General features: G+C 44.3%; 46 protein-coding genes and 2 tRNA genes. 36 read left to right on the top strand and 12 right to left on the bottom strand.

Going from position 1 to position 45140, the window contains the following annotated elements:
• The first annotated feature begins 475 nt into the window (after positions 1–475).
• A complete protein-coding gene (locus tag LKD70_RS14515) occupies positions 476–1438 on the top strand; it encodes an alpha/beta hydrolase (RefSeq protein ID WP_227708640.1) in 963 nt (320 codons plus the stop codon).
• Positions 1439–1581: 143 nt separating this feature from the next.
• On the opposite strand, the gene rsmG is transcribed toward LKD70_RS14515, so the two are convergent.
• The 8 genes from rsmG to rpmH form a co-directional block, all read right to left on the bottom strand.
• Positions 1582–2304: a 16S rRNA (guanine(527)-N(7))-methyltransferase RsmG gene (gene rsmG / locus LKD70_RS14510; protein ID WP_227708639.1), complete on the bottom strand. Its 723-nt coding sequence runs from the start codon at positions 2302–2304 to the stop codon at positions 1582–1584.
• A 61-nt stretch (positions 2305–2365) separates the two neighbouring features.
• The gene (mnmG, locus tag LKD70_RS14505; RefSeq protein WP_227708638.1) at positions 2366–4255 is read right to left on the bottom strand and encodes a tRNA uridine-5-carboxymethylaminomethyl(34) synthesis enzyme MnmG; all 1890 of its coding nucleotides are present in this window, start codon (positions 4253–4255) and stop codon (positions 2366–2368) included.
• Positions 4221–5603: a tRNA uridine-5-carboxymethylaminomethyl(34) synthesis GTPase MnmE gene (gene mnmE, locus LKD70_RS14500; RefSeq protein WP_407690980.1), complete on the bottom strand. Its 1383-nt coding sequence runs from the start codon at positions 5601–5603 to the stop codon at positions 4221–4223. Before mnmE ends, mnmG begins: the two co-directional genes overlap by 35 nt.
• 166 nt (positions 5604–5769) lie before the next feature.
• Positions 5770–6633: an RNA-binding cell elongation regulator Jag/EloR gene (jag, locus tag LKD70_RS14495; protein ID WP_227708637.1), complete on the bottom strand. Its 864-nt coding sequence runs from the start codon at positions 6631–6633 to the stop codon at positions 5770–5772.
• Between the two features lie 74 nt (positions 6634–6707).
• On the bottom strand, positions 6708–8060 hold the full coding sequence (locus LKD70_RS14490) for a YidC/Oxa1 family membrane protein insertase (protein ID WP_227708636.1): 1353 nt from the start codon (positions 8058–8060) through the stop codon (positions 6708–6710).
• A 12-nt stretch (positions 8061–8072) separates the two neighbouring features.
• Positions 8073–8285: a membrane protein insertion efficiency factor YidD gene (gene yidD, locus LKD70_RS14485; RefSeq protein WP_227708635.1), complete on the bottom strand. Its 213-nt coding sequence runs from the start codon at positions 8283–8285 to the stop codon at positions 8073–8075.
• Positions 8286–8313: 28 nt separating this feature from the next.
• Complete coding sequence (gene rnpA / locus LKD70_RS14480; RefSeq protein ID WP_227708634.1) at positions 8314–8667, bottom strand: ribonuclease P protein component; 354 nt, start codon at positions 8665–8667, stop codon at positions 8314–8316.
• A 56-nt stretch (positions 8668–8723) separates the two neighbouring features.
• Positions 8724–8858 (bottom strand): 50S ribosomal protein L34, encoded by a 135-nt coding sequence (rpmH, locus tag LKD70_RS14475; protein WP_004613283.1) that lies wholly within the window; start codon positions 8856–8858, stop codon positions 8724–8726.
• Positions 8859–9283: 425 nt separating this feature from the next.
• Between rpmH and dnaA the strand changes: the two genes are divergently transcribed.
• The 18 genes from dnaA (at position 9284) to LKD70_RS14385 (ending at position 28194) form a co-directional block, all read left to right on the top strand.
• Complete coding sequence (dnaA, locus tag LKD70_RS14470; protein WP_227708633.1) at positions 9284–10654, top strand: chromosomal replication initiator protein DnaA; 1371 nt, start codon at positions 9284–9286, stop codon at positions 10652–10654.
• A gap of 313 nt (positions 10655–10967) precedes the next feature.
• Positions 10968–12077, top strand: a complete 1110-nt coding sequence (gene dnaN / locus LKD70_RS14465) for a DNA polymerase III subunit beta (RefSeq protein ID WP_227708632.1) — start codon at positions 10968–10970, stop codon at positions 12075–12077.
• A gap of 12 nt (positions 12078–12089) precedes the next feature.
• The gene (locus tag LKD70_RS14460) at positions 12090–12305 is read left to right on the top strand and encodes an RNA-binding S4 domain-containing protein (RefSeq protein ID WP_227708631.1); all 216 of its coding nucleotides are present in this window, start codon (positions 12090–12092) and stop codon (positions 12303–12305) included.
• Positions 12306–12371: 66 nt separating this feature from the next.
• On the top strand, positions 12372–13460 hold the full coding sequence (recF, locus tag LKD70_RS14455; RefSeq protein ID WP_227708630.1) for a DNA replication/repair protein RecF: 1089 nt from the start codon (positions 12372–12374) through the stop codon (positions 13458–13460).
• An 11-nt stretch (positions 13461–13471) separates the two neighbouring features.
• The gene (gene gyrB / locus LKD70_RS14450) at positions 13472–15409 is read left to right on the top strand and encodes a DNA topoisomerase (ATP-hydrolyzing) subunit B (RefSeq protein ID WP_227708629.1); all 1938 of its coding nucleotides are present in this window, start codon (positions 13472–13474) and stop codon (positions 15407–15409) included.
• Positions 15410–15743: 334 nt separating this feature from the next.
• Entirely contained in the window at positions 15744–18245 is a 2502-nt protein-coding gene (gene gyrA, locus LKD70_RS14445) for a DNA gyrase subunit A (RefSeq protein WP_227708628.1), read from the top strand.
• Positions 18246–18440: 195 nt separating this feature from the next.
• Positions 18441–18650, top strand: coding sequence for a pro-sigmaK processing inhibitor BofA family protein (locus tag LKD70_RS14440; protein WP_407690979.1), 210 nt, complete (start codon positions 18441–18443; stop codon positions 18648–18650).
• A gap of 201 nt (positions 18651–18851) precedes the next feature.
• The gene (locus tag LKD70_RS14435; protein ID WP_227708626.1) at positions 18852–19898 is read left to right on the top strand and encodes a P-loop NTPase family protein; all 1047 of its coding nucleotides are present in this window, start codon (positions 18852–18854) and stop codon (positions 19896–19898) included.
• A complete protein-coding gene (locus LKD70_RS14430) occupies positions 19873–21087 on the top strand; it encodes a CpaF family protein (RefSeq protein ID WP_227708625.1) in 1215 nt (404 codons plus the stop codon). Before LKD70_RS14435 ends, LKD70_RS14430 begins: the two co-directional genes overlap by 26 nt.
• Positions 21088–21196: 109 nt before the next feature.
• Positions 21197–21790 (top strand): type II secretion system F family protein, encoded by a 594-nt coding sequence (locus LKD70_RS14425; RefSeq protein WP_320442608.1) that lies wholly within the window; start codon positions 21197–21199, stop codon positions 21788–21790.
• 11 nt (positions 21791–21801) lie between these two features.
• Positions 21802–23070, top strand: a complete 1269-nt coding sequence (locus LKD70_RS14420; RefSeq protein ID WP_227708624.1) for an immunoglobulin-like domain-containing protein — start codon at positions 21802–21804, stop codon at positions 23068–23070.
• A 38-nt stretch (positions 23071–23108) separates the two neighbouring features.
• Entirely contained in the window at positions 23109–23330 is a 222-nt protein-coding gene (locus LKD70_RS14415) for a Flp1 family type IVb pilin (RefSeq protein WP_227708623.1), read from the top strand.
• Positions 23331–23453: 123 nt separating this feature from the next.
• Entirely contained in the window at positions 23454–24947 is a 1494-nt protein-coding gene (locus LKD70_RS14410; protein ID WP_227708622.1) for a DUF5702 domain-containing protein, read from the top strand.
• Between the two features lie 134 nt (positions 24948–25081).
• The gene (locus LKD70_RS14405; RefSeq protein WP_227708621.1) at positions 25082–25930 is read left to right on the top strand and encodes a pilus assembly protein; all 849 of its coding nucleotides are present in this window, start codon (positions 25082–25084) and stop codon (positions 25928–25930) included.
• Positions 25918–26388 carry an A24 family peptidase gene (locus LKD70_RS14400; protein WP_227708620.1) on the top strand — a complete coding sequence of 157 codons (471 nt, stop codon included), beginning with the start codon at positions 25918–25920 and terminating at the stop codon, positions 26386–26388. The genes LKD70_RS14405 and LKD70_RS14400 overlap by 13 nt, the downstream gene beginning before the upstream one ends.
• Complete coding sequence (locus LKD70_RS14395) at positions 26378–26758, top strand: TadE family protein (RefSeq protein WP_227708619.1); 381 nt, start codon at positions 26378–26380, stop codon at positions 26756–26758. The genes LKD70_RS14400 and LKD70_RS14395 overlap by 11 nt, the downstream gene beginning before the upstream one ends.
• Entirely contained in the window at positions 26746–27567 is an 822-nt protein-coding gene (locus LKD70_RS14390) for a DUF6382 domain-containing protein (protein WP_227708618.1), read from the top strand. The genes LKD70_RS14395 and LKD70_RS14390 overlap by 13 nt, the downstream gene beginning before the upstream one ends.
• Before the next feature lie 36 nt (positions 27568–27603).
• Positions 27604–28194: a rhomboid family intramembrane serine protease gene (locus LKD70_RS14385; RefSeq protein ID WP_227708617.1), complete on the top strand. Its 591-nt coding sequence runs from the start codon at positions 27604–27606 to the stop codon at positions 28192–28194.
• Positions 28195–28235: 41 nt separating this feature from the next.
• On the opposite strand, the gene LKD70_RS14380 is transcribed toward LKD70_RS14385, so the two are convergent.
• On the bottom strand, positions 28236–28967 hold the full coding sequence (locus LKD70_RS14380) for a sensor histidine kinase (protein ID WP_227708616.1): 732 nt from the start codon (positions 28965–28967) through the stop codon (positions 28236–28238).
• A gap of 185 nt (positions 28968–29152) precedes the next feature.
• Between LKD70_RS14380 and LKD70_RS14375 the strand changes: the two genes are divergently transcribed.
• Positions 29153–29560 (top strand): HIT family protein, encoded by a 408-nt coding sequence (locus tag LKD70_RS14375; RefSeq protein ID WP_227708615.1) that lies wholly within the window; start codon positions 29153–29155, stop codon positions 29558–29560.
• 12 nt (positions 29561–29572) lie between these two features.
• Positions 29573–30121, top strand: a complete 549-nt coding sequence (locus tag LKD70_RS14370; RefSeq protein ID WP_227708614.1) for an RNA polymerase sigma factor — start codon at positions 29573–29575, stop codon at positions 30119–30121.
• A gap of 101 nt (positions 30122–30222) precedes the next feature.
• On the opposite strand, the gene LKD70_RS14365 is transcribed toward LKD70_RS14370, so the two are convergent.
• Positions 30223–31293, bottom strand: a complete 1071-nt coding sequence (locus LKD70_RS14365) for an undecaprenyldiphospho-muramoylpentapeptide beta-N-acetylglucosaminyltransferase (RefSeq protein ID WP_227708613.1) — start codon at positions 31291–31293, stop codon at positions 30223–30225.
• A gap of 107 nt (positions 31294–31400) precedes the next feature.
• On the opposite strand from LKD70_RS14365, the gene LKD70_RS14360 reads away from it, so the two are divergent.
• Together LKD70_RS14360 and LKD70_RS14355 are read left to right on the top strand one after the other, a co-directional pair.
• Entirely contained in the window at positions 31401–32174 is a 774-nt protein-coding gene (locus tag LKD70_RS14360; protein WP_227708612.1) for a DUF4367 domain-containing protein, read from the top strand.
• Between the two features lie 79 nt (positions 32175–32253).
• Positions 32254–32745: a DUF6147 family protein gene (locus tag LKD70_RS14355; RefSeq protein WP_227708611.1), complete on the top strand. Its 492-nt coding sequence runs from the start codon at positions 32254–32256 to the stop codon at positions 32743–32745.
• 187 nt (positions 32746–32932) lie between these two features.
• Here the strand turns inward: LKD70_RS14355 and LKD70_RS14350 are convergent, their stop codons facing one another.
• Positions 32933–33175: a TIGR03905 family TSCPD domain-containing protein gene (locus tag LKD70_RS14350; RefSeq protein WP_227708610.1), complete on the bottom strand. Its 243-nt coding sequence runs from the start codon at positions 33173–33175 to the stop codon at positions 32933–32935.
• A gap of 433 nt (positions 33176–33608) precedes the next feature.
• Here LKD70_RS14350 and LKD70_RS14345 point away from each other — a divergent pair, with 433 nt between their 5' ends.
• From LKD70_RS14345 to LKD70_RS14290, 12 genes are all read left to right on the top strand, one after another.
• Positions 33609–34547, top strand: coding sequence for a hypothetical protein (locus LKD70_RS14345; protein ID WP_227708609.1), 939 nt, complete (start codon positions 33609–33611; stop codon positions 34545–34547).
• A gap of 110 nt (positions 34548–34657) precedes the next feature.
• The gene (locus LKD70_RS14340; RefSeq protein ID WP_227708608.1) at positions 34658–36004 is read left to right on the top strand and encodes a glucose-6-phosphate isomerase; all 1347 of its coding nucleotides are present in this window, start codon (positions 34658–34660) and stop codon (positions 36002–36004) included.
• A gap of 149 nt (positions 36005–36153) precedes the next feature.
• Entirely contained in the window at positions 36154–37230 is a 1077-nt protein-coding gene (locus LKD70_RS14335) for a 6-phosphofructokinase (protein ID WP_227708607.1), read from the top strand.
• A gap of 26 nt (positions 37231–37256) precedes the next feature.
• Positions 37257–38849 (top strand): DNA polymerase III subunit gamma/tau, encoded by a 1593-nt coding sequence (gene dnaX / locus LKD70_RS14330; RefSeq protein ID WP_227708606.1) that lies wholly within the window; start codon positions 37257–37259, stop codon positions 38847–38849.
• A 2-nt stretch (positions 38850–38851) separates the two neighbouring features.
• Positions 38852–39205 (top strand): YbaB/EbfC family nucleoid-associated protein, encoded by a 354-nt coding sequence (locus tag LKD70_RS14325; protein ID WP_227708605.1) that lies wholly within the window; start codon positions 38852–38854, stop codon positions 39203–39205.
• Entirely contained in the window at positions 39205–39801 is a 597-nt protein-coding gene (gene recR, locus LKD70_RS14320; protein ID WP_227708604.1) for a recombination mediator RecR, read from the top strand. The genes LKD70_RS14325 and recR overlap by 1 nt, the downstream gene beginning before the upstream one ends.
• 87 nt (positions 39802–39888) lie before the next feature.
• Positions 39889–40542 carry a fructose-6-phosphate aldolase gene (gene fsa / locus LKD70_RS14315; RefSeq protein WP_227708603.1) on the top strand — a complete coding sequence of 218 codons (654 nt, stop codon included), beginning with the start codon at positions 39889–39891 and terminating at the stop codon, positions 40540–40542.
• A gap of 198 nt (positions 40543–40740) precedes the next feature.
• Positions 40741–41994, top strand: a complete 1254-nt coding sequence (locus LKD70_RS14310) for a LysM peptidoglycan-binding domain-containing protein (protein WP_227708602.1) — start codon at positions 40741–40743, stop codon at positions 41992–41994.
• Between the two features lie 50 nt (positions 41995–42044).
• Positions 42045–43241 carry a DUF5711 family protein gene (locus tag LKD70_RS14305; protein ID WP_227708601.1) on the top strand — a complete coding sequence of 399 codons (1197 nt, stop codon included), beginning with the start codon at positions 42045–42047 and terminating at the stop codon, positions 43239–43241.
• Between the two features lie 8 nt (positions 43242–43249).
• Positions 43250–44068 (top strand): CvpA family protein, encoded by an 819-nt coding sequence (locus LKD70_RS14300; RefSeq protein WP_227708600.1) that lies wholly within the window; start codon positions 43250–43252, stop codon positions 44066–44068.
• 107 nt (positions 44069–44175) lie between these two features.
• Positions 44176–44248: transfer RNA gene (locus LKD70_RS14295), tRNA-Ala, on the top strand.
• Between the two features lie 63 nt (positions 44249–44311).
• Positions 44312–44384 (top strand) — tRNA-Asn (locus LKD70_RS14290).
• Between the two features lie 90 nt (positions 44385–44474).
• On the opposite strand, the gene LKD70_RS14285 is transcribed toward LKD70_RS14290, so the two are convergent.
• Entirely contained in the window at positions 44475–44792 is a 318-nt protein-coding gene (locus LKD70_RS14285; RefSeq protein ID WP_227708599.1) for a tyrosine-type recombinase/integrase, read from the bottom strand.
• Here LKD70_RS14285 and LKD70_RS18840 point away from each other — a divergent pair.
• On the top strand, positions 44754–44963 hold the full coding sequence (locus LKD70_RS18840) for a helix-turn-helix transcriptional regulator (protein ID WP_407690981.1): 210 nt from the start codon (positions 44754–44756) through the stop codon (positions 44961–44963). The genes LKD70_RS14285 and LKD70_RS18840 overlap by 39 nt on opposite strands.
• Positions 44964–45140: the final 177 nt, after the last annotated feature.

Below are 45140 nucleotides of genomic sequence, written 5' to 3'. Positions count from 1 at the left end.
TACGTGTTTTATTTCGCAACTAACATCATAAAGAAAAACTGTATGATTGGGAAGTAGGGATTTTCTCTGCTTCCCTTTTTATTTAGGAAGAATTCCTATCTTTGCCAATAATAATTATACACTAACTTTCACGTGAAACATGTTTTTTTATATAAATCTTTTTTTATTTTCAGTGTATATTTACGATACACTTTCCGCTGCAGTGTGAAAGTAGTTTTCAATGTTTCACGTGAAACATTTATTTTTACTGGAAACGAGCCAAAGTCAGTACCTGTCTAAGATCATGTCAACATCTTATAATTCCGAAATGTGTCGTTATCCACTTTCAGTAATTGAAGTTTTAAGGCTATGCTAAAGATTTGAACCGTTTCTTGAATTGGCCATGTCCATGTAGTATAATAAAAAATAAGTAATGTCAGACACAATAGTTTTCTATTTTCTGACTTTAACAAATATTAAAAACAGGTGGTCTTATATGAGTTGGAAAAGGAAAATTACTTTTTTATCAATATTTTGCGGAACTGCAGTAGGAACAATGCATGTCGTAAATCGTCTGTTTTCCTACCTGGCAACAGCGGATGATTATCTTCATGCCTCTGAATACAACTCTTATGACTGGAGATTTGGAAAAATATCATATAAAAAGAAAGGAACAGGTGCTCCTCTTCTTCTTATCCATAATCTCAATGTCTGTGCATCGTCACACGAATGGAACCGTGTTGAAGACGAACTTTCCAGATCAAACACAGTTTATACGCTTGATCTGCTTGGATGCGGCTGTTCTGATCACCCGCTGCTCACATATACCAATTTCTTGTATGTACAGATGATTACTGATTTTATAAAGGATATTATCAAGGAAAAGACAGATGTTATCGTATCCGGTGATTCATCACCTTTTGTTCTTATGGCCTGCGCAAATGATGATACAATTATAAACCGGGTAGCCATGATAAATCCTCAAAATCTCGTATCACTTGCAAAATCACCGACAAAAAGATCAAAGATGGTAAAATACTTTTTGTCTATGCCTGTTTTTGGTACGTTCGTCTACAATATGAAAGTAAACAAAAAGACAATACATCAGAGTTTTGTATCAAAATACTTCTATAACCAGAACGAAGTAAATGAAAAGGATATATTGACATGCTTTGAGGCATCACACATGGATAAGTCACATTCCAAATATCTCTATGCGTGTTTGAAGTCCAGATTTACAAATGCAAATATAACATTCTGTCTCAACAAACTTACCAACAGTATATTTATCATTACAGGCAATTCGAATCCGGAAAATATACTGTCTGCAAATCAGTATCAGAATTATCTTCCTTCCATTGAAATCGTGGGAATAGATAACACAAAGCAGATTCCGCATGTAGAAAAACCCGCTGAATTTGTTGAACAGATAAAGATACTCTTTTCCGAAGCAGAGTAATTATTTCAAGTAGTAATTATTTATAATTATAAAAATGACCCCCGTCTGAGTTATACTCTGACGGGGCCTTTTGTGGACTTTTTTCTCCCATTATAGAAAATCTCTTTTTATACAGATACGCACATTACGCAAAATCTTACACATCACATGATAGGCTCTTTTGACGGTACTCCCGCTTTTCTCGGATATTTTCCGGGTGTGTTTTTTACTTTTTCTATTTCCAGAAGCGTCCTTCTGTTATCCGTATCTCCAAGCATGAACTTATCACACTTTACGATTTTTCCGCCGAGAATTTCTACCGCTCTCTTTGAATCATGAAGTTCTTCGTCGGAAATACTCCCCTTATAAGAGACAAAACTTCCTCCCTTGTTCACAAACGGAAGACAATATTCGCTGAGTGTGGATAAGTTTGCAACAGCCCGGGATACACACAGATCAAACCGCTCTCTGTACTCTTTCTTTCTGGCAAAATCTTCCGCCCGTCCGTGAAGGGTCTCCACATTTTCCAGATTCAGTTCTTCTGCAACTGCATTTAAAAAGCGTATTCTCTTATTCAGAGAATCGAGAAGTACCACCTTTATATGAGGAAAGACAATTTTAATCGGTATTCCCGGAAAACCTGCTCCGGTTCCCACGTCGATCAGTGTGGATATCTCATTCACATTTTTTATTCTTACAATTGTAAGACTGTCTGTGAAATGTTTTAAATTCACTTCATCATAGTCTGTGATTCCGGTAAGATTCATAACTCTGTTCCACTCTGTGAGCATCTCATAATACCGGTCAAACTGCTCTTTCTGTCTCTCCGTCAGCGTGATCCCCAGATTTTCCAGCTCTTTTTCAAATAAAGACTTTTCTTCGGCCATGCTTTTCTCCCTCTAAGTATAGTTTCCGCTTACTCTGTTTTTTCAATTATCTTTCAGGTATTTATGATTTCAGATACACAAGAAGAACCGATATATCCGCAGGGGAAACACCTGATATTCTCGAAGCCTGTCCGATTGATGAGGGCCGGATCTGATTGAGCTTCTGCTTTGCCTCGATTCTCAAGCTCTTCACCTCATCATAGTTGATATCATCCGGAATTTTCCTGTTTTCCATCTTTTTGAACTGTTCTACCTGCCGCATCTGCCGTTTGATATATCCGTCATACTTGATATTGATATCAACCTGTTCTATGACATCATACGGAAGATCAACGCGGTTTTTATCTATCTGCGCCAGCTTTTCATAAGAAAGCTCCGGACGCCGGATCAGTTCAGCAAGCGTTGTTCCGGACGTAAGCGGCGTACTTCCAAGCGACTGAAGAAGCGACTGTACTTCAGGGGATGTTCCGATGTTTGTATGCTCTGCCCTCCTGATCTCCTCTTCGATCATCTTCTCTTTTTCAAGCAGTTTTTCATACCTTTCTCTGCTTATAAGGCCGATCTCATAACCGATCTTTGTCAGCCTTAAGTCAGCGTTATCCTGTCTCAAAAGCAGCCTGTATTCCGCCCTTGAGGTCATCATCCGGTAAGGCTCGTGGCTTTCCTTTGTCACAAGATCATCGATCAGAACGCCGATATATCCCTGCGACCGGTCTATGACAATCCCTTCTTTTCCCTGGAGTTTTCTCGCGGCATTGATTCCTGCGATCAGTCCCTGGGCTGCCGCCTCCTCATATCCCGAACTTCCGTTAAACTGGCCGCCGCTGAAAAGTCCCTCGATCTTTTTAAATTCCAGTGTGCTTTTAAGCTGCCTCGCATCGATACAGTCGTACTCAATGGCATACGCATTTCTCACGATCTTTGCATGCTCCAGCCCGGGCACACTTCTGTACATTGCATACTGTACGTCTTCTGGAAGAGAGCTTGACATTCCTCCCACATACATTTCGTTTGTATGAAGCCCCTCCGGCTCAATAAATACCTGATGTCTGTCCCTGTCCGGAAATTTCACAACCTTATCTTCAATAGACGGACAGTATCTCGGCCCTGTCCCCTCGATCGCACCTGAGAAAAGCGGAGACCGGTCCAGATTTGCTCTTATGATTTCGTGCGTCTTCTCGTTCGTGTACGTCAGCCAGCATGATACCTGATCGATCTGCACATCTTCCGGATCTGTGGTGAAAGAGAATGGAACGACTCTCTCATCGCCTTTCTGTTCCTCCATTTTGCTGAAATCCACAGAGTTCCTGTCGATTCTCGCCGGCGTCCCTGTCTTGAATCTGTACATCTCTATTCCGAGAGCTTTCAGACTCTCCGTCAGATAATTGGCGCTTTGAAGTCCGTTCGGCCCCGTATTCGTGCTCACGTCGCCGTAGATGCATCTTGCCTTCAGATAGGTTCCCGTGCAGAGTACGACGGCTTTTACGCGGTATATGGCGCCGGAATACGTCTGCACGCCTGTTACCTTTCCGTGATCTGCAAGAATATCCGTCACTTCCATCTGACGGATATCCAGGTTTTCCTGGTTTTCAAGCACTCTGCGCATCTCTCTGCTGTAATCCGCCTTGTCAGCCTGTGCTCTGAGCGAGTGGACTGCCGGACCCTTTGACTTGTTGAGCATCTTCGACTGAATAAATGTCCGGTCTATCACCTTTCCCATCTCGCCGCCAAGAGCGTCCACCTCCCGCACGAGATGTCCCTTCGAGCTTCCGCCGATATTCGGATTGCACGGCATCAGCGCAATGCTGTCCACACTGACTGTAAACATAACAGTCCGAAATCCAAGCCTTGCAGCGGCAAGAGCTGCTTCACAACCCGCGTGTCCGGCTCCCACTACCGCGATATCATACTCATCTTTATTTTCCCATACAGAATCTGCTGAATATTTCATTTACCAAATCTTCTCCTACCGATTCACCGGTGATGCTGCCAAGCGACTCATATGCATCCATAAGATCAATGGAATAAAAGTCTTCCGGCATCCCGTTCTCTATACTTTCCAATACCTTCTCCATACTCTCCCTGGCGTCGATCAGCGCATTTTTCTGCCTTACATTGGAGATATACACCTGATCATTAAAAGAAACATCCCCTTTAAAAAACATACTCTTAATCTGCTCTTCCAGATCCCGGATTCCCTGTTCCTCCTTCGCAGAGACAGAGATTACGGGGATATTTCCCGCTCTTTCTTTGATCTCTTCTGCGGAAATTACAGTGTCAAGATCTGATTTGTTCAGGAGAATAATTGTATTCTTATCATATATCATTGAAAATATTTTTTCATCATTTTCGTCCAGTTTTCTCGACGCATCTACCACATATATGATGAGATCCGCCCTTTCCGCATACTCAGCGGCCCGCTCCACTCCGATCCGTTCTATGACGTCGTCTGTCCTGCGTATTCCGGCAGTATCGATTACATTCAGGCTTAAGCCTCCCAGACTGATCTGCTCTTCCAGAATATCTCTCGTAGTGCCTTCTATATCAGTAACGATCGCTCTCTCATAACCCGAGAGCACATTGAGAAGGGATGATTTTCCAGCATTCGGCTTTCCGAGAATCACGGTGTTAATCCCCTCTTTTATGATACGTCCATCGTCCGCAGAGCGAATCAGTTCAGACAGCTCGTTCCTGATCCCGGCAGTCGTCTTTTCAAGCTCTGATGAGAATCCTTCAAGACTTATATGTTCCGGGTCATCGAGTGCGCTCTCTATATATGCAGTGTTGTACAGAATCCGGTTTCTGATATCGGTTATTTTATTTCTTACACTGCCCTTTAACTGATTCAGAGAACTTTTCAGAGCGTATTCATTTTCCGAATTAATCACATCGATCACAGCCTCTGCCTGAGAAAGATCCATCTTACCGTTCAGAAACGCCCTCTTTGTAAATTCTCCCGGTTCCGCGGCTCTGGCACCGTTTTTCAGAACAGTCTCCAGCACCCGCTTCACCACAAACGTTCCGCCGTGACAGTTAATCTCGACGGTATCTTCCCCGGTGAAAGTCCGCGGCCCGCGCATGGCCATCACAAGGACTTCATCCACAGTGTCTTCCCCGTCCTTTATATGCCCGTAATGAATCGTGTGGCTTTTCACATCTGAGAGTTTCTCTTTTCCCATGAAAACACGGTCCGCAACAGAAAACGCTTCCTCTCCTGATATTCTCACAATCCCGATACCGGAATTTGTCATACCCGTAGATATGGCTGCTATCGTCTCTCTCTTCATTCTGATCTCCATTCTCCCGCTGCGGGATGAAACCGCTCTGTAACAGTTTTCACATACGGGATGATACTAAAGATGATATTAAAAAGGACGTTTTCGTCTTCACGAAAGTATCCGTGAAGCGCCAAACGTCCTTTCGCTTCATTGTCTGAGATTCATTCCTCTTCGACTGCCCTTTTCTTTATCTCTTTAATGTGACTACCACTTTTCTGTAAGGCTCTTCTCCTTCGCTGTGTGTCGTCACATAAGGATCTGACTGCAGAGCGGAATGGATAATTCTTCTCTCATATGGATTCATCGGTTCAAGAATAACCGGTCTTCTGTTTCTCTTTACCTTATGAGCGATATTCTTTGCAAGGTGATTCAGAGTTTCTTCTCTTCTTTCCCGGTAATTCTCAGTGTCAAGCTTGACTCTTACATATCCGTCCTGATGCTTGTTCGCCACACGGTTTGCGAGATACTGAAGTGAGTCGAGCGTCTGCCCTCTCTTTCCGATCAGGATTCCCATATGCTCACCTTTCATATCAACACAGAGAGCGCCGTCCTCATCGATAGATGTGGTAATCTCCACCTCCATATCCATCGCCTTCAGAGTGTCTTTTATAAACTGCTCTACCGCCTGGATCGTCTGATCTTCCACTTTTGCAAGAACCTGTTTTTCCTTTTCAGGAACTTCTTCCTCTGTCTCCGGAGACTTTTTCTCAGCCTTCTCCTTTGCCGGCTTTGCGGAATCCTTTTTCTCTTTTTTCTTCTTATCATAGCGGGCCGGCTTCTCTTTTTCAGGCTTTCTCTCTTCGGCTTTTTCTTCCTTCTTCTCCGGTTTTTCTTCAACAACCGGCTCAGCCTCTTTCAGAATCTCTTCTTTTTTCTCTTCTTTTCTCCAGGCCTCTATGACAGCCTGCTTTGCTCCAATACCGAGAAAACCCGCGCTTCCTTTCTCGATTACTTCATATTCCAGTCTGTCACTTGTAACACCAAGCTGGATCAATGCCTCAGTGATCGCATCGTCTAATGTCTTTGCTGATACTCTGATACTGCCTTTCATACCCATTCCTTCCTTTCTCATATGCAGTCCGTAAAACGGGCTGCAATAGGACAGACAATCTATTTTTCACTTTTCTATTTTTTCTTTTTCTTTCCTTTTTCGGAATTATCTTCTCCGCTTTCTTCCTGCACAGGAAGTTCTGTCTTCTGACCACTGTTATAACGGCTCACGAGATTTGCCTTTGAGGTAAGACTTCCGGGTCTTGCATTCTGCGCAAGCTCCTGAGCTTTCCTTATTTTTTCTTCCTTCGCGGCATCTGTTTTATCTTTTCCGGTCTTTGTTGTGTTTCCTACATTTCTTGTACTTGTAGTAGCCATCTTATTGATCTCTTTTGCCGGAGTTCCTTTTTTCTCGCGCTTCTTCTGTGCCTTTTTCTGATTTTCCTCAATCAGTGCCTCAACGCTCTTTGTTCTCAGATATTTATTTACCGCAAGCTGCTGTACGCTTCGCACCGCCGCACTGGCAATCCAGTAAAGACCAAGACCGGCCGGAAGAGTGAAACCGAAGAAAACTGAAATCAGCGGCATTGTATAAGTCATCGTCTTCATAGAGCTTGCCATCGGATTGTCCTTATCGTTGAGTGCCGCTCCTGATGCCCCCATCTGGGAAAGCTTTACACTGATGAACTGTGTCAGACCTGCAAGTACCGGGATCAGAATCGCAAGAATAATTCCGCCGATTGAAGCCGCTGCAAAAGCATCTGTCAGAAGATTCCACGGATGCGCTCCGATATCGATACCAAGGAAGTTGTTAAGTTCGCCTACCTGGTTTATTGTAGTCTGAGCAAGTTCTTTTACCTGAGGGATCTGTTCGGTCAGAGTATTCCATGTGGAATTCTGAAACTTATACAGAACTTCTGCAATTACATTTGCATTTGAATAGTCGTAAGCGCTCGGACTCATAAGAACCGGGCTTGCTTCTCCTATTTTCTCAAGGATCTCCTGTGATCCTGAGATGGACTGCAGTTCATTTACAAGAGGCATGTACACTTCTCTTACCTGTGTTACATATCTCGGAATATTCTGTACTACCGGATAGAGACCGAACAGAATGAGAATCTGGAATAAGGATGGGAGACATCCGCTCGACATCTTGACTCCGTACTTCTCATAAACCATATTGACCTCTTCCTGCTGCTTCTGAAGAGATACCTGGTCACGTTTGTTCGCGTACTTTTTCTGGATTTTCTGTACTTCAGGCTGTATTACTGCCGTCAATTTGGAAAATTTCTGCTGTTTAATAGTAAGTGGAAGCAGAATCGTATAGACAATGACTGTGAAAATGATGATACAGATACCGATATTCTGTATCCCGATCGCACTCATCATATTATAGATTCCGTTCATGACCTGTCCGAGCAGCCAGGATATCTGCTTTATAATCGGCCAGTCATAAATTCCAGCAGCTAAAAGTCCATAAGTTTCCATTTCTTATCCTCCTTAGGGTACCGGATCATATCCGCCTTTTGAAAATGGATTGCAGCGCAGGATTCTCCATACAGTGAGCAAGCCGCCCTTTAAGGCACCGTACTTTTCAATCGCTTCAAGCCCGTACTGAGAGCAGGTGGGATAATACTTGCATGTACTGTATCCTTTCATACCGGATAAATATTTTCTGTAAAACCGGATCATCCATAACATAATCCTTTTCATCGCGCCACTTCCTTTAACCGGAACGTCTCTATGAATGAATCTGTTCCTTATTATATATCTTATGAAGTTTTCCGAGGTGGATCAGAGCACTCTCAATCTCATGATAATTTTTATCTTTCGCACTCGTTCTTGCTATTACAACTATATCGTGTCCACTCTGGAAATGTTCTTCCGATATTCTGTAGCTTTCTCTGATCAGTCTCGTCAGATGATGCCTGACAACACTGTTTCCGACTTTTTTGCTGACTGAGATCCCAAGCCTGTTTTTTTCAAGATCATTTTTAAGAATATACATTACGAGATAACTGTTTGCAAGGGATCTTCCGTTTTTATAGACATTCTGGAAATCTTTATTCTTCTTTAAAGATTCGGAAAATTTCATTCTCAACCTGTTCCTCAACTATTATTGAATAGAAGAAAAGGCCACAAATCTGCGGCCTAAGCTGATAACTGTTTTCTTCCTTTTGCTCTTCTGGCAGCTAATACTTTTCTTCCGCCTGCTGTGCTCATTCTTGCTCTGAATCCATGCACCTTAGATCTTGATCTCTTTTTCGGCTGAAATGTCATCTTCATCCCCTGTACACCTCCCTTTGTCTGATATACTTTATAAAGAAAGTATTCACAATGATTAACATTTTTTTACCTGTCTTTCACTCAGAAGACACCGCACTTTATTATAGTGAAAAAAAAGTGAGAAGTCAAGCAAAATCAGGGGTTTTCCATATTAATTTGCAGAAATGCCGGTCCGCATATCTCTCAGCCCTTCTCCTCATCATGTGTATAACTGCAAAACTATGTTGATAACTGCTGTATAACCTGATAACAGGCAGTGGATAATTATTTTTCATACTCTGTATGGGCTTAATTTAACAGCATTTGAAGCTGTTGATAAAGTTATACACATTATTTTCCGTTGATTCACAATAATTTTTGATGTAGAATGTAGGAGAGATATTTTGCCTAAATATCTCTATTCTATTGATTAGGAGTTACTTTCGATGAACATTGTAGAACAAAACTGGGACCAGATATTAAACAAGATGAAGCTGGAATACTGCTCATCCAATATTTCTTATAATACATGGATCGCCCCTCTGACTGTATATGAAGTAAAAGATGATACAGTCTATATTCTTGTGAAATTAAGGGCGAGCCTTGAACATATTGAAGAAAAATATCTTCTTCCTTTTAAAGTCTGCATTGCGGAAGTGACAGGCATTGAATATGAAGTTGCTTTTGTCACGGACAATGACGCTGTCATTCAGGAGAAAAAGAATAATATTCTCCGTAAAAACAAAGTCAATGCCATCTATGAAAAAGCAAACCTGAATCCAAAGTACACATTCGACACCTTTGTGGTAGGAAGCAACAACAACTTTGCGCACGCTGCCTCTCTTGCAGTCGCAGAGTCTCCGGGAGAGATCTACAATCCTCTTTTTATATACGGAGGCGTGGGACTTGGAAAGACGCACCTTATGCACTCCATCGCCCACTACATCCTGGAGAATGATCCTTCCAAACAGGTGCTTTATGTTACAAGCGAGACGTTTACCAATGAGCTGATCGACGCTCTGAAATCCGGTAAGACAGGCAGTGAACTCGCAATGACCAAGTTCCGTGAGAAATACAGAAACAATGATGTACTTCTCATTGACGATATTCAGTTTATTATAGGAAAAGAGAGTACACAGGAAGAGTTTTTCCATACGTTCAACCATCTCCATGTTTCCGGCAAGCAGATTATTATCTCCAGTGATAAACCGCCGAAGGATATCGAGACTCTTGAGGCAAGGCTCCGTACAAGGTTCGAGTGGGGCCTGATCGCGGATATATCTGCTCCGGACTATGAGACAAGAATGGCGATCTTAAGAAAGAAGGAAGAACTTGACGGACTCGACCGTTATCACATTCCGGATGACGTCATGCAGTACATAGCCAACAATATCAAGTCCAACATCCGTGAACTTGAAGGCTCGTTAAACAAACTGATCGCCCTCTCCAACCTTGAGAACCGTCCCATCGACATTCCTCTGGCTGCGGAGGCGTTAAAAGACATGATCTCTCCGGACAACAACCGTGCGGTTACTCCGGAACTGATTATAGATATTGTATCAGAACACTTTAATATTCCGATCTCGGAGCTTAAGAGCAAAAAGAGAAATGCCGAGATTGTACTTCCCAGACAGATTGTCATGTATCTCTGCATGACTCTGACTGACACAACCCAGAAGGCCGTCGGAATCCTCCTCGGAGGAAGGGACCACTCTTCCATCAACCACGGAGTGAAGAAAATCGAGCAGGACTTAAAGACGGACGAAGCGCTCAACAACACGGTCAATATAATAAAGAAAAAGATCAATCCGATATAAAAGCGGCATAACTCACATTATATGTTGATAAGTATGTTGAAACCATATGGAATACTGTGTGGAAAGCAGTGAATAACTCAAAAACCTTTTTCAGGCCACAGAGATTATCCCCACATCGTCCCCACGTCATCCAGTCGTAACCAACATACTTATCCAACTGGACAACCCCTTATTTTTCAAGGCTTTGAAGCAGTTATTAACTTATTCACAGCCCCTACGGATACGGATACGGAATCCATTTAATACCAATATACATTACCGCGCGTGTGATTGTGATATCCACACACCTGAAAATGAAAGGAGTCTTAATCTCATGAAGATCATCTGTACAAAATCAAATCTTTCAAAAGGAGTGAGCATTGTATCAAAGGCTGTTCCGTCCAAGACAACAATGCCGATCCTTGAATGTATTCTGATCGATGCATCAACCGATGTGATCAGACTGACAGCCAACGATATGGAACTGGGAATCGAGACGTCGATCGACGGAGAGATCATTGAGAGAGGAATCCTTGCACTGAATGCCAGAATCTTTTCCGAGATTGTCAGAAAACTTCCGGACAGTGAAATCGTCATCGAGTCTCAGGGAGAAAACCAGGCTCTGATCACATGTGAGAAAGCAAAATTCAATATTGCCTCCCAGCCCGGAGATGATTTTTCCTATCTTCCGGTGATTGAAAAGGATGATTTTATCACTGTTTCCGAGTTTACTCTCAAAGAGGTGATCCGTCAGACAATCTTCTCCATTGCGGACAGCGATACAAACAAGATGATGACTGGCGAGCTTTTTGAAATTGATGACAATACGCTGAAGGTTGTATCCCTCGACGGACACAGAATTTCGATCCGCAGGATTGAACTGAAGGATTCCTATGCTCCGAAGAAGGTGATCGTTCCGGGAAAGACACTTCAGGAGATCAGCAAGATTATCGGCGGCGAGGCGGAGGCCGAAGTCGATATCTCATTTACGAAAAATCATATTGTGTTTGAGTTTGACAGAACGGTTGTTGTGTCAAGACTGATCGAGGGAGAATATTTCAGGATCGATCAGATGCTCTCGAGTGATTATGAGACGAAAGTCAGAATCAATAAAAGAGAACTGTTAGACTGTATCGACAGGGCGACTCTCCTGATCAAAGAGGGAGACAAAAAGCCGATTATCATCGATATCAGGGACGAGTCCATGGAGCTTAAGATCCGTTCACAGGTCGGTTCCATGGATGAGGTGATTATGTGCATCAAGGAGGGAAAAGATCTTCTGATCGGGTTTAACCCGAAGTTCTTAATCGATGCGCTGCGCGTGATCGACGATGAGGAAGTGGATCTGTATTTCATGAACGCAAAGGCGCCGTGCTTTATCAGGAATGAGGATCAGAGTTATATTTACCTGATTCTTCCTGTAAATTTCAACGCGGCGGTATAGAGGAGAAGAAGAATGGAAATATTTCAGCTGAGAGCCGGAGAAGAATTCATCCGGCTCGGACAGGTTTTAAAAGCTGCCGGTTTCGTAGAGTCCGGAGCAGAGGCGAAAGAAGTGATTCAGGAAGGCCTTGTAAAAGTGAACGGTGAGACGGAAGTCCGCAGAGGAAGAAAGCTTTATAAAGACGATACCGCGTCATATGACGGGAGAGAGATTAAGATAACAGTATAGCCGTAATCCGCGAATCAGATTGAAAAAGGGCGGAAAAAAGTGTAAAATAAGTTAAATGGGAATGTTATGGTAATCAAATCTTTAAAGCTTAAAAACTACAGAAATTACGATCTGTTGGACTTGAATTTTGATCCGGATACCAACATCCTGTACGGGGACAATGCCCAGGGAAAGACAAATATTCTCGAGGCTCTGTATCTGTCCGGAACGACAAAATCGCACAGAGGAACAAAAGACAGAGATATCATACAGTTTGGTTATGATGAATCCCATATTGAAACGACGGTTGAAAAGAGAGGGGTTACCTTTCAGATCGACATGCATCTGAAGAAGAACAGTCCCAAGGGGATTGCAATTGATAAAGTTCCGATAAGACGGGCGGGAGAGCTGTTCGGTATTGTAAATTTTGTGTTTTTTTCTCCGGAGGATCTCAATATCATCAAAGAGGGACCTTCCGGCAGAAGAAGATTTATTGATCTGGAACTTTCACAGCTTGACAAAATTTATCTCAGCAACCTTTCAAACTATAATCGGGTCATCAATCAAAGAAATTCCCTGCTCAAAGATATATATGCGCAGAATCATCTGGTGGATACTCTGGATATATGGGATATGCAGCTTGCAGCATACGGGATGAAAATTCTGGAAAGACGAAAAGAATTTATTGAACAGATTAACAAAATAATTTCCGGTATACACAGCAAACTGACAGGTGGAAGGGAAAGCATCTCTCTGTCGTATGAGGAGAGCACCGGAAATATGAGTCTGGAAGAGGCGCTGAGAAGATACCGGGAAAGGGATATCCGCATGAAGAGTACGACCGTAGGTCCGCACAGAGACGACATATGCTTCAATGCGGGAAACGGGATTGATATAAGAAAATTCGGTTCACAGGGACAGCAGAGAACTGCCGCGCTTTCCCTGAAGCTTTCTGAGATAGAACTGGTGAAAGAAGAGATAAAGGATACTCCGATCCTTCTTCTTGACGATGTTCTGTCTGAACTGGACAAACACCGGCAAAACTATTTACTGGACACGATTCATGACATACAGACGATAATCACATGTACCGGCCTGGATGAATTCGTAAATCACAGGTTTTCGATCAACAGGATCTTTCACATCAGAAACGGACATGTTGTAAACGCAAATTAGGAGGTTATTAAATGGGTGCATCAGGAACAGAATTCGACGCTGAATATGGAGCCGATCAGATCCAGATCCTGGAAGGTCTGGAGGCGGTAAGAAAAAGACCGGGAATGTATATCGGCAGCACTTCCACCAGAGGACTTCATCATCTGGTATATGAGATTGTGGACAATTCAGTGGACGAAGCGCTGGCAGGATACTGTGACGAGATTCAGGTAGACATAAACAAAGACAATTCTGTTACAGTGAGCGACAACGGAAGAGGAATCCCCGTGGGAATCAATCACAAGTCGGGACTGCCGGCGGTGGAAGTCGTATTTACTGTTCTCCATGCCGGAGGAAAGTTCGGCGGCGGGGGATACAAAGTATCCGGCGGGCTGCACGGAGTGGGTGCATCTGTTGTAAATGCGCTTTCAGAGTGGCTTGAAGTAGAAATTTATCATGAGGGAAAAGTATATAAGCAGAGATACGAAAGAGGAAAAGTATGCTATAAGCTGAAAATAGTCGGTGACTGTGAAGCGGACCGGACGGGTACAAAAGTTACGTTTTTTCCGGATGGCGAGATATTTGAAGACACTGTGTTTGACTATGATACTCTGAAACAGCGTTTCAGAGAAATGGCTTTTCTTACAAAGGGACTCCGGATTGTGTTAAGAGACTGGAGAGGAGAAGAACTTCACGAGCATACGTTCCACTATGAGGGCGGTATCAAGGAGTTTGTGTCCTACTTAAACAGAAGCAAAACACCTCTCTATGAACAGATTATTTACTGCGAGGGAATGAAGGACGGTGTTGCGGTCGAAGTTGCCATGCAGCACAATGACTCTTACAGCGACAACACGTATGGATTTGTAAATAATATTACGACGCCGGAAGGCGGAACCCATGTGGAGGGATTCCGAAGCGCCCTTACAAAAACGTTCAATGATTACGCCAGAAAGAACAAGCTGCTGAAAGACAGCGAGCCGAATCTTACAGGCGAGGATATCAGGGAAGGTCTGACCGCTATCATCAGTGTCAAGATCGAGGACCCGCAGTTTGAGGGACAGACGAAACAGAAGCTCGGAAACAGCGAGGCGAGAGGCGCTGTCAACAGTGTGCTGAGCAATCAGCTGGAAATTTTCCTTGAGCAGAATCCGAATGTTGCAAAGATCACTGTTGAAAAATCGCTCATGGCGCAGCGCGCAAGAGAAGCGGCGAGAAAAGCGAGAGATCTGACAAGAAGAAAATCTGCTCTTGAGGGAACTTCTCTCCCGGGAAAACTTGCTGACTGTTCGGATAAAGATCCGGCAAACTGCGAGATCTATATCGTAGAGGGAGATTCCGCCGGCGGATCGGCAAAGACTGCCAGAGACAGGGCAACTCAGGCGATCCTTCCTTTGAGAGGAAAAATCCTCAACGTGGAGAAGGCGAGACTTGACAAAATATACGGAAATGCAGAGATCAAGGCAATGATTACAGCCTTCGGTACTGGAATCCATGAAGATTTTGATATCTCAAAACTGAGATACCATAAAATTATCATCATGACCGATGCCGATGTGGACGGCGCACATATCAGTACGCTGCTTCTGACATTCCTTTATCGTTTTATGCCGGATCTGATCAAAGAGGGCTATGTATATCTGGCGCAGCCGCCGCTGTATAAACTGGAGAAGAATAAAAAAGTGTGGTATGCGTACAGCGACGAAGAGCTGAATCAGATTCTTCTCGAAGTTGGAAGAGACAGCAATAATAAGATTCAGAGATATAAAGGTCTGGGAGAGATGGATGCGGAACAGCTCTGGGAGACAACTATGGATCCGGAGCACAGAATTCTTCTCAAAGTGACTATGGATGAAGAGACTTCATCCGAACTTGACCTCACTTTCACAACACTGATGGGGGACAAAGTAGAACCGCGACGTGAATTTATCGAAGAAAACGCAAAATATGTCAAAAACCTGGATATATAGCAATTTACAGCGACTGTCGGGCGGTCACTGTGAGGCAGAAATCGGATTTATCCGGATTTCTGTCTCAGAGGGAGCGGCAAGGTTGGCATTGGAAATGCCAACCCAGTGAAAAAAACGAAGTTTTTTGAACTGAGGCAGGAGCGGAAGCCGCCGCTTGGTGAAAAAAACGAAGTTTTTTGAACTGAGGCAGGAGCGGAAGCCGCCGCTTGGTGAAAAAAACGAAGTTTTTTGAACTGGAGGCAGGAGCGGAAGCCGCCGCCCGGCGAGAAAACGAAGTTTTTTGAACCGGAGACAGGAGCAGGGGTATCTTAATACAGCAAGAAGGAGATAATCAATGGAAGATAATATTTTTGATAAAGTTCACGAGGTCGACCTGAAGAAAACAATGGAGACTTCTTATATCGATTACGCGATGAGTGTAATCGCGGCCCGTGCTCTTCCGGATGTAAGAGACGGTTTGAAGCCTGTGCAGAGAAGAATTCTCTATTCCATGATTGAACTGAACAACGGTCCCGACAAACCGCATCGTAAATGTGCGCGTATCGTCGGTGATACAATGGGTAAATATCATCCCCATGGAGACAGCTCTATTTACGGAGCCCTGGTAAATCTGGCTCAGGACTGGTCCACAAGATATCCTCTCGTGGACGGACACGGAAATTTCGGTTCTGTGGACGGGGACGGCGCGGCGGCCATGCGTTACACAGAGGCGCGCCTGAGTAAAATATCCATGGAGATGACAGCGGACATCAACAAAGATACCGTTGATTTTACTCCAAACTTCGATGAGACGGAGAAAGAACCGACTGTTCTTCCGTCCAGGTTTCCGAATCTTCTTGTAAACGGAACATCGGGAATTGCCGTCGGAATGGCGACAAACATCCCGCCTCATAATCTGAGAGAAGTGATCGGCGCCGTTGTGAAAATCATTGACGACCAGATCGAGGAAAACGGCGAGACAACGATAGAAGATATTCTGAAAATAATCAAGGGACCTGATTTCCCGACCGGTGCGGAGATTCTCGGAACGAGAGGAATTGAGGAAGCATACCGGACCGGAAGAGGAAAGATCAGAGTAAGGGCGATCACAAACATCGAACCCATGCAGAACGGAAAGAACAGAATCATTGTGACAGAGCTTCCGTTTATGGTGAACAAGGCAAGACTGATCGAGAAGATCGCTGAACTTGTCAGAGATAAGAAGATCGACGGAATTACAGATTTAAGCGACCAGTCAAGCCGCGAGGGAATGAGAATCTGCATCGAGCTCAGGAGAGATGTCAATCCGAATGTCATCCTCAATCAGCTCTATAAACATACGCAGCTTCAGGATACCTTCGGTGTGATCATGCTTGCGCTTGTCAACAATCAGCCGAAAGTCATGAACCTTCTTGACATGCTGAGCTATTATCTCCAGCATCAGGAAGAAGTCGTGACAAGAAGAACGAAATATGATCTGAATAAAGCAGAAGAGAGAGCTCATATTTTACAGGGACTGCTCATCGCTCTTGATAATATCGATGAAGTAATCCGCATCATCCGCGGATCAAAGACAGTGCAGATCGCCAAGGCAGAACTCATGGAGAGGTTTGAACTGACAGATGTTCAGGCTCAGGCGATTGTGGATATGCGTCTGAGAGCTCTGACAGGTCTGGAAAGAGAAAAGATCGAGGCAGAATATGCGGAACTGATGAAAAAGATCGAGGAGTACAAGGCGATTCTTGCCGACAGAAAACTGCTTCTTGGTGTGATCAGAAAAGAAATTCTTGTCATTTCGGAAAAATACGGCGATGACAGAAGAACACGCATCGGCTACGACGAATACGATATTTCCATGGAAGATTTGATTCCGAGAGAGAATGTTGTAATCACCATGACAAATCTCGGGTATATCAAGAGAATGAGCATGGATACATTCAAGAGCCAGAACCGTGGCGGAAAAGGAATCAAGGGAATGCAGACTCTTGAGGATGATTATATCCGGGAGCTGTTTGTAACGACGACGCACCATTATATTATGTTCTTTACAAATACAGGGCGCGTATACCGTATGAAAGGATACGAAATTCCGGAAGCCGGAAGAACCGCGAGAGGAACCGCGATTATCAATCTTCTCCAGCTGATGCCGGAAGAAAAGATTACGGCTATGATTCCGATCTATGAATATGAAGAGGGCAAATATCTCTTCATGGCAACGGAGAAGGGCCTTGTGAAGAAGACTCCGATTCAGGAATACGCAAACGTAAGAAAGACGGGACTTGCGGCAATTGCTTTAAGAGAAGACGACAGACTGATCGAAGTAAAAGTGACAGACAACGAACAGGATATCCTGCTTGTCACAAAATACGGACAGTGCATCAGATTCAAAGAGACTGACGTCCGCTCTACCGGCAGAGTTTCCATGGGTGTGAGAGGAATGAATCTTACAGACAATGATGTTGTGATCGGAATGCAGATCAGCAGCCAGGGAAAAGATCTTCTTGTCGTATCTGAAAAGGGAATGGGCAAGAGGACAAGCATGGAGGAATTCACCAGACAGAACCGTGGCGGAAAAGGTGTAAAATGCTATAAGATCACAGAGAAGACAGGAAATGTTGTCGGAATGAAGGCTGTTGATGAAGACAGTGAGATCATGATTATCAACACAGAGGGAATCATTATCCGCATGAAATGCTCCGATATCTCTGTATACGGCAGAATTACCTCCGGTGTAAAACTTATCAACCTTCCGGAACATGAAAAAGTGGCCAGTGTTGCAAAAGTAAGAAAGGCATCGGCAGAAATCGACGGAGAACAGGTTGAGATCATGGATGAATCAGAAGAGGAAAACAGTTGATAAGTTGATAACTGTGTGGATAACTTTTGGATAATTAAAAAATGAGTAGAAAAGGTGTGGATAAGCGATGAGTTTATCCACATTTTTTGTCCCTTTTTGTTGTATAGTGTGGATAACTTCTGCTTTGAGCAAAAAGAATAAAAAAGGCCATTTCGGAATAAAATGAATCAGAAGTCCGGAAAGGAAGCGGTACACTTGGGAAAGAAAATTGGGGCGGCTGTAGTCAACTTTTTTATTCGCGCATTTATCGGGATGGCACTGATTTTTTTTATTAATCAGTATGTGCTGCCGCCTGATTCTTCAATTAATGTAGGTTTGAATGCGTTATCATTTTTGACATCCGGAAGTCTTGGAATTCCGGGAGTAGGGCTTCTTTACGGGATTATGTGTTATCAGATTTTGTGAGAATTTTACAAAAAACGGCGGATTTTATTTTTGCTCTGGACAAAATGAAATCCGCCGTTTATAATGCGTCTTACACGGCAGACATCACATGCCGGATTCAGCATTTGAGGGAATGCTGATGGATCGTAAAGCCGGGAATAGGGACCCGGTTGTCATATATCTTTATTCAGGCTGCAAAAGTATCGCGGCAAAATTCAGATTATGTCAGAAGAAAAGAAAAATAAGGAATCAGGGCATTTTGTGATCTGTGATATACAGACAGAATATGCGGAGCATCTTCAGAAAGTACTGGAAGATCATTTTTCAGAGGAGTACCAGTTTCATTTTTTCCGCGATGCGGGAAAAATGAAAGAATTTGCAGAGTCAGGGAAAACGGATATCCTTCTTACCTGTGAGGAGTACGAAGCCGAACTGAGTGAAAAAGCAGGAGGAGCAAATCTTTTTATCCTTACGGATGACAGGGAATATGCACAGCGCAGAAGAGACGGATATACGTATATTTTCAGGTATCAGCCTGCGGATACGATAGTAAGAGAACTGAGAAAAGGAATAAAAAAGACGCGCAGTCCGGACCGGTCCGAGAGATATTTAAGTCCGGTTCCGGAACAGAGAAAGAGAGTGGTACGGATCAGGGATGAGCCCGGAGTCAGAGGAATTGTAGGAGTGTATTCTCCGATCCACAGAATCGGAAAAACAAAGTTTGCGATCCGGCTGGGACAGAAGCTGGCTGCGCAGATCCCTGTTCTGTATCTGAATATGGAAGGATATTCCGGAGGAGATTTTTACTTTTCCGGAAGGACGGAATACGATCTGGGAGATCTGATCTACTGTATGAAGCAGGAGAGGACCGACTACGGAATTAAGATCAGCACAATGACAGGGCAGATAGACGGGCTTGATTATATCAGTCCAATGAATAATGAGCAGGATCTGAGAATGGTATCCAAAGATGAGTGGATCACTCTTCTGGACAGGATATGTGACGAATGTATCTATGAGGCAGTGATTCTTGATCTCGGAGACTGTATAAACGGACTGTATGAGATCATGAGAAAATGCACAAAGATTTACACCCCGTATATATGCGACAGCATATCTGATACAAAGATGGAACAGTATGAGAATAATTTGAGAGAATCCGGATATGAGGATGTTTTGAGAAAGACGGTCAGACGGCAGATGAAAAAAGCAGCGGGGATAAAGAAAGGATCAGGATCTGAGAATGACCAGGACGGAAATTCTGTATGAGCAGGTGATGCTTCGCCTCGATATGACGAAGGAGACCGGGGAAGAGGAACTTCAGGAAGTCATAAGATCGGTTCTGGAGGAAGCGGGAAAAGAAGAATTTCTCCCGCTCAGTGAAAAAATAAGGCTTGGGCGGCAGTTGTTTAATTCTTTCAGAAGACTGGATATACTTCAGGATCTGATAGAAGACGAATCAGTTACAGAGATTATGGTCAACGGGACGGAGAATATTTTTTATGAGAGGGACGGACGGCTTTTTAAGACCGACCGGCATTTCCTTTCAGAAGACAGGCTTTGCGATGTGATTCAGCAGATTGTCGGCGGGGCTAACCGGTACGTCAATGAGTCTTCTCCCATTGTAGACGCAAGGCTTGCGGATGGCTCCCGGGTAAATGTGGTTCTGAAACCTGTAGCGGTAAACGGTCCTGTTATGACTATCAGGAAGTTCCCTTCGGATGCGATCACAATGGAGCAGCTCGTGAACATGAAGAGTCTTACGCAGGAGGCTGCAGATTTTATCAGAGGACTTGTTTATTCGAAATACAACATTTTTGTGAGCGGAGGCACAGGGGCTGGAAAAACAACATTCTTAAACGCAATGTCAGATTACATACCGAAGGATGAAAGGATCATAACGATTGAGGACAATGCGGAGCTGAGAATACAGGGTGTGGAAAACCTTGTAAGTCTTGAGGCGAGAGGGGCAAATCTGGAAGGGGAGGGTGCGGTTACGATAAGAGATCTGATCAAATCGGCACTCAGAATGAGGCCGGACCGCATCATTGTCGGGGAGGTAAGGGGAGACGAGACTGTGGATATGATATCTTCTGCAATGCTGAACGGGCACAGCGGTTCCATGTCAACGGGGCATGCCAACAATCCGGAAGATATGCTTCACCGTCTGGAAACAATGATGATGATGGGAATTGATCTTCCTCTCCCGGCAATACAAAGACAGCTTGCCTCAGCTCTGGATATTATCATTCATCTCGGCAGACTAAGAGACAAGAGCAGAAGGGTTCTGAGAATCGAAGAGATTCTCGGGTACAGCGAAGGAAGGATTAATACAAAAACACTGTTTGAGTTCAGGGAGGAGGGGATGGAAAATGAAAAAATTAAAGGATTTCTTGTGAAGGTTGGTGAGCTCGAAAACAGGGAAAAACTTGTGGCTGCAGGATATCAGAAAGTCTGAGTATGCGTTCGGAATAGGGAAAACAGTGGCTGTATGTATACTTATGAGCTATGTGTTTTATGAATCTTTTGCACTGGCTCCTGTTTTTATACCGATATGGATTTTTTATATGAAAGACTGGGTCGCGGATATTTCAAAGAAGAAGGAACAGGAATTCAGGCTTCAGTTCAGGGATAGCATACAGGCTCTTGCCTCTGCGCTTAAAGCCGGGTATTCCGTGGAAAATGCGATCAGGGAAGCAGACAGAGATATCGGAAGTATGTATGGGGAAGAAACGCGAATCCGAAAAGAATACGGAAGAATGGCGCATCAGATTGAAATGAATATGCCGGTATCATCCGTTCTGGAAGAATTTGCTTATCGGACAGAGCAGGAGGATGTGGAAAACTTTGTGAATGTGTTTACAGCTGCAAAGAAAGCGGGAGGGGACAGTATATCCATTATCCGGAATGCGGTCAGAATTATAAGCGATAAGATTGATACGGAAAAAGAGATTCAGACAATGCTTGCGTCAAAAAAGCTGGAATTTGATATTATGTGCGGCGTTCCCTTTGCGGTCATTCTTTATATGAAGCTGACATTCGGTGAATTTTTGGAAATTCTGTATGGAAATCCGGCAGGTACAGCCATTATGAGCATATGTCTCGCAGTGTATATAGCGGCATACAGACTTGGCAGAAAGATTATTTCCATTGAAGTTTAGAGGCGAAAAATTTGAAAAAGACAAAAGAGAATCAGGGATTCCGGAAAAAGAAATTCTGGGAAAATCCCGTGTATTTAAAGGCCGGAGCTGCCGCATTTGGAACGCTTATCTGTTTTGCCGCTGTTTTTGTCACGGATAACAGCAGACAGCTGAGTACAGATGATAATGGACAGATTATTCTGGAAAGAGGAGAACGGGGAGAGAACAGTCTCCGGCAGATGGACGTACAGATCGGGGAGCAGAAAGAGAAGATCGACATTACAGTCTCCGGACAGGAGTATGACAGAGAAGAACTTACAGCGGTATTCAGAAATGAGGGAGAAAGACTGGAAAAACTGATCCTCGGGGAGAATGAGAGTCTGGATCATGTGCAGAGCGATCTTGATCTTGTAAGAGAAATACCGGACAGCGGAATTCTGGTTTCGTGGGAATCAGATAATTATGACGTAATAGACGTACAGGGAAATATAAGATCGGAAAAGATTGACAGGGAAGGCGTCATTGTGATGCTCACAGCTCATTTAAGATACGGAGAGGAAGAAGCGGTATATGAGTTTTGTGTAAAAGTATTTCCTCCTGAAACAGATGAAGCGGAACAGACGGTAAAAGAACTGAAAGAACAGATCAGCAAATCTGATGAAGAGACAAAAACAGAAGAGTATATGATCCTTCCGAGTGAGATAGAAGGAAAAAAGGTGACCTGGAAATATGCGACAGATATGAGAGCCTTTGGAATAATTGTACTTGGGGCAGGAGCATCCTGCATGATTATCGTTTCCTCATCGCAGAGAAAAAAGGAGGAGCAGAAGAAAGCGGAATGCCTCATGCGTCTGGATTATCCGCAGATTATCAACAAATTTAATCTCTATATCAGAGCTGGTATGACAGTCCGAAGAGCATGGTTTCTGATTGCCCACGACTATGACAGAAAATACAGAGGAAAAGGGAAAAGAAAGGCATATGATGAGATGATATGTACAATGTATCAGATCCAGGGCGGCGCACCGGAGGGAGAGTGTTATGAAAATTACGGAATCCGGTGTGGAATATCATCTTATCGGAAATTCGGTATGCTGCTCTCGCAGAACCTCAGAAAAGGATCAAAAGGTCTGACGGATCTGCTTGGAAGAGAGGCGGAGGAAGCGTTTGAGGACAGAAAAAATCTGGCAAAAAAACTGGGAGAGGAAGCCGGAACAAAGTTGATGATTCCTTTGTTTATGATGCTGATTATTGTATTTGCAATTGTGATTGTACCGGCATTTTTCTCGATTCAGATATGAATTAATGAACAATACGGCAAAAACTGGAGGAAAAGTACATGGAAAAAGCAATTTCAACTGTAAAAAGCAAAATTAGAACAACAAAAGAAAAAGCAGGAGTTTTTATTATGAAGCGGAGATATTTATCCGGTATTACGGTGATAGAACTTGTTCTTATTCTTGTAATTGTGATTGCGCTGCTTCTAATTTTTAAAAACCAGCTTATCAACCTGATCAATACAATCTTTGACAAGATTATATCTGAAAGTTCATCAATCTGAGAAAAGGCGGAAGCAGGAAAAAACAGGGACTGGAGAAAGAGAAGGAGAGCATAAAGTCAGGGAAAGAAGAGCGGCAGGAAGAGCAGAAAAACAGGGACAGAAGAAAGGAACGGTACAGAAAATATGGACAGAGCTGAAAAAAGAAGCGTGTACAAGGCCGAAGTGACGGCATTTCTCAGTATTGTATTTATACTTCTCGTATCGTTTGTATTTGGCATTCTGGAGATAATGGCTGTACATAATCATAAAAATATGAGCCGACTCACAGCCGACAGGTCCATATTTTCTGTCTTTGGAGAATATCAGAAAGAGTTGCTGGAAGATTATCATATATTTGCTGTAGATGGAAGTTATGCGATGGAAGGATTCAGTGAAGATCGGATTATCAGCCGGCTGCATTACTATGAAAACGGAAACATGCTGGAACATGAAGTATCATCAATACAGTATCTGACTGACAACGGCGGCCAGGCATTCAGGGAGCAGGTAATCCAATATATGGAGGAACGATATGGGATCAGTCTCATTAAAGAATTTACAGGTCTGGCATCTGAGTGGGAGGATCAGGAAATAAAAGGCCGGGAGATGGAAGAGCAGGAAAAGAATATTCTCGATGAGGTTAAAGAGATAAAATCAGCCTCAGAAGAAGCGGATGCCGAAATTGATTCAGAATCTTCCGGATCCATTGAGGATATGAATCCATTTACATGTCTCGAACAAATAGAAAAGAGCGGAATCCTGACACTTGTACTGCCGGAGGAGATGGAACTTTCAGGACTACAGATCAGCCTTGAAGATCAGGCGTCAAACCGGTCTCTTCAGACCGGAAGAGGAACATTTCCTTCCAGACAGGGGATGAATGGCCCGGAGGAAAAACTGCTGTTTGGAGAGTATATTCTGAAGCAGTTCTCAAATGCAGCGATGGATAAAGGAAAAACAGAAAGCGGAGAATCAGAGAATTCAGGAACAGAAAGAGAAGGGATAAACAGTGCGGATTCGGATCGGAGCAGATCTCTGAAATATGAGGTGGAATATATCATTGCGGGAAAGCAGTCAGATAAAGAGAATCTCGAGTCAGTTCTGATGAAGATATTTCTGATAAGAATGGCACTTAACTATGCCTATCTCTTCAGTGATACTTCAAAGCAGTCAGAAGCGGCATCCCTTGCAGCAGTGATTACATCCCTTCTTTTAGTGCCGCAGCTTTCCGAGGCTTTAAAACAGCTTATTCTTCTGGCCTGGGCTGCGGGGGAGAGTGTGATGGATCTGCGTACGCTTCTGTCTGGAAAAAAGGCTCCGCTGGTAAAAAATACGGAAAATTGGCAGTTGTCGCTTTCTTCCCTTTTTACTCTTGGAAAAGGTTCAGAGAGTAACGAAGGTCAGGATAATGAAGATGGAATTACATATGAAGGATATCTCAGGGCGTTTTTATTTCTCGAAGACCAGGAAAATACGGCGATGAGGGCGTTGGACCGAATCGAAGAAAATCTGGATTCAGAACATGGACTGAACCATGTAAAAGCAGATCAGTGTTTTTCAAAACTGGAACTGAATAATAAGACATCAATATTTGGAGAAATTACGTATGAATTCCCTGTGAGTTTTGCATATGTGTAGTGAGAAGTGTGGATTTAATACCTGGAAAAGGAAAGTTATCTCCGGTGCAGATGCCCTTCCTTCTGTCCGCAATCCCTCATGCGGAAATTCACTTACCAATAATGCCACGGAAATAGAAAGGAAAATCGGCTGCGATGAGAATATATTTGAATAAAGATACATCCCAAACACGATCAGGAGGGGCATCTGCACCGGAGATAAAAGAAAAAGAATATCAGCGAGCGTATCGAGAGAAGAAAAGATGGAAAAAAGCGGTTCTTACAGTAGAGGCGTCATTGGGAGTCCCCCTGTTTCTGTTTGCAGCGCTCTGTCTGATTTGGATACTTGAGATTCAGAGCATAAAAATATGCATCTCAGGGGCAGCTCAGAATGCGGCAAAAAGTGCGGCCGAAGATACGGCTGTAATTCCTGTACTTAATACTGTAAAGCTTAAGTCAGATATTGTTTCGCTTATTGGGACAGAGAGAATTGAGCGCAGTATATTGGATGGAGGAAGTTCAGGTATTTCATGCTGGAAATCCTATGTTTCTCCGATTACCGGGAATATGCATATCAACGTAGAGTACAAAGTCAGACTGCCAATATCTGTTTTTGGAAATATTTCGGCGAGACTGAAGGAAGAATTTATCATTGGTTCATGGAATGGATATAAGGGATATGATTCGGATGAGAAAGACTCTCAAATTGTATATATTACAGATAACAGCGCCGTTTACCATGAAGACTGCCACTGTTCCTATCTTCAGCTGTCCATCAGATTTGTTCCGTCGGATGAGCTAAAAGAGATAAGAAATGCCGGAGGCGGCATATATTATGCATGCGAAAAATGCGTGTTCGGAGAGGCAATGGCAGGAGTCTATATTACAGAGGATGGAAGAAGATATCACAATTCATTAAGCTGCAGCGGATTGAAGAGAACCATCCGGGCAGTTAACAGATCGGATGTGGCGGGAATAGGAGGTTGTTCCAGATGCTCAAAGTAAAAGAAGCAGCGGAACTGCTGATACAGTATAGAGAAACCATATGCCGGATCATATTTGCAGGATATATGATTGCTCTCTCGATTATGGATATCAGGTGGAAAAAGGTCAGAATAGAATTTCTTCTGGCCGGAATCTTTCCGGCAGCGGCGGGGGTTTTATGTGCGGGAAAATTCTCTGCGATACTGACAGCCGGAGGCATAGCTGTCGGAATTATATTTCTTATAATCAGCAGGATAACAGGGGAAGCTTTCGGGTATGGAGACAGTATACTTATAGTGATTATGGGAGGAATGATCGGATTCTGGAATATTCTGTCGATTCTGATGGCGGCATTTCTTATGGCGTCGGGGTATTCTGCGTTTCTTCTTATTGTGAGAAAGTTCAGCAGAAAGTCTTCTTTTCCGTTTATTCCTTTTCTCACCGTATCATACATAGGGGGAATGATCTGTGGAATGTAAATATGTGAAAGGAAGTTCCGTTATTGAAATGTCGTATATTATTCCGCTGTTTCTCTGGATGTTTGTCATGATCATGCATGCCGTGTTCTATTATCACGACAAAGCGGTAATAAACGGGGCTGCCGCTGAGACGGCGGTGCTGGGAAGTCAGGCAGTCCGGCGGCAGACAGCGGACTATGATCTGGAAGGCTTCTTCAGGCAGAGAACAGATGGAAAACTGATATTTCTGACAGATACAGACGTTGCAGTAGAGAAGACGGAAGATCAGGTTACAGTGTCAGTATCTGCAAGCAAATCTTTAATGAAAGTGAATGTAAGTCATACGTCGCTTATAGTAAAACCGGAAGAGAGGATCAGATGGATGGAGTGAAAAAGTTGAATGTTTCGTATGAAAACGAATGGGATTATACATATATTCATATTGATATTCCGATTCCATATGAAGAAAATTATCAGGTCAGTATGCTGAAAAATAATGTACTTTCAGGTTTTCTGAATATGAGAGCCGGGGGAAGAGACGGACAGAGCAGGTATACATATCGTGTACATGGAGGTATAAGTCTGGAAAAAAGGTACGCAGATGATGAAATTGGAAAACAGGAAATTGAAAGATTTACAGAAGAACTTCTGGATGCGGTTGCTGAGGTAAAGAATCATCTGATGAATCCGGATGGAATTTTAATTTTTCCTGAACTGATTTTTGTGGTAGGCGGGCATTACAGATTCTGCTATCTTCCTGTTCCGGAGCAATACCGAGAAAAGACTCTGTGCAGATCATTCCATGAAATGACAGAGTATTTCGTAAAAAAACTGGATTATCATGATATGGACAGTATTTTTTTCGTCTGCAAAATGCATAAAGAGACAATGAGAGAGCAGTATGATCTAAAAAGGATTATGGAAGAAAGCAGAGAAGAAAGAAAATCAGTAGAAGAAGAGTATCGATCTGAAAGAGCGGAAAATATTCCCGATTCAGTATTATTTTCAGTAGACGAGGAGGACAGTGTTATCGGAAAAACGAAATACAAAAGAACTCAGGATGTGGAAAAGATAGCGGAAAAATCATCATCTTACAGTCCGATAAAACATGCGATAAACAGAATAAAAACAGGGCGCTGGGGAGAGTGGGAAGATATGATTACAGAAATGGATGGACAGAAACCGGGAAGACCGATATAATAAAAAGATCATAAAAATCGGAAAAGGTGATTTATCGTGAGACAGAAACCGGAAGCGATGTGTACAACGGTTCTGATTATAGCAAATGCAGCAGTATTTTTTATTATGCTGCTGATAGGAGATCCGGAAGACACCTATTTTATGATGAACCATGGAGCGATGTATGAGCCGGCGATAGTAGAAGGGCAGGAATATTACCGGATTTTCACCAGTATGTTTTTACATTTCGGGATCACACATCTTCTGAATAATATGGTTATGCTCGGAGCCCTGGGATGGAATCTGGAGCTGGAGACAGGAAAAGTAAAATTCCTTATCATTTATTTCGGAAGCGGAATTACGGGAAATCTGCTTTCACTTTTTATCAATATGTCAACAGGAGAAAATGTTGTCTCAGCAGGTGCTTCGGGAGCTGTATTCGGACTTATGGGAGCTCTTTTCTATGTGGTAATTGCAAACCGCGGACGGATAGGACGGCTTTCAGGACGTGGAATGATATTTATGATTCTTTTAAGTCTGTACTTCGGCCTGACCAGCAGTGAGGTAAACAACGAGGCACATATTGGCGGTCTGATATGCGGATTTATCCTGGCGGCTGTTCTGTACCGCAGAAAAAGAACCGTATGAGCAAATAACCGTGAATATATAAGTAAATAAGGAAGATCTGCTTATATCGGCAGTGTGACAGTAAAAACAGTACCTTTGTCATCCGAGGATTCTGCGGAAATACTTCCGCCGTGTGCCTCCACAATACGTTTTGATGAGGAAAGTCCAAGACCTGTGCCGTTCTCTTTGTAGGTGACGAACGGATCAAAGATTTTATTGATGATTTCGGCAGATATCCCGCATCCGTTGTCTGTACACTGGATTACAATATTGTCATTATTTCTGTTAGCGGAGAGGCTGATAATACCGTCAGAGTTTACTGCTTCCCTTGCATTCTTCAGAAGGTTAAGCAGAACTCTTTCGAGTTTGATTTTATCACCGGTATAATCACCCATACCGGATGCTATTTTTGATGAAAAGCGGATAGCAGAATTTTCCGAATCAAGAGAAATAGCAAATGAAACGGCAACATTTTTGATCAGTTTCTCAATTGAAAATACAGAATAGTGCAGTGTACTGCTGTTGTTGAATGTGGAAAGCTCGTTCAGCAGACTGCACATGAAATGGACGTCCTCCATCGTCTGATTCCAGTTGTAAAATTCCTTCACTTCTGGATGCTGGGCTTCGATGATCTGAAGCGAAGACGATACAAGCGTGAGCGGGTTGCGTATTTCGTGCGCAATCATAGAGACGGTGGTGTGATGGTTTTCCAGAAGCTGGGAGATAATCTGCTTTGCCTCCCTGTTTTCTTCCATCAGCCGGTTCATTTTGTTCAGATCTATATTAGTGAGCATACTGTCAGACCCTCTTTCTTTATTGCAGCATCAGTAATTGGTACTGGCTGTATACTTTCAGTCTAGCATGACTGAAGTGTCTGTTCAACAGAATCAATGTGACTTCTTTCGACAGAAAGCTTCTCTTTTTTCAAAAAATGGTCTATACTACTAACCAGAAATAATCTGTGAAAAGAGGAGTTATCATGAGAGAGAAAGATTGTATTTTCTGCAAAATCGCAGCAGGGGAGATTCCCTCTGCAACACTTTATGAGGATGACGAATTCAGAGTAATCCTGGATCTTGGTCCGGCTTCAAAAGGACATGCCCTGATTCTTCCGAAGGAACACTACAGAAATATCTATGACATTGACGAAGAAACAGCGGCAAAAGCGATTGTTCTTGCGAAGAAGATGGTAAAGAAGATGACGGATGTTCTCGGATGTGACGGATATAATATTGTCCAGAACAACGAGGAGTGTGCCGGACAGACGGTATTTCATTTCCATATGCATTTGATCCCGCGTTACAAAGGGGATAATGTGGGACTTGGCTGGCATGTCGGAGAACTGTCAGATGAAGATAAAAATGAAATATTGGAAAAGATGAAATAAACCGGAGAAATTATGTTGACAGGTAATCGTGAGTATAACGAGATTTATGAGAAGTATAAGAATCTCGTCCTGAAAATAGCATATACTTATTCAGGTAACAATTACGATGCGGCAGAAGACATAGCTCAGGACACATTTCTGAAATTATACATCGGGTTTGATGAACTGAAAAACGGAAATATTTACGCATGGCTGTATACGACAACAAGAAACGCTGCGTTTAATCATTACAAGAAGTATAGGCGTGAAATTCCTTCTGAAGATGAAGTGCTGGAAAGAGAGATACGGATTCAGGAGAGCGTGGAAGAGGAATATGCAGAGAAAAGTCTTGAAGTTAAAAGATTCGAGCTTCATGAACGTATTTTCAGAGGACTTATGGAGAAAAATCCAAGATGGCATGAGGCTATAGTATTAACTTATTATATGAACATTCCTCAGGCGAAAGTCGCTGAAATGATGGGAATCCGTGTGGAAGTTCTACACAGTATGCTGCACAGAGCAAGAAAGTGGATAGCGAAAACTTACGGCGCAGAGTATGAAGAGATGAAACAGCCGGACTGAAAAGAAAAAACCAGAGTACCGGAATGCAGACATGAAAACAGAAAAAGAAAACTGCAGGTGCCGTGCAATGGCACCTGCAGAAAATAAGACACAGATTTAAGCTATTTTGCGGAAGAAGCTTCTTCGATCAGGGATATAATCGTGTTAATTGAATCCTGTTGTCCGGAGTTTCTCATTGCATCGATAAAAGTTCCTCTGTTGTCGAAAAGGTCATGCACAGCAGATACAAGAGTATCCTCGGTAAGATTTTCCTCTTCAAGAACCATGCTGAATCCCTGGCGTTCAAAAGAGCGGGCATTTAATATCTGATCGCCCCTGCTCGCTTTAGCGGAAAGCGGAATGAGAAGATTCGGCTTTCTCAGGGCCAGAAGTTCACAGATTGCGTTTGCTCCGGCTCGGGATATTACAATGTCGGAAAGTGCGAAGATATCACGGAGTTCATCTTTGATATATTCAAACTGACAGTACCCTTTGGTGCCTTTCAATGTGTCATCCGTCTTGCCTTTTCCGCAAAGATGAATGATCTGGAATTCCTCCAGCAGTTTAGGAAGACTCTTGCGGACAGCGTTGTTGACGATAACGGAGCCGAGACTTCCGCCGATCACAAGAATCACCGGTTTGTCTGCTGTGAATCCGCATAGATCCAGTGCCGCTATCTTATTGCCTGAGAGAAGTTCCTGACGTATGGGGGAACCTGTAAGGACTGCTTTGCCCTTAGGAAGAGAATCCAGTGTCTCAGGAAAATTACAGCACACCTTTTCGGCTGATGGAATTGCAATTTTGTTCGCAAGCCCGGGTGTCATATCGGATTCGTGGATGATGACAGGAACCTTGCAGCGTTTTCCGGCAAGGACAACAGGAACTGATACAAAGCCGCCTTTTGAAAAGATTACATCAGGCTTCAGATCTTTGATCAGTTTTCGTGCCTCGCTGAATCCCTTGACAACACGGAAGGGATCGGTAAAATTCTGTACGCTGAAGTATCGGCGCAGTTTACCTGAAGAAATCCCATGATATGGGATACCGAAAGGCTCTATAAGATCCTTTTCAATGCCATTGTAAGATCCTATATACTGAATGTCATACCCAAGCTCTCTGAGTCTGGGGATCAGGGCGATATTTGGAGTAACATGTCCGGCGGTTCCGCCGCCGGTTAAAATAATTCGTTTCATAAGATTAACCTCCAGTAGTTGTGGCAATACACAGCTTAAGATAATTTCATCTTAATATGATTTGATGAAATGTCAAGGAAAATATGGAACGGAAAAAGGTGTAGAGAATGAAAGAACTCAAAAAGTTATCACTGAAGAAAGAAATAGACAGAGAAGCTGAGAGAATAGAAGAAGAAATCAGAGACAGAGATGATCTTGACGATATCAAAGTTTCTGATGACTTTGAGACGTCCCTTTTTAACAAGATCCAGGAATATGAGTACGATAAACGCGTCAAAAAGGTGGTCCGCCACAGAAAAAAGAGGCGCTATGTCGTATTCGCTCTGGCTGCTGTAATTGTTCTTGTATGCGGAAGCGTGATGACTGGTGTTGGGAGCAAGTCGTATTGGAAGGTGTTGTGGGATAAGATAACAGGAGAAGAGAATCTATCGTTTATTGAAGTAGAGAAAATGGATTCACAGGAAACAGTAGATATTGACGAGTTATACTTATTTAGGACTATTAGAAATGAGCTGGGAATTGTAACTGTTAGATTCGGATATATGCCTAATGATATGCATCTTATGAATTATACAATAGAAAAGGAACATAATAGAGCGGTTTTGTATTATGAATATAATGATCAAATAATAAGATATTCCATGTATATGAATAATGCAGATTCATCTTTTGCTCAAATTGATACAGATAATTTTGTGAGCTCATACCAAATAATTATTGGTGATATTACTGTATCTATTAAAAATTATGATATTGATAATATGGAGCAGGATAGGTATGTAGCTGAATTTGAATATATGGATGCTCAGTATCAAATTATGGGAATTATAGAAAAAGAAGAATTCGACAAAATTATAGAAAATTTAATTTTTTTAGAATAAAACGCGTAAGTTTTTTCTGAATCAGTTGTTTATTATACAGAAGGGAAAAAAACTAAGATATTATAAAGGATTGAGAAAAGTGAAAAAGCGTATTTTATCAGTATTAGTCAGTGTGGCTGCGTTCAGTACAATGATATTTGTACCGGGAATCGATGTGACGGCATCGGATTCAGAGCCGATAATGGTTGATGGATCGTATCTTACACATGAAGATAGTTCAACAGGAAATACCCTATCTAATGCAAGGGGAGAGTATTTAATGACTGGCGAATGCTCAATTTCGAAAGCTGGTCTTACAAGAGTATATTCCTATGCGTCAACGACAGCAAATTACTCTATCGATTATATTATGACAATCGGCTATGTTGAGCAGTATCATCCGGATGTAGAGAAATGGGGACAGGTAGATTATTATTACGATGACATTGAAAATACTTATTATTTGTCATTAGATAAATCAGTAAAAGTAGACAGAGGCTATTACTACAGAACCCGTGCGAATCATATCGTAAGACACAACGGTGTCTATGAGGAGACAGCCTCAGCAACAAATGGTATCTTCCTTCCATAAGGTACATACAATATAATAGCAAACGTTCTTTAAGCCCTTGAAGCAGCCGCCAGGTGTGCCGCGGAAACTATTAACAATCAGATTTTATCAATTTGAGAACCTGTTCCGAGAACACCACAAACTTTGGCATACATATGGCGGCTGCTTCAAGGGCTTAAAGAAACTAAATGAAAAACAGGCAGGCGGATTAATTTCCGACTGCCTGTTTTAATGCCTGAGCGAGCTGATCCGGGCAAGAGGTCGGTTTAAAGCCGCATCTGATTCCCTCAATGCGGGAGATGGCTTCGTTGACATCCATTCCGTCGATCAGTCGGGAAATACCCTGCAGGTTTCCGTTGCATCCTCCGTAAAAGGATACGTTTTTTACTTTGTTGTCCACTATATCAAAATGAATCTGTTTTGAACAGACACCCTTCGGCTGATAATCCATGTGGTCGTACACCTCCTTTAATCCAGCTGATCAGATATGTGCCTGAGAGACAGAGGAAAATATTCTGTTCTCTGGCGCCGTTTGAATTATAGCAGAATGAAAGAGGAAAGTAAAGACAGCGGATTACAGCATATCGTAAAAAATCTTTCAAAAAAATGTGACAGAAAGTGACAGACAGAAGAGGGATGCAGTATGGTAAATCGTCAGGTACTCTTTTTGTTTATTCGCAGTATTTTCAAGGTTCAGACTGAAGTTTTAGGAAGTTCATAACAGAGGAGAAAGAAAAACCGGGCAGACCTGATTCTGTAGAAATATGTAGAACGGTTTTTGAGGACAAGACGGACCGGATGATCTATAATGACCACAAACACAATACGCACCGTCGAAGGACAAGGGGAGATTGTGGGAGAAAAATAAAACAGGAGGGTTTGCTATGTTACAGGGATTAGCAGGAAACACCAGTGTCATCGCGTATCTGATGGCTGCAGTCGGCGTAATCGGAATCATGGCGAAAATCGTCAATCATATTACGCTGCGCAGACTGGTGAAAGCGGCAGAAAACATGCCGAAGAGCACGCACAGACTGATAAAACTCGTGAGAGCAAAGTACGAACACGCATGTATGATCCGGGATTCGGTGGAAAATATTGATGCGTTTGTAGAAAAATACATATACGAATACAGAGGCTTTTTGTTCCGCATTCATACATGGAGGCAGATAGAAACACTGTCCGTATGGTTTGCGGGAATCCTGGCGGCGCTCGGGGCTGCCGTCACTTACCTGAATTCCGGATTCAATGAGTCCGTTTATCAATATATCGGAGCGGGAATTGCCGAGATGATTCTTCTCTCGGTCATCATACGGCTTTCTGACGAACCGTACAAAATTAATGCGGTCAGGATGTACATGACAGATTATCTGGAAAATATCTGTACATTCCGTCTGAAAAAGCAGAACGTCAGAGACCGGGAATTTATCGATGTGATCTCCGCGGAAGGAAATGGAAAAGGAGGATTCCAGCCGGTTCCAGATGAAAGGGATCGGGAAGAGACAGCATCTTTTTCGGCTCAGGAGTCCGGGCGCCTGGCGTCAGGCATGCGGGCATCGAATATCTCGCGTGATCCGGAAGGGCGCGGGATGGCTCCGGAAACGGCAGGCCCGTCAGATACGGCGGGAACACGAAGAAAAAGAGGTGCTGCAGAAAGGGAAGGGGGTCTGTCTATCAATATTGAGGGAGAACCGAGAAACAGCGAAAAAGGAGAAGCTGCAAGACAGGCTGTCAGAAGGGCGGCAGAGAGCGGGGCGGATGAAGAACGTCCGGCACTCAGAGAGGAGGCGATCCGCCAGATACTGGAAGAGTTCCTTGCATAAGGAATTTATATTTGGTAAAATATGCATAGAGTACCGGCACCGGGGTTAGCCGGGGCAGGGATTCAAATGATGACAATGATATCAGAGAATATCGGAGAGGAAGGATTAAGATGAGCAAAGTAACGTTTGATTATTCAAAAGCGTGCAGTTTTGTGCAGGAGCATGAGCTGGAGTATATGAGTGAGCTTGCGGCACAGGCAAAGGACAAGCTGCTTGCGAGAGACGGAGCCGGCAATGATTTTCTCGGCTGGATTGATCTTCCGGTAGATTATGACAAGGAAGAGTTCGACCGTATCAAGAAAGCAGCTGCGAAGATCCGTGAGGACTCGGAGGTTCTTCTTGTGATCGGTATCGGCGGTTCCTACCTGGGAGCAAGAGCTGCGATTGAGTTCCTCGGTCATTCATTCGCAAATGTTGTGTCAAAAGAGATCAGAAAATCTCCGGAGATCTACTATGTAGGAAACAGTATCAGCAGCACATATATCAAAGACCTCATCGATGTTGTAGGAGACAGAGATTTCTCAATCAATATGATCTCCAAATCCGGAACAACAACGGAGCCTGCAATTGCCTTCCGCGTATTCAAAGAGATCCTGGAAAAGAAGTACGGAAAAGAAGGTGCTGCGAAGAGAATTTACGCGACGACAGATCGTGCAAAGGGAGCGCTTAAAAATCTGGCGACAGAAGAGGGGTATGAGACATTTGTCGTACCGGACGATGTAGGAGGACGTTTCTCAGTTCTCACAGCGGTAGGACTCCTGCCCATCGCAGTCAGCGGAGCTGATATTGACAAGCTGATGGAAGGCGCTGCAGCGGGAAGAAAAGCTGCTCTGGAAAATGAGTTCGCAAAGAATGATGCGATGCAGTACGCAGCGATCAGAAACATTCTTCTCCGTAAAGGAAAAACAATCGAAGTGCTTGCAAACTATGAGCCGAGCCTTCACTATGTATCCGAGTGGTGGAAACAGCTCTACGGTGAGAGCGAGGGTAAGGATCAGAAAGGAATCTTCCCCGCATCCGTAGACCTTACGACAGACCTTCACTCCATGGGTCAGTTCATCCAGGACGGAAACAGAATCCTGTTTGAGACTGTTCTCAACGTAGAAAAGTCCAGGGAAGAGATCATCATCAATGAAGAGCCGGTTGATCTGGACGGCCTGAACTATCTGGCAGGGAAGGATGTAGATTTTATTAACAAGAGCGCAATGAACGGGACAATTCTTGCGCATACAGACGGAAATGTTCCGAACCTGATGGTTAAGATTCCGGAGCAGAATGAGTTCTATCTGGGCGAGTTGTTCTATTTCTTCGAGTTCGCATGCGGCGTGAGCGGATATTTACTCGGCGTTAATCCGTTCAATCAGCCGGGAGTTGAGAGCTATAAGAAGAACATGTTTGCTCTGCTCGGAAAACCGGGATATGAGGAAGAGAGAGAAGCTCTTCTCAAGAGGCTGTAAGTGCGGTTTCGCGTATGGAGCGGGGCTGAACTGCTGAGCTGTAACGGAATTGCCTTGTTACGTTTTCATAAATAGGGTATAATAATAAGCAGTCGGAGAAAGCCGGCTGCTTATTTGCTGCCGGTAAGAGTGAAGGAGGAAAAGAAATCATGTTACGAATCGGAATGCTGACGAGCGGCGGAGACTGCCAGGCACTGAATGCGGCAATGCGCGGTGTCGTGAAAGGTATCTGTTCCAAACGGGACGATGTTGAGATCTATGGCTTTAAAGACGGATATAAGGGATTGATTTATGCTGATTTCAGTATGCTTACATCAAAAGATTTTTCGGGAATCCTGACGAGAGGCGGTACGATTCTCGGTACATCAAGACAGCCGTTCAAGCTGATGAGAGTACCTGATAAGGACGGTCTGGACAAGGTGGAGGCTATGAAGCATACATACCACAAGCTGAACCTGAACTGTCTTGTCATTCTGGGAGGAAACGGAACTCATAAAACAGCCAATATGCTCCGCGAGGAAGGACTTAATGTCATTACACTTCCGAAGACGATCGACAATGATCTCTGGGGAACGGAGATGACATTCGGCTTCCAGAGTGCTGTTGATATCGCGACAGACACGATTGACAGAATTCACACTACGGCAACGTCTCACAGCCGTGTGTTTATTATCGAAGTTATGGGACACAAAGTAGGTCATGTCACACTTCACGCCGGAATTGCGGGAGGAGCGGACATCATCCTTATTCCGGAGATTCCGTATGATATCAAGTCTATCGCAAAAGTGATCGAGGGCCGTTCAAAGGCAGGCAAACCGTTTACAATTCTTGCTGTTGCAGAGGGCGCGATTTCCAAAGAGGACGCAAAGCTTAAGAAGAAAGAGTACAAAGAGAAACTGGAAAAGAGAAAATATCCTTCCATCGCCTATGAGCTCGCTGAACAGATCGAGAAAGAGACGGACAAGGAAGTGAGAATCACTGTTCCGGGACATACGCAGAGAGGCGGATCTCCGTGCGCATACGACAGAGTGTTCGCGACGAGAGTGGGTGCGAAAGCAGCAGAGCTGATTCTCAAAGAACAGTACGGGTACATGGTTGCGATGAAGAACGGCGAGACGACAAAAGTACCGCTTGCAGATGTGGCAGGCAAGTTAAAGACAGTTGATCCGAAGTGCAGCATCATCAAAGAGGCGAGGATGATCGGCATCAGCTTCGGCGACGAGTAATCAGACAGTTCCAAGAGGTGTAATTCATGTCATATACGGCACTATACAGAAAGTTCCGCCCTTCGGAATTTGAGGACGTGAAGGGGCAGGACCATATCATTACAACATTGAAGAACCAGATCATGGCAAACCGTATCGGACATGCATATCTGTTCTGCGGGACGAGGGGCACCGGGAAGACAACGGTGGCAAAGATTTTCGCAAAGGCGGTTAACTGTGAGCATCCGGTAAACGGAAGCCCGTGCGGCGAGTGTGCGATGTGCAGATCGATCGCGGCGGGGACTTCCATGAACGTGATCGAGATCGATGCAGCGTCAAACAACGGTGTGGACAATATCCGTGAGATCAGAGAGGAAGTGGCGTACCGTCCCACGGAGGGGCGGTACAAAGTCTATATTATCGACGAGGTGCACATGCTCTCCATCGGTGCTTTCAATGCGCTTTTAAAGACGCTGGAGGAGCCGCCGGAGTATGTGATTTTCATACTGGCGACAACAGAGGTTCACAAAATACCGATCACGATCCTGTCCAGATGCCAGCACTATGATTTTAAGAGAATCAGCATCGAGACGATTACGGACCGTATGCAGGAACTTATGGACACAGAGCATGTGGACGTGGAGGATAAGGCTCTGCGCTATATCGCGAAGGCAGCGGACGGCTCCATGCGAGACGCGCTCAGTCTTCTGGATCAGTGCATTGCGTTTTATCTCGGGCAGACTCTGACATATGACAATGTTCTCGAGGTGCTCGGAGCAGTGGACACGGATGTGTTCAGCCGTCTTTTAAGAAAAGTGCTGGAAAGAGATGTGGCGGGAGTCCTCGATATTGTTGACGATCTCGTCATGCAGGGAAGAGAGCTGACCCAGCTTGCGGCAGATTTTACGTGGTATCTGAGAAACTTGCTTCTCGTAAAAACATCTGATAATATAGAGGATGTTCTGGATGTATCGACAGAGAATATGATGCAGCTTAAGGAAGAGGCTCAGATGATTGAGCCGGATATGTTGTTTCGCTATATTCGTGTTTTTTCCGAACTTTCCGGACAGCTTAAATTTGCGACCCAGAAGAGAGTCATGCTTGAGGTGGCGCTGATCAAACTGTGCACCCCGGCTATGGAGACGAACCAGGACGCGCTTCTTGACAGGATCCGCGCGGTGGAAGATAAACTGGAGAAAGGAATCCAGGCAGGCGCGGCGGAGAGAGCCGTGTATGTAAACGGCCGGGGGGAAGGACCGGAAAATTACGGAGACGCCGGAGCAGTAAAAAGAGGACCGCGGCCGGAACTTCCGAACGCCATTCCTGAAGATGTTCAGGAAGTGGTTAAGAACTTCCGGGCCATTGCAGATGAGGCGTCGGGCATGGTCAGAGGGTATCTGAAGAAGGCACGTTTAAGTCTCGGCGGAGACAACAGACTTCTCATTGTTCTGCCGGACAGTCTGGCGGCCAGCGTGGTCGGAAGAGAAGACCATGTTAAGGAGTTGGAAGAGCTGATCGAGGAGAAGATCGGAAAGAAAGTGGAGATCGAAGTGCGGCACGTGGACGAAGGCAGGCATTTTGAAGATACGTTCGTTGATATAGAACAGAAAATCAATATGGAAATAACAGTGGAGGATTAGATATGGCAAAGCGTGGAGGATTCCCGGGCGGCGGAATGCCGGGAAATATGGCAAACCTGATGAAGCAGGCGCAGAGAATGCAGCGTCAGATGGAGGAGCAGCAGAAGGAGCTTGAGTCAAAGGAGTTTACCGCGACAGCGGGCGGCGGAGCAGTGGAAGTCACAGTTTCCGGAAAAAGGGAAGTGACAAAAGTGAAGCTCTCAGAGGAAGTCGTTGATCCTGAGGATATCGAGATGCTCGAGGACCTTATCGTGGCGGCTGCAAACGAAGCGCTCCGCAAAGTTGAGGAAGAGTCAGGCGCGGCGATGTCCAAACTTACAGGCGGACTTGGCGGCGGGATGCCGGGGATGTTTTAATGGATTATTACAGCAGTCAGATCAGCCGTCTGATCGAAGAGTTTTCAAGGCTTCCGGGAATCGGAAGCAAGTCGGCACAGCGACTTGCGTTTCATGTGATCAACATGCCGCTTGACCAGGTGGAGGCACTGGCGCAGTCTATTGTTGAGGCGCGGAAAAATGTGCGGTACTGCAAAGTGTGCTGTACACTTACGGATCGGGAAGTGTGCCCGATCTGCAGCAATCCCGACCGTGATAAAAAGACGATTATGGTTGTGGAGACTCCGAGAGATCTGGCGGCTTATGAGAAAACAGGCAAATACAACGGTGTGTATCATGTGCTTCACGGCGCCATCTCTCCGATGCTCGGAATCGGCCCCGGAGACATCCGGTTAAAGGAACTGATGGAACGGCTTCAGGGAGATGTGGATGAGGTGATTATCGCGACAAACTCGAGCCTTGAAGGTGAGACAACGGCGATGTATATCAGCAAGCTTATTAAACCGGTCGGGATTAAAGTGAGCAGAATCGCCAGCGGCGTGCCTGTGGGCGGAGATCTTGAGTATATTGATGAAGTGACGCTTCTCCGTGCGCTTGAGGGAAGAACAGAATTGTAAAATTTATTTAACCGCTGATCTTATTGACCGAACTTTTTGAAAAAGATATAATATAGGAAAAGAGGAAAATTTAAAGGAGGAAATGAGATGAGGTTTTTTATTGACACAGCGAATGTGGACGATATCAGGAAAGCAAATGATATGGGCGTTATCTGCGGTGTTACGACAAATCCGTCACTGATCGCGAAAGAGGGACGGGCTTTTGAGGACGTAATCGCGGAAATCGCATCGATTGTGGACGGACCGATCAGCGGAGAGGTAAAGGCAACGACAACGGATGCAGAGGGCATGATTAAAGAGGGCCGTGAGATAGCAAAGATTCATCCGAATATGGTTGTCAAGATTCCGATGACAGCAGAAGGTCTTAAGGCGGTAAAAGTTCTCTCATCTGAGGGGATTAAGACGAATGTGACTCTGATCTTTACATCCAACCAGGCGCTTCTGGCTGCAAGAGCAGGCGCTACATATGTATCTCCATTTCTCGGACGCCTGGACGATATCTCGGTAAGAGGTGTTGATCTGATCTCTGAGATCTCTGAAATCTTTGCCATTGCGGGGATTGAGACGCAGATTATCGCAGCGAGCGTGCGTACGACAATGCATGTTGCGGACTGTGCAATTGCAGGAGCAGATATTGCTACAGTACCTTACAAAATTATCGAGCAGATGATCCATCATCCGCTTACAGATGCCGGAATCAAGAAATTCAAACAGGACTATATCGCAGTATTCGGCGAGTAGAATCTGCGGAAATCCGGGATTTTTCAGCACCGGGCGCCTTTACCGAGGCGTCCGGTTTTTTTAATTCCGGAATGAGCCGCCAGGCATTTACGGAGATTTGTCGAACTCGTATGACACTAACTGATAAATTCAGCTAATTTTGTGTGCTATTCTCTTAGGGACGCCGGGAAAATAATTTATCAGGAAGGTGAAGAGTATATGGAAAGACAGATACCAAAAAATGTTCGGCAGATTGGAAACGTAAGTGACAGCCCGAAAATATATGTGGAAGATTATGTGGATACTTTTTTCGCACAGCTCAGTGAAAAGTGCGAAAAGGCGGGAAACGGGCCGATGGGGGCATTCCTGGTAGGAGACATTCAGCCGGGAAAAGACGAGGAATATGTATACATATACGGAGCGATACAGATGCATGATCTGAAAATGTCGGGAAATGAGTACGTGATCGACGACAGTACATGGAAACATGCATATGAAGACTGCAAACAGTATTTTGAGGACGGCGAAATGCTGGGCTGGTTTGTCGTTCACCCGGGAGTTCCTCTCACCCCGGAACCGTCAACGGTGAAGCTGCACAAGAAGTCTTTTCCAAAGAAAAATACAGTGTTTATCATGAAGGATCCGGTAGAAAAAGAAGAGACGTACTATGTACATAAAATGAACGATTTGATGGAGATCGGAGGTCACTATACATATTATGAGAAAAACCCGTGTATGCAGAACTACATGATCTCAAGTCGAAAAAAAAATGGGGTATTTTCCTCGGAGACTGTTGAGGACAGAGCTGCGAAGGACTTTCGTAATCTGGTTAGAAAGCGGGGGGAACACAGAAAAGGAAAAAGAGCGGGAGGCATGATGTACGCCGCAAGTGCGTGCCTTGTGCTGATTCTCATTGTCATGGGCGTATCTATGGTGAACAGTTTTGACCGGATGAATTCGGTTCAGAATACGCTGAGCAGTCTGACCGGTACAACGGATACGGTGGAGACGAGCGGAACCGTGACAGCGGTTGATCCGGAACAGGAGGGACAGGCTGATCCGGATGCAGATGATGCGGGACAGGCCGCCGCAGACGGTGAAGAAGATACAGGTGCGGACGTGAATGCACAGGCACAGAGCAAAGGAGATGAATCCTCGGGAGATGAGTCGTCAGACGCACAGATATCCGCGTCAGGCGGAACTTCAGACGCATCTCAGGCTGATACCCAGACTTCGGCGGCGTCGGATACTGCTGTGCAGTCGGAGACGCAGGACAGCCAGGCTGATTCAGCCACATTTCCGGCAGAGGGAAACGGCAGTGACGGAGTGTATACAGTGGAGCAGGGAGATACCCTCGCAATTATAAGCCGCAAGATGTACGGCGATGTAACGCATGTGGACGCGATCTGCAGGATGAACGGAATTGAGGACGGCAATCTCATTTATGTAGGACAGAAATTGCTATTACCGTAAAATCATGATATACTCAACAGGTAAAAGAGATCAGAAATAAGGGGAGTTATATGGCACAAAAGAAAAAAACAGGCTTCAAGCTGTTGGCTTCTCCGGACGATCTGAGCGAAATCAGAAAAGCGGTAAGGAAATTCAGATATGCGAAAATGAGGAAAATACTGGCGTTTGCTGTTCTGATCATACTTGCCCTGTGCGGGACTTATCTTCTGATGAAGAATCAGGTATACGGGCAGGCACGGACAGCATCCCAGTATCCCGGAAATATATCCGATACAAGCGGGTATGCCAAATTTGCGGACGGGATTGTCCGGTATAACAGAGACGGGGTTGCCTATCTGAACAGAGAGAACGAAGAACAGTGGATCCAGCCGACACAGCTGCAGAATCCGGTTATTGCTGTGAAGGATGAAGCTTTTGCCGTGGCGGACAGAGGCGGAAACACAATTCTTATATTTTCCGAGGACGGGCTTACCGGTGAGATTGAGACAGCACTTCCGGTGGAGCGGCTCACGGTTTCGGACAGAGGAATTGTGAGTGTGATTCTGAAAAGCGAGAGCACGCCCGCAATTATGACGTATGATGCCGCAGGCAATCTGCTCGTAGAGCAGCAGATCACTCCGGGTACAACCGGATATCCGGCAGCGCTGGAAATATCGGACGACGGCACTCTGCTGGCGGTTTCCTATCTGTATACGGACAGTTCAGGTGTGAAATCGAGAATCATCTATTATAATTTCGGAGAGACAGGACAGAGCAAAACGGACAATGTAGTGCTGACGGCAGAGTATGAGAACACAGTGATGGCGGAACTTTTCTTCATGGGAGGCGGCCGGTCTGTGGCGGTCGGAAACGATTCTTTTGTTATTTACAGGGGAACGGACATTCCGGAGGAGGAGACAGCTGTTACGATTGATCAGGAGATACAGAGTGTGTTTCACTCGGATCAGTATATCGGTTTTATTCTTTTAAATGAGAATAAATCGGGATATGAGCTCAGACTTTACAACCGTCTCGGAGAACAGTTGATAAGCAGGGAGATCCCCGCTAATTACCGGAATGCGAAGATAGACGGTGATGAAGTGATCATGTATGACGGGGATAACTGCTGCATTGTCACGGTGACGGGAATTATGAAATATGAGGGCAGTCTCAGCATCGAGGTCCAGGAGATGTTCCGGGCAGGGGGACTGAACAGATACTATGTGATAAACGTCGATGAATTGCGTGTGATTTATCTGACGAAATAGGAGAAGTGATGGATAACTGGCTTTTAATTATTGTAGCGGCAATTTTTATTGTATGTATTGTGGTTGGATATGTGAGAGGATTCCTGAAGCTTGGAATCTCTCTCTTATCGACAATTCTGACATTGATTATCGTGTTGATTTTCTCTCCGTATGTGGCGGACGCGCTGGCGAAGTACACTCCGGTGGATGAGGTCATAGAAGATCAGCTTGTGGAGGCGTTTATGCCGGAAGTTACCGGAGAGCAGCTCTCTCAGATTGACTTGAGCGGGACGCCGCTGGAAGGGCTTTCTGCCGAGGAAATCGCAAATTTCAGCGAGCAGGACTGGGCTTTGCTTGGAATCTCGGCGGATGACGTGCTCAGCGTGATCGGGGAGATTCCGAGAGACATGCAGATTCAGGAGATCGAGAACGCGCCGATTCCGCAGTTTATGAAGGATCTCCTTCTGGAGAATAATAACAGTACCATATACGGGGAGCTGGGAGTGAGTACATTCCCGGAATATGTGGCGGCATATATATCCAGGCTTGTTCTGAATCTGCTGTCATTCCTCGTTACATTCCTTCTGGCGATTATCATTGTAAAGGCGCTGATGTTTGCGGTGAATATTATCGGCGAACTGCCGGTGCTGGGTTTTATCAACCATCTCTGCGGAGGTGTGCTGGGCCTTGTTCTGGCTGTGATAATCATATGGATCGGCTTTCTTGTTATGACGCTTGCGTACACGACAGAGGCGGGATCCGCCTGCTTTGAGATGATGGAACAGAGCAGCTTCCTCCGGTTCTTATATGATACGAATCCGCTGCTGATCCGTCTTCTTGGATTTTGAGAGCGGGCAGTTCTGTGAACTGCTCCCGAAAATTTGAAAAATATAAAAAATTGTTGACAGTCCCCTGAAAATATGATATTTTATAGTGGTTCGTATATGAACAGTTTGGGGGATTAGCTCAGTTGGGAGAGCGCCTGCCTTGCAAGCAGGAGGTCACGAGTTCGACTCTCGTATTCTCCACTTCAGCAATGACACTGCGGAAGCTTTTCAGCTCCGCAGTGTGAATGTTTGAAAACAAAATATTCCTCCTTAGCTCAGTCGGTAGAGCATTCGGCTGTTAACCGAAGTGTCGTTGGTTCAAGTCCAACAGGGGGAGCTGGACAAAATTCCGGGAGTGCCGTGTTTTCAAGGCTTCCCGGGATTTTTCTTTCTCTGCTTTTCAAAAATGGGGCAGAAAAGGGGCAAACTATATAATTTTCATCCCCTTAAGCTGCTCGTTTTCTTTTTCCTGAAGCTTCTTCGTTACGTGCAGGTAGATCTCACGCGTGATCTGGCTGTCTGCGTGCCCCAGGCGGCGTGATATTGTATCGATGCTGACACCCTGCTCCATTAACAGGCTGGCATGTGTATGCCGCAGCGTATGCGGCGTGAGGGCACGTCCGAGGATCCTCTTTGAATTATCCTTCAAATACTTGTTATACGCATAATATTTTATGTGTCCGCCGTCCGTATCTGAAATGAACAGATCTGTCTGGTATCCATACATCACACGCTGCTTGAGCATCAGAAGGTTTATCTCTTAACGCAGGCGGAACTGGCAAAGAAGTCAGGAATTCCCAGAAGCAATATTACAAGATTTGAAAGCGGCAACTATAATCCGTCGTTGGAACTGTTAGTACGCATAGCAGCAGCACTGGGGATGACATTACAGATGGAGCTGATAGCAAAAGAATGAAAAAAGGGCATCCATACGAAAAAAGGGAGGCACGCCGTGCAGTCAATATCATGATGTCGGGGTCAAAACATAGTGTTTTCTATGTTTGAATCTCCGCATGAACCTTGAAAATTTAATATTTTACAGTATATATACCATAAGAGGCTTCATGAACTGAGAATCATTAGTGCACTTCTG

The sequence above is a fragment of the Ruminococcus turbiniformis genome (assembly GCF_020687545.1).
GTDB lineage: Bacteria > Bacillota > Clostridia > Lachnospirales > Lachnospiraceae > Mediterraneibacter > Mediterraneibacter turbiniformis.
The sequence above is the reverse complement of the archived record's forward strand: the minus strand, read 5'-3'. Positions and strand labels throughout refer to the sequence as shown.

Excerpts from the sequence above, each read along its gene's own strand:
- LKD70_RS14515 (WP_227708640.1), top strand. The coding sequence starts at position 476 with ATGAGTTGGAAAAGGAAAATTACTTTTTTATCAATATTTTGCGGAACT.
- rsmG (WP_227708639.1), bottom strand. The coding sequence starts at position 2,304 with ATGGCCGAAGAAAAGTCTTTATTTGAAAAAGAGCTGGAAAATCTGGGG.
- mnmG (WP_227708638.1), bottom strand. The coding sequence starts at position 4,255 with ATGAAATATTCAGCAGATTCTGTATGGGAAAATAAAGATGAGTATGAT.
- mnmE (WP_407690980.1), bottom strand. The coding sequence starts at position 5,603 with ATGGAGATCAGAATGAAGAGAGAGACGATAGCAGCCATATCTACGGGT.
- jag (WP_227708637.1), bottom strand. The coding sequence starts at position 6,633 with ATGAAAGGCAGTATCAGAGTATCAGCAAAGACATTAGACGATGCGATC.
- LKD70_RS14490 (WP_227708636.1), bottom strand. The coding sequence starts at position 8,060 with ATGGAAACTTATGGACTTTTAGCTGCTGGAATTTATGACTGGCCGATT.
- yidD (WP_227708635.1), bottom strand. The coding sequence starts at position 8,285 with ATGAAAAGGATTATGTTATGGATGATCCGGTTTTACAGAAAATATTTA.
- rnpA (WP_227708634.1), bottom strand. The coding sequence starts at position 8,667 with ATGAAATTTTCCGAATCTTTAAAGAAGAATAAAGATTTCCAGAATGTC.
- rpmH (WP_004613283.1), bottom strand. The coding sequence starts at position 8,858 with ATGAAGATGACATTTCAGCCGAAAAAGAGATCAAGATCTAAGGTGCAT.
- dnaA (WP_227708633.1), top strand. The coding sequence starts at position 9,284 with ATGAACATTGTAGAACAAAACTGGGACCAGATATTAAACAAGATGAAG.
- dnaN (WP_227708632.1), top strand. The coding sequence starts at position 10,968 with ATGAAGATCATCTGTACAAAATCAAATCTTTCAAAAGGAGTGAGCATT.
- LKD70_RS14460 (WP_227708631.1), top strand. The coding sequence starts at position 12,090 with ATGGAAATATTTCAGCTGAGAGCCGGAGAAGAATTCATCCGGCTCGGA.
- recF (WP_227708630.1), top strand. The coding sequence starts at position 12,372 with ATGGTAATCAAATCTTTAAAGCTTAAAAACTACAGAAATTACGATCTG.
- gyrB (WP_227708629.1), top strand. The coding sequence starts at position 13,472 with ATGGGTGCATCAGGAACAGAATTCGACGCTGAATATGGAGCCGATCAG.
- gyrA (WP_227708628.1), top strand. The coding sequence starts at position 15,744 with ATGGAAGATAATATTTTTGATAAAGTTCACGAGGTCGACCTGAAGAAA.
- LKD70_RS14435 (WP_227708626.1), top strand. The coding sequence starts at position 18,852 with ATGTCAGAAGAAAAGAAAAATAAGGAATCAGGGCATTTTGTGATCTGT.
- LKD70_RS14430 (WP_227708625.1), top strand. The coding sequence starts at position 19,873 with ATGACCAGGACGGAAATTCTGTATGAGCAGGTGATGCTTCGCCTCGAT.
- LKD70_RS14425 (WP_320442608.1), top strand. The coding sequence starts at position 21,197 with ATGAAAGACTGGGTCGCGGATATTTCAAAGAAGAAGGAACAGGAATTC.
- LKD70_RS14415 (WP_227708623.1), top strand. The coding sequence starts at position 23,109 with ATGGAAAAAGCAATTTCAACTGTAAAAAGCAAAATTAGAACAACAAAA.
- LKD70_RS14410 (WP_227708622.1), top strand. The coding sequence starts at position 23,454 with ATGGACAGAGCTGAAAAAAGAAGCGTGTACAAGGCCGAAGTGACGGCA.
- LKD70_RS14405 (WP_227708621.1), top strand. The coding sequence starts at position 25,082 with ATGAGAATATATTTGAATAAAGATACATCCCAAACACGATCAGGAGGG.
- LKD70_RS14400 (WP_227708620.1), top strand. The coding sequence starts at position 25,918 with ATGCTCAAAGTAAAAGAAGCAGCGGAACTGCTGATACAGTATAGAGAA.
- LKD70_RS14390 (WP_227708618.1), top strand. The coding sequence starts at position 26,746 with ATGGATGGAGTGAAAAAGTTGAATGTTTCGTATGAAAACGAATGGGAT.
- LKD70_RS14380 (WP_227708616.1), bottom strand. The coding sequence starts at position 28,967 with ATGCTCACTAATATAGATCTGAACAAAATGAACCGGCTGATGGAAGAA.
- LKD70_RS14375 (WP_227708615.1), top strand. The coding sequence starts at position 29,153 with ATGAGAGAGAAAGATTGTATTTTCTGCAAAATCGCAGCAGGGGAGATT.
- LKD70_RS14370 (WP_227708614.1), top strand. The coding sequence starts at position 29,573 with ATGTTGACAGGTAATCGTGAGTATAACGAGATTTATGAGAAGTATAAG.
- LKD70_RS14365 (WP_227708613.1), bottom strand. The coding sequence starts at position 31,293 with ATGAAACGAATTATTTTAACCGGCGGCGGAACCGCCGGACATGTTACT.
- LKD70_RS14360 (WP_227708612.1), top strand. The coding sequence starts at position 31,401 with ATGAAAGAACTCAAAAAGTTATCACTGAAGAAAGAAATAGACAGAGAA.
- LKD70_RS14350 (WP_227708610.1), bottom strand. The coding sequence starts at position 33,175 with ATGGATTATCAGCCGAAGGGTGTCTGTTCAAAACAGATTCATTTTGAT.
- LKD70_RS14345 (WP_227708609.1), top strand. The coding sequence starts at position 33,609 with ATGTTACAGGGATTAGCAGGAAACACCAGTGTCATCGCGTATCTGATG.
- LKD70_RS14340 (WP_227708608.1), top strand. The coding sequence starts at position 34,658 with ATGAGCAAAGTAACGTTTGATTATTCAAAAGCGTGCAGTTTTGTGCAG.
- LKD70_RS14335 (WP_227708607.1), top strand. The coding sequence starts at position 36,154 with ATGTTACGAATCGGAATGCTGACGAGCGGCGGAGACTGCCAGGCACTG.
- dnaX (WP_227708606.1), top strand. The coding sequence starts at position 37,257 with ATGTCATATACGGCACTATACAGAAAGTTCCGCCCTTCGGAATTTGAG.
- LKD70_RS14325 (WP_227708605.1), top strand. The coding sequence starts at position 38,852 with ATGGCAAAGCGTGGAGGATTCCCGGGCGGCGGAATGCCGGGAAATATG.
- recR (WP_227708604.1), top strand. The coding sequence starts at position 39,205 with ATGGATTATTACAGCAGTCAGATCAGCCGTCTGATCGAAGAGTTTTCA.
- fsa (WP_227708603.1), top strand. The coding sequence starts at position 39,889 with ATGAGGTTTTTTATTGACACAGCGAATGTGGACGATATCAGGAAAGCA.
- LKD70_RS14310 (WP_227708602.1), top strand. The coding sequence starts at position 40,741 with ATGGAAAGACAGATACCAAAAAATGTTCGGCAGATTGGAAACGTAAGT.
- LKD70_RS14305 (WP_227708601.1), top strand. The coding sequence starts at position 42,045 with ATGGCACAAAAGAAAAAAACAGGCTTCAAGCTGTTGGCTTCTCCGGAC.
- LKD70_RS14300 (WP_227708600.1), top strand. The coding sequence starts at position 43,250 with ATGGATAACTGGCTTTTAATTATTGTAGCGGCAATTTTTATTGTATGT.
- LKD70_RS14285 (WP_227708599.1), bottom strand. The coding sequence starts at position 44,792 with ATGCTCAAGCAGCGTGTGATGTATGGATACCAGACAGATCTGTTCATT.